Origin of the sequence: Bradyrhizobium sp. SZCCHNS1022 (genome assembly GCF_032484835.1) — a bacterium.
GTDB lineage: Bacteria > Pseudomonadota > Alphaproteobacteria > Rhizobiales > Xanthobacteraceae > Bradyrhizobium.
Map to the genome: position 1 here is coordinate 2,694,593 of NZ_JAUETT010000001.1, position 56,464 is coordinate 2,751,056.

Below are 56,464 nucleotides of genomic sequence, written 5' to 3' on the forward strand. Positions count from 1 at the left end.
CCGCCGGCGGCCGCTTCAACTTCGCGCAGATCAATTTGCAGGACGAGACCGGCCTCAATCCGCTGCTCACCAGCCGCAACAACTATTCGCGGTTCAATCCGGTGGTCGGCCTGACTTATCGGGTAACGCCCAATCTCACGGCCTATGCAGGATATTCGGAGGCCAACCGCGCGCCGACGCCGCTCGAGCTCGGCTGCTCCGATCCTGCCACGCCGTGCCAGATCGACAACTTCCTGATTGCCGATCCGCCGCTCAAGCAGGTGGTGTCGCATACGGTCGAGGGCGGGTTGCGCGGTGAGTGGTCGGGCGGCGCCGTTGCCGTCGAGCCGCTGCCGAGCAAGGCGCCGGCCAAGGCCATCGACAATGGCTGGCGGCTGCGCTGGGGCGTGAGCCTGTTCCGCACCCAGAACAGCGACGACATCATCAACATCGCGAGCTTGGCGGTCCCGAATTTCGGTTACTTCGCCAACGCCGGCACCACCTTGCGCCAGGGCGTCGAAGCCAAGGTCGATCTGGCCTGGAATCGCTGGACGGCTTACGCCAACTACACCTTCGTCGACGCGACCTTCCGGAGCAGTTTTATTGCCAACGACCCGAACACGCAGACGACGGTCGACGTGCTGCCGGGCAGCCACATCCCTGCGGTCCCGGCCCATCGCCTCAAGCTCGGTGCGGAATATGCCGTGACCGACGCCTGGAAGATCGGCGGAGATCTCAACTATATTGGCAGCCAATATCTGCTGCGCGACGACTCCAACATCTATCCCAAGGTGCCGGCCTATTGGGTGGTCAACCTGCACACGTCCTATCAGGTGACGAAGAACGTGGAAGTGTTCGGGCTGGTGCAGAACCTGTTCAACAAGCATTATTATTCGGCCGGAACCGTGTTCAGTCCCGCAGGCTTCAACAACTCGACGCCCGGCGGTGCCAACATCCTCAGCTTCAACGATCCGCGCAGCATGCTGCCGGGCGCGCCTCTCGCGGTCTATGCCGGCATCAAGGCGACGTTCTGAGAAAACGGACTGACACGGATCCCAAGGCGCATCTGCGCCGCCACGGCCGCCTCCACCGTGGCAAAAAGGCCGGGAGCGATCCCGGCCTTTTTCTTCGTCATTGCGAGGAGCAGGTCTCTCGCACCTGGATTGCTTCGCTTGCGCTTCGCAATGACGGTGAGAGAGCCTTCCCGATTATTCCGCCGCCTGCGATTGCTTCAGCGTCGGATAATCGATGTAGCCCTTGGCGCCGCCGCCATAGAACGTGGACTTGTCGAACTCGTTGAGCGGCGCACCGGCCTTGAGCCGCTCGACCAGGTCCGGGTTGGAGATGAACAGCTTGCCGAACGCGATCAGGTCGGCCGCATTGGCATCCAGCACCTTGTTGGCGAGCGCGAGGTCATAGCCGTTGTTGGCCATGTAGGCGCCCTTGAAGCGCTTGCGCAAGGATGCGTAGTCGAACGGCGCGATGTCGCGCGGACCGCCGGTCGCGCCCTCGATGACGTGGATATAGACGAGATTCAGCGCGTTGAGTTGATCGACGATGTAGTCGAACAGCGGCTGCGGATTGGAATCGGAGACGTCGTTGGCGGGCGTCACCGGAGAGATGCGGATGCCGGTCTTGTCGGCGCCGATCGCATCTGAGACGACTTTGGAGACTTCGAGCATCAGTCGGGCGCGGTTCTCGATCGAGCCGCCGTAGGCATCGGTGCGCTTGTTGGCGCCGTCCTTCGCGAACTGGTCGAGCAGATAGCCGTTGGCACCATGAATCTCGACGCCGTCGAAGCCGGCCTCGATCGCATTCAGCGCCGCCTGCTTGTAGCTCTCGATGATGCCGGGGATTTCCGACAGTTCGAGCGCACGCGGCGCGGAGACGTCGGTGAAGGCGCCGCCGACAAAGGTCTTGGTCTTCGCCTGTATCGCCGAGGGCGCGACCGGCGCGCCGCCATTCGGCTGCAGCGAGACGTGCGAGATGCGGCCGACATGCCAGAGCTGGATGAAGATGCGGCCGCCGTCGGCGTGCACGCGGTCGGTGACCTTGCGCCAGCCCTCGACCTGCGCCTTGGAATAGATGCCGGGCGTGTCCTGGTAGCCCTGGCCCTGCTGCGAGATCTGGCTGGCTTCGGTGATCAGAAGCCCGGCGGAGGCGCGTTGACCGTAATATTCGGCCGCCAAGGGGCTCGGCACCATGCCTTCGACAGCGCGATTGCGGGTCAATGGCGCCATCACGACGCGGTTGGCCAGCGTGATCGGCCCAAGCTTGAAGGGCTCAAACAGTTTCGACGTGCTCATGTGATCTCCGGATGATGGACTATGAGGGACAATTGTGCGTTGCCGCGTAAGGCACAATTGGGCGAGCCATTCGCGTTACGCAGAGGAGGGCCGCGATCGGTAGCCGCGGGCCTCACCGCATCGGTCAGTTCATGCCCAGGAAATCCCGCTTGCCGATCTCGACGCCGTTGTGGCGCAGGATTCCGTGCGCGATTGCGGCATGGAAATAGAAGTTCGGAAACGAGACGCGGTTGATGAAGTCCTGGCCCTTCAGTGTCGTCGTGACGTTCGGCGCGCTCGGGAAAGTGACGTCCTTGGCCTCGCCGCCCTCGAATTGCGCCGGCTTGAAGGTCTTCAGATAGTCGATGGTCTTCGACAGGCGTTGGTGGAGCTCGGCGAAGCTTGTTTCGGTGTCCGGGGTGCTGGGCACTTCGCTATGGGAGAGCCGCGCGCATCCTTTGGCAGCGAAATCGCAGGCGAGCTGGATCTGGCGCGTGAACGGCAGCATGTCCGGGTAAAGTCGCGCGTTCAGCAGCACCTCGGGCTGGATTTTTTTGGCCTCGCAATGGGCTTCTGCCTTGGCAAGCAGGCCGGTGAGGCTGGTGAGGATCTGCAGATAGGCGGGAACGGTCGAATCGTAGAAAGACATGTGATGCTCTCGTTAAGAGGAGACGTCGCAAGACGCCGCCCTCGGAGATGGGGTTGCCTCCAAGAGAATGCAACTGCATCTTTTTCTATTTTGCGGATCCCGCGCGATCCGCTGCATGGCCCGTGGGGTGGGCTGAGTGGCTTGTCCGCGGATCACTCATCGCATCCTCGGTTGGGCTGCGAGGCCGGGAGTTGTCACACCGATCACGCAGGACACATGTCTGCTTGTCGAACTGCGAACGCGGCGATATCGTCGGGTGCGACTTGTGAGAAAAATCAAAAAGGTCTCGGCCAGAAGAAGTGGCCGTGCAGGGAAGGGAAACGCATGATGTCCGGCATCAGGATCGTGGCTGTTTGCGCCGTTGCTAGCGCAATGGTCACCGGCTCGGCGCTCGCTGACACGAGCGGAAAGAAGATTGCATTTTCAAACAACTATGCGGGCAATTCCTGGCGCCAGGCGATGCTCAAGAGCTATGACATCGTCACCAAGAAGGCGGTCGCCGACAAGATCGTCGCCGCCGCCGATGTCTTCACCACCGCCGACAAGGAGGTGCCCACCCAGGCGGCGCAGATCCAAAATCTCATCCTGCAGGGATATGACGCGATCGTCATCGATGCGGCTTCGCCGGATGCGCTGAACGGCGCCGTCAAGCAGGCCTGCGATGCCGGCATCATCGTCGTGTCGTTCGACGGCATCGTCACCGAGCCCTGCGCCTACCGGGTCGTCGTGGATTTCAAGGCGATGGGGAAGCAGGAAGTCGAGGAGATGGCCAAGTTCCAGCCCAAGGGCGGCAATCTGCTCGAGATTCGCGGCCTTGCCGGGACCTCGATCGACGACGCCATCCACACCGGCATCCTTGAAGGGATCAAGGCGCATCCGGAGTTCAAGATCGTGAGTTCGGTGACCGGCGACTGGGATCAGACCACGGCCCAGAAGGCCGTTGCCACCGTTCTGCCTTCGCTGCCGGACATCGTCGGCGTGGTCGATCAGGGCGGCGACGGCTATGGCGCGGCGCAGGCCTTCGCAGCCGCCGGCAAGCCGCGCCCCACCATCATCATGGGCAACCGGCAGGACGAGTTGCAGTGGTGGAAGGAGCAGAAGGCCAAGGACGGCTATAAGTCCTGGTCCGCCTCGATCGCGCCCGGTGTATCGACGCTGGCATTCTGGGTCGCGCAGCAGGTGCTGGACGGCAACAAGACCATCCCCCACGATCTGCTGGTGCCTTATCTTGCGTTCACGCAGGACAATTTCGAGGCCGAATTGCCCAACATCCCGAAGGGGGGCGTCGCCAGCCACGAATACACGCAAGCGGAATCGATCGCGGCCATCAAAGCCAACATGAAGTAACGGCTGAAGCGGCGGGCGGTTCGCGAAACGCAGGATGGAATGACGGTCACCGGTCCGAAGCTCGTCAAGCTGGACGGCGTCGAAAAGTATTTCGGCGCCGTCCGCGCGCTGGGTGGCGTCGATCTCGCGCTCGACCAGGGCGAATGCCTCGGGTTGGTCGGGCACAATGGTGCAGGCAAATCGACCCTGATGCATGTCCTAGCGGGCACCGCCGTTGCAGATCGCGGGCAGCTGGCGATCCTGGGCGAGGAGCCCACGGGCTATTCGCCCGGGCTGGCGAAGAAGCTCGGGGTCCGCTGCGTCTTCCAGGAGCTTTCGCTCTGCCCCAACCTGACGGTCGCCGAGAACACCCGCGTCTTCCATCCTTCGTTGACCGGCTTCAACTGGCGTCGCAAGGCCGGTCGGCTGATCCTCGAGAAGCTCGACGCCATTTTCCCGGCGCACGGCGTCAGTGCCTCTGACCTGGTACAGGACCTTCCGATCGGGCGGCGTCAAATGGTCGAGGTCGCGCGCGCCTTCACCGCGACCGACGAGCCGGTGCGGCTGATCATCCTCGACGAGCCGACGTCGTCACTCGATGTCCACACCGCGGGGCAACTGCTCGCCTTTATGCGCCGTGCCGTCGCCGAGGGTGTGAGCTTCATCTTCATTTCGCACCTGCTGGGCGAGGTGCTCGAGAATTGCGATCGCATCGTGGTGATGCGCGATGGCCGGACGGTTGCCGACGCCGCCGCGACGACGTTCGATCGCGACGGGTTGGTCGCGGCCATGGGCGACGTCGAGATTCACGGCCGCGAGGCGCGGAGCGGCAACGGGCGTGTCCGCGGCCGGTCGCCCCTCCGCGTCCGCGCCCGCCCCAAGCGACAGAGCGGCATTGCCGAGCTCGTTGCGCATGAGGGCGAGATCATCGGCCTTGCCGGCCTCGCCGGCCATGGCCAGACGGACCTGCTGCTCGGCGTATATTCGGCTGCAACGCGTGCTCAGGCGGGCACGGAGGTCACGGCCAGCGTGGCCTTTGTCGCCGGGGATCGCCAGGCGGACGGTGTGTTCCCGCTCTGGTCGATTGCCGAGAATATCGGGGTGCGTTCCCTCGCCAGCCTACGCCAGGGCCTCTTGATTTCGCCGCGGCGCGAGGACGAACTGGCCAACGTCTGGCGCGACAAGATCGGAATCCGGACGCCCGACGTTCACCACAACATTCTCTCGCTGTCCGGCGGCAATCAGCAGAAGGCGCTGTTCGCCCGCGCGCTCGGTTCGGACGCGCGCATCGTGCTGATGGACGATCCGATGCGTGGCGTCGACGTCGGCACCAAGCTTGAGGTCTACGATCTGATCCGCGAAGAGGCGGACCGGGGGCGGACTTTCCTCTGGTACACGACCGAAACCGACGAATTGAAGCAATGCGACCATGTCTATGTCTTTCGCAACGGCGCGATCGTCGCCGACCTGACCAGCGACGAGGTGACCGAGCAGAAGGTCATCCAGTCCTCCTTCGCGGAGGCGAACTGAGGCCATGAGCGGAGCAAGCGTCGTAGCGAAGGAGGCCGCGCGCGTCCTCGGGAGCGGTAGCACACCGCGGCTCCTGCGGGCATTGCTGCCCGCATTGTCGCTCGCGCTGGTGCTGCTGGCGATCAGCTACCTCAATCCGCGTGCGATCAGCTATTTCGGCTTCACGCTGATGCTCAACCTTGCGGTCCCGATCGCGCTTGCGACGATCGCGCAGATGTTCGTCATCGCCGGTAACGAACTGGACCTGTCGATCGGCGCCTTCGTCGGCTTTGTCGGCTGCGTCACCGCGACGTGGCTGCGCGACGCCCCCCTGATGGGAGTTCTCGTGCTGCTTGGCTGCATTGCGACCTATGCAGGACTTGGAGCATTGATCTATCTGCGCAATCTGCCCTCGATCGTGGTGACGCTCGGCATGAGCTTCGTCTGGCAGGGGCTTGCCATCCTGGTGCTGCCGAAGCCCGGTGGCAAAGCGCCTGACTGGCTGCTCGCCATCATGAGCGTCAAGCCGCCTCTCGTCCCGTTTCCGATCCTGGCCGCGGCTCTGATCGCCGCGCTCGCTTATGTCGGCCTGATGCGGACATCCTACGGCGCCATCCTGCGCGGCTCCGGCGGCAACGCGGTCGCGATCGGCCGCGCCGGCTGGTCGCTGCTGAAGGCCAAGATGGCACTGTTCGCATGCACTGGCCTGTTCGGCGTGCTGTCGGGGCTCGCGCTGATCGGCATCACCACCTCGGCCGATGCAAATATCGGCAACGGCTACACGCTGCTGTCGATTGCCGGAGTCATCCTCGGCGGCGGCGAATTCGTCGGCGGCCGGGTCTCGCCGATCGGCGCTGTCATCGGCGCGCTCACCCTGGCGCTTGCCGCGTCCCCGCTGCTCACCTTCATGCATATCCCGCCGGATTGGCAGGTCGCCGCCAACGGCGCCATTCTGATTGTCGTGCTCGCCGCGCGCGTCCTGATCAGCCGAAGGGAGGCGGAGCGATGAAGGGGACGCTCACCAGAGCTTTCGCCAGACCCTGGATCTGGTCGTTCGCCGGAGCGCTCGCGGTTTGGCTGGCGGCCGTCGTCTTCACCGGCGGCTATGGCGCCGGCGGCATGCTGACCGCGGCGCTCTCGCTCGCCGTGTTCACGGTCATCGTGGGCGTCGGCCAGATGTTTGTCATCACGCTTGGCCCTGGGAATGTCGATCTATCGTTGCCGGCCAATATCGGGCTTGCCAGCGCGGTGGCGATGACGGTGATGGCCGGCGACGACGGCCGCATCGCTCTCGGGCTTGCCGCCGCGCTGGCGTGTGGTCTGGCGATCGGAACGGCCAACTATCTGCTGATCTGGGCCTTGCGGATTCCGCCGATCATCGCGACGCTGTCCGCCAGCTTCGTCATCCAGTCGATCGACATCAGCTATGGCCGCGGGCTGCAGATCAAGCCGCCGCCGGGCTTTGCGGATTTCACCAACATCCAGCTCTTCGGGATTCCGATCCTGGCTGGTCTCACCGTGCTGTTCACGATCGCCGCGGGGCTTGCGCTGCAGCGCACGGTGTTCGGCCGCTCCGTGCTGGCGATCGGACAGAACATGCGAGCCGCGCGGCTGGCTGGTATCAGCGTCAACCGGGTGCGCTTTGCCGCCTATGCGCTGTCAGGAATGCTGGGCGGCATCGACGGCGCGCTGCTGGCCGGCTATTTCCGCGGCGCCAACGTCGATATCGGTAACGAATATCTCTTGGCCTCGATCGCGGTCGTCGTGATCGGCGGCACCTCCGTCGCCGGCGGCAAGGCCAATGTCCCCGGCCTCTGGGGTGCGGCGCTGTTCCTGGTGCTGCTGCTCACAATGCTCAACACCTTCGGCGTCAGCGCCGGCGTCCGCCTGGTGCTGACTGGTCTCGTGATCGTGGCGGTCATCACCGCGGCGGGCGGGGCGGAAGCGGCACGGTGAATGTTTGTCCAAGGCCTCCCGGACAGGTGTGCTGCGGCTTTCTGAAGCATGACACGAGCTGGCGCATGTGCTGATAACGTCGCAGACGACGGCTATCGGCAGCCAAGTGAAGAGGCGCGAGAGTATGCTCTGGAAAAAACTTCAGCAGTTAGTCGTACTCTTGTTCGCTATCTTCTTAGGCTTTTATGGAGCATATAATCTGCTGGAATGGTACTCAACCGGTGAGCACTGGGCTAACTTCAGAAGCAGGGGTGATCCAAACAACTACACGCGCATAACGTTCGCAGATCACCCGTTGAATTTGGCCAGTTTAATCGCGATCGACGCGGCTTTCGTGGCGGGGGCATGCTGGGCGGGCATTGTCTTGATCCGGTTGGTGCGGTCGATGTTTCAGGGCGTCACAGATAAAACGCAATGACCGTACTTGGCGTTCTGCGACATCTGTCGATGCCCGCGTTGTCCTGCTCTTCACCGGTAGGGCGGACATCGCGCGTTTACGAATGCGCGGCGCTGTCTAGCGCGTTCTGCATCGCCTTGATCGCGGCTCTGTTGGCCCATGACCTCGTTGACCTTTGTCGACATCGACTGCGAATCGCAGGGCAAAATTCCAAGTTATCGAACAGGCATGTTGGGGATGGACCGCAGTAGAAGACACGCCGTCAGCTCTAGGGATGTCCACTGACTGTCACGGCCGACGCCGTCTGCTCCGCAATCTCGTCGGCTCGCCAGCACCGGACCGTATGTCCATCGGGACGCGTCTCAAGCGGTGGGCCAGGCTCGCGATGGCACGCGGCCTCCGCGTAAAGACAGCGCGGGCTGAACGCACATCCATCCGGAGGATTGAGGGGATTGGGAAGCTCGCCCTTTGTCGTTGTGAGCGGTGCGCGACGGAACGGATCGGGAATGGCGCCGATAAGCGTTCGCGTATAGGGGTGTGCCGGCCGTTCGAAGATGTCGCGCCAGTCGCCGGTCTCCACCATGCGTCCGAGATACATGACGGCGACCCTGTCGCTCATATGCTCGACCACGCCGAGGTCATGGCTGATCATGATATAGGAGAGGCCGAGGGTCTCCTTCAATTCCAGCAGCAGGTTGATGATCTGGGCGCGGATCGAGACATCGAGCGCTGATACGGGTTCGTCGCAGATGACGATCCTGGGATTGAGGATCAGCGCGCGCGCAATGCCGATACGCTGGCGCTGGCCGCCGGAGAATTCATGCGGATAGCGGTCGGCCTGTTCGGGCCGCAAGCCGACATGCCGCAACATCGTCGCAACGCGATCCTCGATCTCGCTTGCGGCGGTCACGCCATGCACGCGCAACGGGCCTGCAAGCGTGCGACGAACGGTCTGGCGTGGATTGAGCGAAGCGTAGGGATCCTGAAAGACCATTTGCACGATCCGGGCCAACGTCCTTCGCTCGCGGGAGCGCCGGCCGGCCACGACCTGTCCGTCCACCACGATACGGCCGCGCGTAGGCCGCAGCAGACCAAGCATTGAAAGTGCGACGGTCGACTTGCCGGAGCCGGACTCGCCGACCAGGCTGAGGCATTCGCCTCGCTTCAGCTTGAGATCGACACCGTCGACGGCACGCAACAGCCGCCGGCCGCGGCCCAGCAACCCGCCACCCACGGGAAAATGAACCGCGAGATCCTCGACGCTGAGAATGACGTCGTCGTCCGGCCTTCGCTGGGGGTCATGCATGGTGATGACACCTGACCAGACCGCCGGCCTCCAGCAGCGACGTCTCCGGCGCGCAGGTCCGGCAGATATCGGTCGCTTGGGCACAGCGCGGATTGAACCGGCACCCGTCGGGGAAGCTCGTGATGGCCGGGACCACGCCCGCGATTTCCTTGAGCCGCGTCCGGCCAAGCGCAGCGCGACTGCCCAGCCGCGGCAGCGAGTCGATCAGGCCTTGCGTATAGGGGTGGGAGGGCGTCCGGAAAATGTCCGCCGAGCCGCGCTCCTCGACGATGCGGCCAGCATACATGACGGCAACGCGGCGACACACATTGGCGACCAGGCCGAGATCGTGGCTGATCATCAGGATCGCCGTTCCTTTCTCGGCGCATAAAGTCCGCATCAGCTCGATGATCTCAGCCTGCACGGTGACGTCGAGCGCGGTCGTGGGCTCGTCGGCGATCAGAAGATCCGGGCCGCATGCGAGTGCGATGGCAATCATCACGCGCTGGCGCATGCCGCCCGAAAGCTGGTGCGGGTAATCCTTCACGCGTCGCTCGGGCGCGGGGATGCGGACGCTCGCCAGCGCCTCGACCGCCAGCTCGTTGGCGTCCCGCCAGCTCTTGCCCTTGTGCAGCACGAACATTTCGGCAATCTGCCGGCCGACCGGTGAGACCGGGTTCAGCGCCGTCATCGGCTCCTGGAAGATCATGGCGATGCGATTGCCGCGCAGCGCCCGTTGCGCGGCGGCTGGAAGTCTCTGGATTTCTCGCCCGTCAAAGCGGATGACGCCGCCGCCGATCGACAAGGGGGGCCGCAACAGGCCGATCAAAGCGAGCGCCGTGATGCTCTTGCCGCAGCCGGATTCGCCGACAAGGCCGAACGTCTCGCCGCGGTCGATGCGGAACGAAACACCCTCCACGGCGGGAGACTGGCTCGCCCCTTGGTCGAGATCGATGCGCAGGTCCTCGATGTCGATCAGCGGCGCGCCCGTCATGTCCGCCGGCTCCGCGATTGTGGATCGAGAATGTCGCGCAGGCCATCGCCGAGCAGGTTCAGGCCGAGCACCGTCAGGAAGATGGCGAGGCCCGGAAAGACCGAGAGCCACGGCGCCGTCGTGATCTGGTCGCGGGCTTCTGACAACATGCTGCCCCAGCTTGGGTAGGGCGGGCGGACACCGAGGCCGAGGAATGAAAGTGAGGCTTCGGACAGCACCGCACTGCCCATGCCGAGCGTGCCGATGACGATGATGGGTCCCAGCATGTTCGGGAGCAGTTGCGTGATCATGATGCGCAAATCCCCGTAGCCGAGCACGGTTGCAGCCTGCACATAACCCTGGCTCTTGAGCGAGAGCGCGGACGCCCGTGCGATCCGGCAGGTGAACGACCAGTTGGTCAGCCCGAGGGCGATGAGCAGGCTGGTCAGGCCGGGTCCAAGCACCGCCATGATGGCGAGCGCGAAGATCAGCGAGGGGATCGCGAGCATGAGATTGGTCAGGCCGTTGACGACATCGTCCCACCAGCCGCCCCAATAGCCGGCGCTCAGGCCCAGTCCCACGCCGATGACGCTGTTGATCAGCTGCGAGACGATGCCGACCGTCAGCGAGACACGCGCGCCGTACACGACGCGGGAATAGATGTCGCGGCCCTGGCCGTCGGTCCCGAACCACCAGAGCCAGCTCGGGGCCTCTTCCGCATTCATCAGGTTGGCGTCCAGGACCGGGTCCGTGTGCGCCAGCCAGGGCGCGAGCAGGCCGACGAGGACCGCAAGCGCGAACAACGCCCCGCCGATGATGAGATTGGTACGGAGCTTCATGCGTATCTGATCCTGGGATCGATCACGCCATAGAGCAGGTCGATCAGCAAGTTGATCGCGAGGAAGAACAGCACCACCACCAGAATAGAGCCCTGGACAGCCGGAATGTCGCGCTGCAGGACGCTGTCGACGAGCAGCGAGCCGATGCCCGGCCACGAGAACAATTTCTCGACGACGACCGCCTGTCCCATCAACGCGCCGAATTGCAGGCTGGTCGTCGTGAGAATCAGGACAAGCGCGTTGCGCATCACGTGCCACTTCACGACCCGGGTCTCGCTCATGCCCTTCGAGCGCGCGGTGCGGACAAAATCGGCGGTCATGATCTCGAGGACCGCAGCGCGCGTTGTCCGGGCCAGCAGCGCCATCGGCGAGACGCCGAGGGTCATTGCCGGCAAGATCAGATATTTGAGGCTGCCGTCGCCATAGCCAAAACTCGGCAGCCAGCCGAACTTCAACGCGAACAGGTACATCAGCAGCAGCCCGAGCCAGAATTTGGCCATCGAAAGCCCCGACACCGCCAGGACCATCGCGGCCGTGTCGACGAGACTGCCCGGCCGCAAGGCCGCGACGAAGCCGAGCGGCACGCCGACGACGGTCGCAAACGCCATGGCTGCGAATATCAGTTTCAGCGTCGGCCCCATCCGCTTTGCGATCATGGTCGTGACCGGCTCGTGCGTCCGGAACGAGGTTCCGAGATCACCGGCCGCGAGACCGGCGATGTAGCCGCCGAAGCGGATATAGACGGGCTGGTCGAGGCCGAGCTGTTTCTTCATGCGCGCCTCGACCTGCGGATCGCCGTCGTCGCTCATCGTCGAGACGATGCTGCCGGGAACGACGCTGAACAGCGCAAAGACCAGCAGCGCGACAGCGAGCACGGTCGGAATGGCTTGCAGGATTCGGCGAATCAGGAAGGAGAGCATCGACATTTTTCCTGCCTCCCTCCATCGTTGGTTGCGCTGGAGGGAGCGCGTGAGCGCGGGTCACTTCGCGGGCGAGGTCTCGTCGACCCAGAGCTCCTCGACGTTCTGATGCGTCAACTCCGTCGGATTCAACTGAATCCCCTTGAGCCACGGCTGCACGGCCATGACCGCTTTGTTGTAGTTGAAGAACCAGATCGGCGCCTCGTCATAGAGCAGGGCATTGGCCTTTTGCAGCAGTTCGGTGCGCTTCGCGGAATCGTCGGTCTGCCCGGCTTCATCGAGCAGCTTGTCAAAGTCGGCATTTTTGAAGCTCATGTAGTTGCAGGCCGATGGTGGCGTCGATGAGTGAAAGCACTTGAGCGCGGCCTGGGGATCCGGGCCAGTCGCCTGCGAATAGATGAAGGCCTGGTAGTCGCCGGTGCGAACGACCTCCGCCAGCACCGCGGTCTCGACCTGCTTGACCTTCACCTTGATACCCACCTTGTCGAGCATCGGGATGACGGCCGTGACGATCGGCAAGCCCCAGCTTTCATTCTGGCTGGTGGTCCATTCGAATTCAAAGCCCGTGGGATAGCCCGCGTCGGCGAGCAGCTGCTTGGCCTTGGCGGGGTCGTAGGCATAGGGCTTCATGGTCTTATCGTAGAGAGGAGAGGTCAGCGGCAGCCAGCTGGTGGCGCGATAGGCCTTGCCCTTGACCAGCTTGTTGATGATCAGGTCCGTATCGATCGCATAATTGATCGCCTGCCGGACGCGCTTGTCAGCGAACGGCTTGAATGCAGGATTCATGCCCATGTAGCGCGTGAAGACCTCGGCGACCTCGACGATGGTGCCCTTGAGATCGGGGTCGGCCTGATAGGCGACATACTGTGCGGGCCCCAGCACCGAGGTATCGATCTCCTTGTTGCGGAAGGCGACATCGCGTGCCGCGGCCTCGCCCATGATCGACACGATGAGGCGGTCGGCGTAGGGCTTGCCCGGCTTGTAGAACCGGTCCCATCGCTCGAGGACGATGCGCGATCCCGGCACGTGCTCGACGAACTTGAATGGTCCAAGGCCGATCGGATGCTGGATGAAGTCCTCCTTGGCGCCCTCGTCGGCGGGATAGATCGACGTGAGCGCGGTGAAGAAGTAGAAGCCCGGATCGACTTTCTCGGTCAGCTTCATTTCGAGCGTGAAGTCGTCGATCTTCCTCAGGCCCGAGATCTCCTTGGCTTGCCCTTTCTCGACCGCGGCCGCGCCTTCGATGATGCGGACGAAACGCGCGCCGGGATAGGCCTTGCTGCCGTCCATGATGCGCGTGTAGGACCAGATGATGTCGTCGGCCGTCATCTTCCGGCCATTGTGGAAATAAGCGTCGTCGCGCAGCTTGAAGATGTGAACGAGACCGCCATCCGAGACGGTGTCCTCCTTGGCCAGCTCCAAGACCGGCCTGCCTTCAGCGGAATTCCAGATGTAGAGCGACCGATGCAGAGCTTTGGCATAGATCTCGTCCTGGGCGCGCTGGGTCGTATGAATGTCCATGCTGGTGAAGCTTGAGCCGTAGGGCGCCGTCATCCGGATGGTCCCGCCCCGGTGCGGTGTCTGGGCCTCCGCCATGACCGAGAGTGCCAGTCCCAAACCGGCCACAATCGCGATCCTCTTGAGCATCATCTCTTCCCCAACGCTGCAGGAACACTCCGATCAAGAGTTGACCACTCGCAGCGCATCTGGCGCAAGGGGGACGTTCTGAATTCGTCGAGCCAGAGTTCTGGCAAGAGCGGCTCAGCATATAAAAAGCGCTCGGTGCACAAATGACCGTCGCTGGTCCTCGCCGGTGCAACGAGCTCATCGCTCGCTGGTCATGGGAATATTCCTGTCTTGAGTGAAGCTTGTCTTGGATGAAGCTTGCGACTTCTCGTCTCAGGACAGGATACTTTGTTGCTCATCTTTCCGGCACTGCTGCCGCGTTCAGTCCCTTGGCCCCTTCTGCGACATCGAGCAAAGTCCGCGTTCGTGCTGCTCTTATGGGACGAACATGGCGCGTTTTTGAGCGCGCCGTCTAGCGCGTCGCCGTAGCGGCAGGCGCGGCTTGCGCCCGCGGCGTGCCGCGCATGCGGGCCAACAGCTCCGCGGTCGGCCAGGAATCCGCCGGCAGGCCGTACTTCACCTGCACCGCCTTGATCGCGGTGCGGCTCTGCTGTCCGAGCACGCCATCGACCTTGCCGACAAGGCCAGTGATTGAACTCAGCCGCTTCGCTGAACACTGAGCATTCGTTGATCTAAATCAACAGCAAGGAGCTTGGAGTTTTGCAATCTTAAATTGTGTAGGGGCGCTACACGGAAAATGTACGGCGCTGCTGCCTCGACGCTGGCAACACTCTTTTCCAACTGCACGCTTTCGCCCTTGTCGCCTCGGAATTCTTGCCGCTGACGAGTCCCGTTCAAGAGATGCGTGAACCGTGTGCCAGGGGCGCCGCCGCTTAAGAACGGGAGCCGATCGATGTCGCTGCCAAAATTCTTCTCCAAACAGTTCCGCGAAGAGATGCTTTGCCATCCCGTCTGGCTGCCGGGCGAAGGCATAGTGCCGGGCGATATCGGCGTGATGCGCGACGGCATCTTCATGCGTGAGGGCAATTTCTCTGATTATACGGCGGTCACGGCGAACATCGTCGAGGAGGAAATCCCAGTCTCTTCCAAGAGCAAGTTCTCGGTCGGCGTCACCGTCTCGCTCGGGCTCGGCGCCGAGGCGAAGATTGACCCGAATGCGAAGATCGGTGGCAAGCTCAGCATCGGGCGCGGCGGTGGCGTGGTGCTGCACATCCCCAATCAGCGCCGGCGCTATATCAGCAACCTGCGCGAGGTACTACGCGCGCTCCCGTGGGGCGGCAAGGATTTCGGCGAAGATACCGTACTGGTTTCGGAGGTCCGGTTGGCAAAGGCGATCGCGCTGGTGCTGTCAGAGACCGGTGACACCAGCGTCGATCTCACCGGCAAGGCGGTGGCACTGCAAGCGCTGGATATCGCCGACGCCTCGATCTCGTTCGGTGCGACTTCGGCTGCGTCCTACACGACCTCGATAGGCGATCCGCAGGGCCAGGCCTTCTATCCCTACGGCCTGCTCCTCTACAAGGCGCGTACCGGCTTTTTTCAGGACGGCAAGGTCGTGCCACTCGAAGCGGCGCCCGGGACAGATGCCGACATGGCACCGTTCGAGGAGGTCTCGCCCTATGACGAAGAGCTTTGAGCCGGCGCTCCAATATGCGGGCGCGGCGGCCGAGGCGCTGATCGCCGGTTACGACCGCTCCAGCGGAAGTTGGGCCTTTCCGCGCTTGGGCCCGTTCTGGGATGCGGTCGCCGAGGTGCATCGACGCGGACAGCGCGGTTTTGGGCGGCGCATCGCGATCCTTGATTCGGCGTTCGACCTTTCGGTGCCCGTGCTCGCGCACGATGCGGCGGCGTGCCTGCCCAACCGCTCTGGCGCCGACCTGTCGCACGGCACTGCGGTCGCGCTGCTGGTGCGCACCGTCGCCCCCGAAGCCACGCTCGACCTCTATGCGATCGGCGGTCCTGGCGGGCCGGATCGTCACGCCGTTCGCTCCGCGCTGCGCAAGGTCGCCGCCTCAGACGCGACGGTGTTGTGCATGAGCTTCGGGGTGCCCGTGCCCATCGCTGACGTCACGCTGGTGGCCGACGCGCGGCGGTTGCTAGCAGCTCGGCCGCGGCAATGCCCCATACCCTCAGGCTGCCTGTGCGAGGCGGTCGGGTCTGTGGGGGATCGCGCGGTGTTCGCCGCGGTCGGGAATGACGCCGGCAGCCTGTTCTGCCCGGCCATGGCGCAAGCCGCCAGCGCGATCGGCTTCCAGCTCGAACGGCGCATCCCCGATCCCGAGCGCGGCGAAAGCGCCTGGGCGTCCCCGCCGAGCGGCTACAGCCAGTCGGACGCCGCCGACTACACGCTGATTCAGCCCGAGGGCGCGCTCGGTAGCAGCTTCGCAACACCCCTCATCGCTGGGGCCGCGGCCTTGCAGGAGGATTCCGCGGCGATTGCGTCAATGCAGAGAGCGTGTCACCTGGGAGCAGTGGCCGACATGTTGCTCGCTGCCTATCGTTCGAAGCGCCTCACCGACCCCGCTGAACTGGCGCCCGCGCTTGCGTTATACAAGGAGGCCCTCGCCACGTTTCCGCATCAGGCGGTTCTACGGGACGGCGCGCATTGGTGCGTAGGGTGTGCGCTGTACGGCGGTACGCTTTTCGTCAATGCAGGCTTGGCGCATCTCGAAGCGGACGATCTATCGAGCGCCGAGTCGCTTCTCCGGATCGCACGTCATATTGCGCCGCGTAGTGCGGACGCTGCCGCCAACCTGGCGACTTGTCTGATGCTACGCGCCGAAGCGATGGCCCACCGTGCCGGCATGCCGCTCTTGCGCGAGGCGGTTGCCGCTTTTGACGAGGCAATCGGGCTGCGCCCCGGCTATCGCGGCTACGACGCCGCGCGGGCACGTGCGACGGCGATGCTAGCGTCGTATGGCGGTCCTGAAAACCCACCGCCCGCCATCTTGCCGTGAAATGTCGAGGATCTTGTCGGTGACACGATCCCTACTGCCGCGGTGCTGCCGGTCGATCTGAACGATAGGAGCCGCAGAGGCGGCTCATGCGTTGGTTCTAGCGCGTTGCGGTGGCGGAGGCAGGCGCGGCTTGCGCCCGCGGCGTGCCGCGCATGCGGGCCAACAGCTCCGCGGTCGGCCAGGAATCCGCCGGCAGGCCGTACTTCACCTGCATCGCCTTGATCGCGATGCGGCTCTGCTGTCCGAGCACGCCATCGACCTTGCCGACATCGTAGCCGGCGCGGACCAGGAGCTGCTGCAATTCCTTGATCTCGTTGAACGGCAGTTGCACCACCGGCCCCGTAGCCTTTCGCATCGGCGGCGCGCCGGCGATGCGGGTGGCGAGATAGGCCGCCGTGGTCGAGTAGATCAGCGAGTTGTTCCACTCGGTGTAGGCGGCGAAATTCGCGTAGGCCAGGAAGGCTGGGCCGTTCCGCCCCATCGGCAGCAGCACCGAGGCTTCGAGCGCATCGTTCGGCAGCGGTCGCCCATCGGGATAGGTGATGCCGAGGCTATTCCATTTGCTGCGCGGCGCCTTGACGGTGAGGTCGGCCTGGTCCCAGGGGAAGCTCTGCGGCACCCTGATCTCTTCGAGCCAGGGGTCGCCGCGACGCCATTTCAGCCCCGTCGCGATGTAGTTCGCGGTCGAGCCGATCACATCGGGCGCGCTGCGCAACAGGTTGCGCCTTCCGTCGCCGTCATAGTCCACCGCGTAAGTGACGTAATGCGTCGGCAGGAACTGCGTCTGGCCGAGCTCACCGGCCCAGGAGCCGATCATCTCGGACGGCGACAGATCGCCGCGGTCGATGATCTTCAGCGCGGCGATGGTCTCGTTCTGGAAGCGCTCGGACCGGCGGCAGTCATAGGCCAGCGACACCAGCGAGGGCAGCACCGGGAGCTTGCCCATGTTGGCGCCGAAGTCGCTCTCCAGGCCCCAGAACGCGGCGATCACCGCCGGCGGCACGCCATACTCCTTCTCGGCGCGGGCGAAGGCGGCGGCATAGGTGCGGATGTGCTGCTGGCCGTTCTGCATCCGGTAGTTCGCCGCCATGCGGCCGGCGAATTCGGTGAACAGCTGGCCGAACACGCGCTGGCCGCGGTCGCGGTTGACGATGCCCTGGTCGTAAGTGAGATAGGGCGAGGCTTCCGCGATCGCCCGCTGCGACACGCCCTCGGCGACCGCGCGCTGTTTCAGCTCGGCGAGGAATTGAGCAAAGCTCTGGCCGTTATGGCAGGCCGCCGCGCGCGGCGAGGGCGCTGCGGCACGATGTACGGCCGCGGCAGCCGGGCCGGGAGCCGGGGCGAATTGCGCCGATGCTGCGAAGGGCAGGGCGAGCGATGCTGCGACGGCGGTGAACATGGCTCGCAGAGCGGACGAGAAGCTTCGCATTCGGTCTCACTGATCGCAGGTTAGTCCTTGTGAAACCACAGATATCCGAACCGCGGCGAAAAGGGAAATCGCAAAAGGCGGGCCGCAAAGTCCATGGGCCGCCTGTCTCGCCGACAGGAGGCCCCCTTGGGGTCGGCAAATCGCCGCCTGTCTCATCGCGCCAGCGGCCGACGCGCAGTCTCCGGCGCCAGTGCGATGAAGGGCAGGCCGACGAGATAGATCAGCGACAGCACGGAGATCGCCAGTGGGAAGCTGCCGGTCGCGGCCGCGAGCATGCCGATCAGGGTCGGGCCGGCCGCGCCGAGGATGCGGCCCAGGCTGAACGCGAAGCCTGAGCCTGCGCCGCGCAGCATCGACGGGAACATCTCCGGCAGCCAGATCGTGAACAGGCCGAACACGCCATTGGTGAAGAAGCCGAGCACCGGCAGAGCGATAAAGAAGAGCGTCAGGCTGTCGAGACGGGCGATCGCGACTTCGTAGGCGACGACCACCGAGATCAGCGCACCGACGAAGAACAGCACGGCCGTCTTGCGGCGGCTGCCGAGGCGCTCGGTGATGGCGGGCATCAGCAGGCAGCCGAGCAGGGTGCCGACATTGGTGACGAGACCGGCGACGGCTCCCATGGCCTGCGCATGCGCGTGTGTGGCGCCGGCCGATGTCAGCTTGGTGATGATGACAGTGGGTGCCCAGAAATTCGAGGACCATAGGCCGAAGATGATGCAGGCCATCATCATCGCCGCGGCCCAGGTCGTCTGCGCCTGGCCGGGCGCGAACAGCGCCGTGACGGATTGCTGGCTCGGGTCGAGCGGTCGCGAGCGCTGCGGTTCGGGGACGTTGAAGCGCAGATAGGCAATCAGCAGAGCCGGCAGGATGCCGAGGAGGAACATGCCGCGCCAACCCAGCGTTCCGGCCGCCCCGAGCGCGACCAGTGCCGCCAGGAACAATCCCGTTGGCGTCGCCGTATGCAGCCAGCCCGCGTACCGCACGCGGGTCTCTTCCGGCACGGATTCATGCAGCAGCGGCGTGCCGGCGGCCCATTCCCCGCCGATGCCGAAGCCGGCGATGAAGCGGAAGATCGCGAACATCACGATGCCGGTGGAGAGGCCGCATAATGCGGTGAACAGCGAATAGACCAGCACCGTCCAGCACATGATGCGGACGCGACCGTAGCGGTCGGCAGCCCAGCCCCACACCATCGAGCAGGCCCAGCCCAGCATGAAGATCGAGAACAGGATGCCGCCATACAGTCCGATATTGGCAGGGCTCACGGCGATCCCGCTGGCCGGCAGCAGTTCGCTCAGCGCGGCGACCAGGACATAGCCGTAGATCGAGGAATCGAAGCCGTCGAGCATCCATCCGAGCCATGTGACCCAGAAGATCTTGCGGGGCGAAACGGCAGATGGTGCCGTAGCCGCAGACGCGGCGACGCCGGTGATGGTCATGTCTCCTCCCTGGAGCACTTTGTTGTTTGTGGGAGGAGTATGACTGGCTTTACGCGGCGCGACACCCGTCGCAAATGGAATGGAGCGTGGCGAATAGCGAATGGGGCGCAGCGAATTGGAAGAGAGTTCTTCCCTGACGCGCTACTCCCCCTTTTTCACCCCACCTGCGCCAGTGCGGCCTGTGCGTCCTCTTGAATCCGCTTCAGATGCGCGGCGTCGCGAAAGCTTTCGGCGTAGAGCTTGTTGACGTCCTCGGTGCCCGACGGGCGGGCGGCGAACCAGCCATAGTCGGTCTCGACCTTGATGCCGCCGAAGGACTGCCCGTTGCCCGGCGCCTTGGTATGCACCATGCGCACCGGATCGCCGGCGAGCTCCGTCAGGTTGAGCTTGTCCGGCGTCAGCGCCTTCAGCGCGGCCTTCTGCGGCGGCGTGGCCGGCACATCGATCCGCTCATAGACGGGCGCGCCGAGTTCAGCCGTTAGTTCCTTGTAGAGCTCGCTCGGGTCGCGGCCACGCTTGGCCATGATCTCGGCGGCGAGCAGGCCGAGGATGATGCCGTCCTTGTCGGTGGTCCACACCGTGCCGTCGCGCTTGAGGAACGAGGCACCGGCGCTTTCCTCGCCGGCGAAGCCGAACGATCCGGAGCCCAAGCCCTCCACGAACCATTTGAAGCCGACCGGCGTCTCGACCAGCTTGCGGTTCAGCTTGCGCGCGACGCGGTCGATGATCGAGGAGGAGACGACGGTCTTGCCGATCGCCGCGTCGGCGCGCCAGTTCGGCCGATGCGTGAACAGGTAGGCGATCGCGGTCGCGAGGTAATGGTTCGGGTTCATCAGCCCGCCCGTGCGGGTGACGATGCCATGGCGGTCGGCGTCGGTATCGTTGGCGAAGGCGACGTCGAACTTCTCGCGCATGCCGATCAGGCTCGCCATCGCGTAGGGCGAGGAGCAGTCCATCCGGATCTTGCCGTCCCAATCCACGGTCATGAAACGGAAGGTCGGATCGACCAGATCGTTCACGATCTCGGCGTTGATCCCGTATCGCGCGATGATCGGCTGCCAGAAATGCACGGCGGCGCCGCCGAGCGGATCGATGCCGATCCTGACGCCGGCCGATTTGATCGCGGCGAGATCGACGACATTGGCGAGGTCCTCGACATAGGGCGTGACGTAGTCGTGCAGGTGCACCGAGCCCTGCTTGCGGGCCTTCGCGTAGGTGATCCGGGAGATGCCGGCGAGCTCGTTGGCCAGATAGATGTTGGCCTGCCGCTCGATCTCGCCGGTGGCGTCGGTATCGGCCGGCCCGCCATGCGGCGGATTGTATTTGTAGCCGCCGTCCTCGGGCGGATTGTGCGACGGCGTGATGACGACGCCATCGGCGAGATGCTCCGTGCGCCCCTTGTTGTAGGAGATGATCGCGTGCGAGACGACAGGCGTCGGCGTATAGCCGCCATTGGCATCGATCATCACGTCGACGCCATTGGCGGCGAACACCTCCAGCGCGCTCGCCAGCGCCGGCTCGGCCAGCGCATGGGTGTCGATGCCGATGAAGAGAGGACCGTCCAGGCCTTGCTGGCGACGGTAGTCGCAGATCGCTTGGGTGGTGGCGAGGATGTGGTCCTCGTTGAAGCCGGTCTTCAGCGACGAGCCGCGGTGGCCCGAGGTGCCGAAGGCAACGCGCTGGGTGGGCTCGGTGGGATCGGGCTTGAGCGCGTAATAGGCCGTGATCAGCCTCGGAATGTTGGCAAGCGCGGCGCTGGTGGCGGGCTTGCCGGCGGCGGGGTCAATCTTCGGCATCGAACGTCCTTCGCAAGTTCGAAACGGCTGCAGCGGCACTTGGTTCCGCTGACGTTCTGGTAGCGCAGCGAAACAAGGCCGCGCCGTCACGTCATATGCGTGAGCTCATGAGATTACCATGGCTGGCGGCGTCCATTCGATCAACGGAAAACCACCGTGACGCGTCCGTCCGCTGTGCCATGAGGCATCATTAACCACGCCGCCGTACGGCGCCGGCCGCATAAGCCTGGACTTAACGCTTGGTCGAAAAGATTGGGGGCGTAACGCAACACGCGCGCAACGGGACCGGGTGCGTCAACAATTGGGGAGCAGCAAATGAGAGCGCTTATGATAGGCGCCCTGGCCTTGACAGTCGCTGGCTGCAGCCATTCAGCTCCGCAGCAATCCGCTGCGCCATGCGTCAATCTGAATGGCACGGCCTGTGCGCCGGAGCCGCCTGCAGGCCAGCTTGCGGGTGTGGAGCAGGGCACACAGCATCGTTCAGCCGCAGCCCGCCATGCTCCGTCTTCCAACCGCCGTGTTGCTCGACACCGGCCAGCCGTTCATCGCACGATCAAGCCCAAGGTCGCCCATGCGAGCCCGGCCGCGGAGGTTGCCAAGCCGATATCGGCCGCGACGGCCGCACCCGCTCCCCAGGTCGCCGTCCAGCCATCGCAGCCAGCCCAGCCGCAGCCAGCCCAGCCGCAGTCAGCACAGCCACAGCCAGCACAGCCGAGGCAGAGCGGTAGCGGTGAAGCACGCGCGGCCGGCATTGCCAGTCCCGACAAGGTTCAGGAGCAGGTGACGGTTGCGACAGCGCTTGCCGAGCGCATGACCGCGATTGCATCGGCAACCGCATCGGCCCAGGCGGATGACAAGACGAAGGGACGGCTTGTCGCCGTGCTGCTGGCAGGACCAACCGTCAAGGCGGTCTCGGAGCTGCGCGGCAAGGTGATCGCGATCGATGATCGCTACGTCGCCTCGAACGGGCGGATCACGACGGCCATCGCTGCGGCCGGCGCTCCGGAGGTGCTCGTGCTGGAAGGCCAGTCGACGGCCATCAGCCGGCTGACCAGTGGCGAAGTCGCCGCCGCCGTCGTCGCGCTGGTCACGCCCGAGGTCGCGGAAGCGTTTCCCAAGATCGCGGGTTTGATGTTGTTCGAGGTCCCGCTGCCCACCCGCTAGGCGTGATCACCCCGCGCGGCGTCACGTTGCGCTCGCGCTCGCCGGCTGCGGCAGCGCGACGCCTTGGACGGCGGCAAGGCCGTTCGGGAAGGATGCGGCCGATGCTGGCCGCCTCGAGCGAGTCGCCGCGCGAGACGAGCCGGAAAGTATGAAGCTGTGGTCGGAGGCGCGCGACGCCGTTCAGGCGGCTTTCTTGGAAGCCTTTTTTGTGCCCGTCTTCGTCGTCGGTTTCTTGGCTGCCTTCTTGGCCACCTTGGCATCGGCTTGCGACTCAGGGGCCTTCCGGCTCGGCTTCTCCGCCTTCTTCCCGGCGACCTTTTCAGTGGCTTTGGGCAACTCGGCGGCGGCAGCCTGGCGCATGGCGCGGGCATAGGAGTCGGCGGCATTGTCGGCCGAGAGCAGGAGCCGGCGTGCGGCCGAATTGGCCTGCTCGATGACCTCCCGCGCCAGCATCTTGTAACGTTCCTTGGCGTCCTTGTCCTTGGCCTTGACGGCCATGCCGCTGAAGCGGTCGCGCCGCTTCTTCGCCGCCGCCAGAATGGTCTTGTTCTGTTGTTTGGCCAGCTGCCGGATCACGGCATCCAGGTCGGCATCCGCCATAGTCTTCCTCAATCGTCCCTAGGAATCACAAAACACGCGTCATCACGAATCAGCCGAATTCAACGGCTGAAAGCGCGCGGGACTATGCAGTTCTGTCTCCCGATTGGCAATCGGGGGAGGGCCGTGCCGTCCGAGATGGTAAAGCAGCTGTCAGCGGACGCGATCCGCAGTCTGTTCGATGGCGTGCTTGTAAGGAAGCAAGTGCCGTGCGCGCACCGCGCGTTGAGGGGGGGCTCGCGGGTCGTCGCCGGCACAGGCCCGGCCGTGCGTGACGTCGCGGACAGGTGAACCTCGGCCGGCTTTGCGCGGGCTGCGTCATCCGTTTTCCCTCATCTATGGGTCCGGGAAGCGGACCGCGGCGAAGAAACGCCGCGCTGGGCTCGATTCGAGCTTGCGGCTCTGGATCATTCTCGACGGATACATCAGGACATGATGGGCCGATCGCTTTATCTCGACGATCATGCGCCTAAAAAACTCATTATACCTGCATTTTCAGTCGGATCACCTCTGTCCAGTCCTGCTGCGATTAGATTTCTTATTTTTAGAAATTGTGGTTCCCTGTGTCCATCACGCCGTGCAGCCGCAAGCAGGTGGTAGATTGGTTGACTGACTACCTTCTTGCTTCTTGCGCCGAGTTGTATTCACCTGCCTTAAAAGGGAGAATGACTGTGCGGTGGTTGACGTTGATCGGCTTTGCGTTGGCTCTGGCGTCGGCAGCGCTCTCATCGAAATAGCCCATCAGCGCCATTGCGTATATCGCTCCCGAATAGCCGCAGCTTCAGTTTGGATATTCAGTTGTTCGAGTCGTCGTATCCGCTAAAATAGCCGGTATCTGTCCACGATGGCACTTTTGGCGCTCGGTGGCTCGTTTAGGACCATTGCGCCTAGTGAAACGTTTCGTGCAGCTCGATTTTGCTTTTCACGGCACTTCGTTTTGCTTTCAAGACGAACCACCTCGGCGCAGGAAACATTGCTCGTTCCAGCAAAATTGGTGATCACCTCGGCATGCCTCGGCCGGGCGCAGCTGTTGCGGTCGATCTGCTCGCGCCTAAAAACTAATTTTGCTCGGGATTTCAATCCGATCACCCCTGTCCAGTCTCTAACTGAAAAATATTCCTGTTTCTATTTTTCAGAAATTGTGTTTGTCTATGCGCATCCCGCCTCGATCAAGAGGGGCGTTTCGCGATCGTCACAAACGTTGGGTGCGGGATGCGGTGGGCGTGTCGGGCTGCAGCGTGATCTCATCATGCCGACGAACAGTCCGATGTGCACGGTCAAGCCGCGTGGTCCTGGCATCCCGGTGCTGATGCCAAGTTCGCGCCGACGTTTGCGCGGGCGACAGGGGCAAGAACGCCGGTCCCTGGGGAGAGCGCGGAGTAAGCCGTAAAGCCATCGCGCAGGGAAGGCCGGGATGTCTCGGCCGAACCTGTGGTTCCTGCCCCGTGCTTTTCATTCGCACGGGGGCCATGGGGGCGGCGAGCTCCCGGCCTTCCCTGCGCCCTCGATATTGAAGAGGGCGAAACGAATAGCAAAGCTCGGACGCAGATGCGCCGCGAGAAGATCGAACTCGTCTGCATCAGAGGCAAGGGTGTAGGTGTTACGATGATTGTCGAGCCTTGCTCGTCATGGATCGCGAGGACGAAGCCGCAATCACAGCGTCGTCCCGGGCGTAGACCCGGGACCCATAACCACAAATGGTGTTGGTGTGCGAGAGCTCACCGCGCCTCTGCCACGAACGCATCCTGTGGGTATGGGTCCCCGCGTTCGCGGGGACGACACCGAGTTCTGCGTTACGTGCATTCGGCTTCTCTGCGCACCGAGCCTCGGACCGAGAGGGTGTGATGCAGCGCTCACAACTCCCGTGCATTGCTGAACGCGAACGAGCTGACGCGTCGCGTCGTCTCGTCCAGGATCAAGGTGCGCGTGATCGGCGGCTCGGCCCGCTGGCTGCAGTTCTCGCGCTCGCAGAGCCGGCAGTTGACGCCGATCGGCGTGCCCTCGGTCTTTTCGAGATCCGTGCCGGCGGCATAGACCAGCTTCGCGGCATGGCGGATCTCGCATCCCAGGCCGATCGCAAAGCGCGGTTGCGGATGGGGATGCGGCGCGACCGGGCGCCGGACCATCTGCGCGATCGAGAAATAGCGGGTGCCGTCCGGCAGCTCGATCACCTGCTTGAGCAGCCGGTCCGGCGTGTCGAATGTCGAATGCACGTTCCACAGCGGGCAGGTGCCGCCGAATTTCGAGAACGGGAACGTGCCCGAGGAGAAACGCTTGGAGACGTTGCCGGCGTTGTCCACGCGCAGCATGAAGAAGGGAATGCCGCGCGCGTTCGGCCGCGACAGCGTGGTCAGGCGGTGGCAGACCTGCTCGAACCCGGTCAGGAAGCGCTGCGCCAGCACGTTGATGTCGTAGCTGAGCTGCTCGGCCGCGGCGAGAAAGGCGGGGTAGGGCATCATGACCGCGGCGGCGTAGTAGTTCGCGAGCGTGATGCGGTAGAGCCGGCGCGCGGTGTCGTCGAGGCTGCCGGCACGGCCGACGATGGCCTGGATCTGCTGGCCGCATTCGGCCATGCCGAGCTGGAAGGCGAGCTGGAAGGTGCGGCCGGGGGAATCGATCAGCTCGGAAATCAGCAGCTGGCGGCGGTGGCGGTCGAAGCGCCGCAAGGTCTCGCGCATGACGTCGACCGGCATGATGCGGCTGACGATGCCGTGTTTCTCGCGCAGCCGCGCGGCGAGCGCGGCATAGAGACCCTCGGCCGGGACATTCAGTTCGTCGCGCAACGTCTCCGCCGCCTGCTCGAGCTCGGCGAAGTAGTTGCGGTTGGCCTCGATCAGGTCGCGCACGCGCTCGATCGGGTTGGCCTCGAAGCGGGCGCCGCCCTCGTTGCGATCGGCCATCTGCGCCGCCACCAGGGTCTCGCCGCGCCGCGCCTCGGTATAGGCGGCATAGAGCCGCTGCAGCGCATGGGTCACGCCCGGGCACAGCTCGGCGAGATCGCGCAGCTCCTGCTTCGGCAGGTCGATCTGCCGGAACAGCGGATCGGAGAAGATCTCGTTCAGCTCGGCGAAGAAGCGGTCCTCGTCGGCGGTGGCGAGGTCGCGGAGGTCGAGGTCGTAGGTTTCGGCCAGCCGCAGCAGGATCTGCGCCGTGACCGGGCGCTGGTTGCGCTCGATCAGGTTGACATAGCTCGGCGAGATACCGAGCCCTTCGGCGATCTGGGTCTGCGACAGGCCCAATTGCTGGCGGATCCGCCGAAAGCGGGGCCCAACGAACAGTTTCTTCCCGGATTCAGCTGCCATCGTCCGTCCCGAATGTCAGTCTTGCTGACCTATATTGTGACAAAATTTACAAAATGACATTTGTTACAAGTGGTGATGTTACATGACATCACCATTCGAATACAAGCCATCTATACGAACTTCCTGGATTCGCGTTTAGCTCTGGTCACGTATTTCGCGATGCACTGTCAAAAATGTCGAGAGTGCAAACGGTCGTAACGAAGAGGATCAAGCACATGAATTACCAGCCGCGCGGCATCAATGACCAAGCTGTCCAGGGCCCGATCTCCTATCTGAGCGAGGTCGCAGCCGCCGAGGCGCTGCTCAAGACCCAGCCGACCTGGAACGGCGTCACCGCCGAGGCCGTGGCGCGCATGCGTCTGCAGAACCGCTTCAAGACCGGTCTCGACGTCGCCCGCTACACCGCGGCGCTGATGCGCGCCGACATGGCGGCCTATGACAAAGATCCCACCAAGTACACCCAATCGCTCGGGTGCTGGCATGGCTTCATCGCGCAGCAGAAGCTGATCTCGGTCAAGAAGCACTTCGGCACGACCGATCGGCGCTATATGTATCTGTCCGGCTGGATGATCGCCGCGCTTCGATCGGAATTCGGGCCGCTGCCCGATCAGTCGATGCATGAGAAGACCGCCGTGCCGGCCCTGATCGAGGAGCTCTATACCTTCCTGCGTCAGGCCGACTCGCGCGAACTCAACGACATCTTCCGCAGCCTCGATGCGGCCCGCAAGGCCGGCGACAAGGCGAAGGAAGCGGCGCTGATCGAGAAGATCGACAATTTCCAGACCCATGTCGTCCCCGTCATCGCCGACATCGACGCCGGCTTCGGCAATGCCGAGGCGACCTACCTGCTCGCCAAGAAGATGATCGAGGCGGGCGCCTGCGCCCTGCAGATCGAGAACCAGGTCTCCGACGAGAAGCAGTGCGGTCACCAGGACGGCAAGGTCACCGTGCCGCACGAGGTGTTCCTGGCCAAGATCCGCGCCTGCCGTCACGCCTTCCTCGAACTCGGCGTCGAAGACGGCATCGTCGTGACCCGCACCGACTCGCTCGGCGCCGGCCTCACGCAGCAGATCGCGGTCAGCCACAAGCCCGGCGACCTCGGCGACCAGTACAACAGCTTCCTGGATTGCGAGGACGTGACGCCGGAGACGGCCCGCAACGGCGACGTCATCATCAACCGGAACGGCAAGATGATGCGTCCGAAGCGGCTGGCCTCCAACCTCTACCAGTTCCGTCCCGGCACCGGTGAGGACCGCTGCGTGCTCGACTGCATCACCTCGTTGCAGAACGGCGCCGACCTCTTGTGGATCGAGACCGAGAAGCCGCATATCGAGCAGATCGCCAAGATGGTCGATCGCATTCGCGAGGTCGTGCCGAACGCGAAGCTCGCCTACAACAACTCGCCGTCCTTCAACTGGACCCTCAACTTCCGTTGGCAGGTCTACGACGCGATGAAGGAAGCCGGCAAGGACGTCAGCCAGTACAACCGTGCCGAGCTGATGAAGGCGGAGTACGACAACACGCCGCTGGCGATCGAGGCCGACGAGCGCATCCGCACCTTCCAGGCGGATTCGGCCAAGCGCGCCGGCATCTTCCATCACCTGATCACGCTGCCGACCTATCACACGGCCGCGCTGTCGACCGACAATCTGTCTCGCGAATATTTCGGTGAGCAGGGCATGCTGGGCTACGTGAAGAACGTGCAGCGCGCGGAGATCCGTCAGGGCATCGCCTGCGTCAAGCACCAGAACATGGCCGGCTCCGACATCGGCGACGACCACAAGGAGTACTTCGCCGGCGAAGCCGCTCTGAAGGCGGGCGGCGCCCACAACACGATGAACCAGTTCGGCTAGCAATCCGTTCGGCTACAGGAGACTGACAATGACCAAAGGCAGCAATTTCTGGGTGATTGGCGGCGAGTTCGGCTCGATGAACTTCCACAAGCTCGTGGAAGGGTCGGCCCAGGTCAAAGGCCCTTTCAAGACGCGCAAGGAAGCCGAGGACTGCTGGCGCGAGGTGTCGGAAGAGCACCGCCACAAGGCCGGCGTGCGGTTCTCGATCGTCGAGGAACCGCAGCGCGCCCCCGCCGCTTGATCGGCGTCGGGTATCTGCATCAAGTTAAGCCCAAGGACGGGGCGGTCTCATCCGGTGAACGCCGGGCGGGGCCGCCCACGTCCATTTCGATACATGTAAGTGCTTGGAAATAATAAGCGTTTGCGCAAATTCGCGTAGCTGCTAGGCTGCCGGGCAGAGAGCCTTTGAAAGCCGGAGCTGCGAAGCCAGTCATGTCCCAGGTGCCCGATAGTGGTCACGAAGCCCGTCCCGTGCGGCTGCGCGAGGCGCTGCGGCAGGCGCGGATCGAGGCCGCCGACCGCACCGGCGTCGTGGTCGACCTGCGCGACGCGGAGGTGGCGCGGCTGGAGATCCTGAACGAGGCACTCGACCCGCTGTTCGAACAGGTCCCGGGCGACATCGATCTGTTCGATCGCGGCATCAGCCAAGGCGAGACGCCGCGGCTGTGGATCGACGTGGTCGCCCATGTCACGATGGGCCGCGACAAGCGGCAGTATCGCTTCGTGCAGGACACCCGCAACGGCCGCATCGTGATCGCGGAATCGCATGAGGCGGCGGCGATCGTTCGGGCGGTGACCGACTACGTCGCCCGGCGCATGGTCGAGCGCGAGCGCGCCTTCAGCCTGCCGCGCGAGCCTGCACCGATCGCGGAGGCGCCGCGCCGGCGCCGCGGAGTCTGGCTGTTCCTGCTCGGCTTCCTGCTCGGCGGACTGGCGCTGTTCGGTCTTGCGCTGCTCGCCTCGCTGCAGCTGATCTGATCGCTTCAGAACAGCCGGACCTGCCGGATCTCGCGCACGCGCAGCGCGTCGTTGATCCCGCGCACCGTCATGTCGCAGCGCCAGTGATTGCCCTCGCGCGCGATGGCGAAGAGGTTGTAGGCCGCGGCCGGATAATGCCCATGCGCGATGCTCGACGCCGACGGCACGCCGATGACGGGGATCTGGCGCTCGGGCCCGTCGATCCAGACCGTCGAATGGACATGGTCGTGGCCGTGCAGGATCAGCTCGACGCCGTGGCGCTTCAGCAGCGCGATCAGATCGGCGGCGTCCGTCAGCCACTTCATGCGGTTGGTCGAGCGCAGCGGATGATGCACCAGCAGCACCCGGAACACCTGCTCGGTCGACAGTGTCTCCAGTAGCCGCTCCAGTGCGGCCAGTTGTTCGGGTCCAATCCGCCCGGTGGCCATGAAGGGCGCCGTGGGCACGGCGGACGACAGGCTGATCAGCGCCAGCGGCCCCCGCCGGCGCAGGGAAGGAAAGCTGGGCGGGCCGACGGCATTCTCGTCGCCGCAGAAATAGTCGGCGAAGCTCTTGGCAAAGTGCAGCCGGGTCTGGCGCACATAGGCGTCATGATTGCCGGGGATCGCGGTGACGCGATCCGGCGGCCCGATTGTTTTGAGCCAGGCCAGCGCCAGCGGAAACTCCGCCTCCATGGCGAAATTGACGAGGTCGCCGGTGACCGCGATCTGGTTCGGCGTCTGCGTGTGCAGGTCCGAGACCAGCACGTCGAGCACGTCGCGGCGGTGATATTTGTAGCGGTTGCGTGTCCAGTTGATGTAGCCGAGCGCGCGCTTGCCGGCGAGCTCGATCAAGCGCGGCCGCGGCAGCGGCGAAAGATGCGGGTCGGAAAGATGCGCCAGCGTGAACGCCGCCATGATCGGTCTGCCTGTCGACGATCGGCACCGGGGCGCCGCGATCGTGAGGTGGTGTCCGGAAGGTCACGGCTCTATTGGCAAGCCTGCGGCGCCGGTGCAAGGATAACCGGCAAACCCTGGATGCGGCGGTGACAAGTCCAAACAATTTGCGCACTCGGCTCGAGCCCTGGTTGCGGCACGTGTTCCACCTGTATTGGCGCTTTGCCCGCGGCATGACGCTCGGTGTCCGCGCGGTCGTGCTCGACGCGGACAATCGGGTCTTCATGGTCCGGCACAGCTATGTCTCCGGCTGGCATCTGCCGGGCGGCGGCGTCGAAGTCGGCGAGACCTTTGCCGAGGCGCTGGAGCGGGAGCTGCTCGAGGAGGGACGGATTGCCCTCGCCGGCGAGCCTGTCCTGCACGGCATCTTCCTCAACAGTCACGTTTCGCGGCGCGACCATGTCGCGGTGTTCATCGTTAAGGATTTCACCCAGGATCGGCTGCCCGAGCCCAACCACGAGATCGTCGAGACCGGCTTTTTTTCCATTGACGGCCTGCCGGAGGGTACCACGCTCGGCACGCTGTCGCGCATCCGCGAGGTGCTACACGGCGTTAAGATCATTCCGACCTGGCGCCCGGGATAAACGCGGTGGCCAATCCGCCGTTATGACTTTTTGCACCGAAATGGCTGCAGGCTCTCCCACCAGGGGAGTTGGGCCAATGATACCACCATCGTTACGGGTCGCCGTGCTGGTGCCCTGCTACAATGAGGCGGCGGCTGTGGCCTCCGTGGTCAAGGGATTCAAGCAGGCGCTGCCCACGGCGACCGTTTACGTCTACGACAACAATTCGAAGGACCGTACCATCGACATCGCGCGCGAGGCGGGGGCCGAGGTGCGCAGCGAGCGGCGGCAGGGCAAGGGCCACGTGGTCCGCCGCATGTTCGCCGACGTCGATGCTGACATCTACGTGCTGGTCGACGGCGATGCCACCTACGATGCGCCGAGTGCGCCGCGGATGATCGAGCGCCTCGTCAGCGAACATCTCGACATGGTGGTCGGCTTGCGGGTGGACCAGGAGCAGGCGGCCTACCGAATGGGTCACCGTACCGGCAACTGGATGCTGACGCGGTTCCTGGCCGAGGTGTTCGGCCAGGCGTTCAAGGATATCCTGTCGGGCTATCGCGTGTTCTCGCGCCGGTTCGTCAAATCCTTCCCCGTCCTGTCCGACGGCTTCGAGATCGAGACCGAGCTCAGCGTGCATGCGCTGGAGCTGGCGCTGCCGGTCGCGGAAATCGCAACGCCCTATTACGCGCGCCCCGAAGGCTCCGTCTCGAAGCTGAACACCTGGCGGGATGGCTTCCGGATCCTCGGCACGATCCTCAAACTCTACCGCTCGGAGAAGCCTTTACGCTTTTTCGGCGTCATCGGGATCTTCTTCGCGCTGATCTCCATCGGTTTCGCGATCCCTGTGTTCGTCACCTATCTCGAGACCGGGCTCGTTCCACGGCTGCCGACGGCCGTGCTGTCCATGGGCCTGATGATCATGGCGCTGCTGTCGGCCTCGTCGGGCCTGGTGCTGGATACGGTCACGCGCGGCCGGCGCGAGATGAAACTGCTCGCCTATCTGTCACAATCGCCCGTCGTAGGCTGACCTCTCGTGTGAGGTGCTGCCAATGCGAGGCGGAAGCTTGTGTCCGGCCGCCTCTGCGGTCATGGTTCGGGCTGGTCTTTCGCTCACTCCCCACAACGAGAACACCGATCCACATGCCCATTCTCAATAGCATCGCCGCACTCGCCGACGACATGGCCGCCTGGCGCCACGATTTCCACGAGCATCCCGAGTTGCAATACGAGGTGCATCGCACGGCGGGTATCGTCGCCGAGCGCCTGCGTGAATTCGGCTGTGACGAGGTGGTCACCGGCATCGGGCGCACTGGCGTCGTCGGCATCATCCGCGGCCGCAAGGCGACGTCCGGGCGGACCATTGGCCTCCGCGCCGACATGGACGCGCTGCCGATCGAGGAGACCTCGGGCGTGCCCTACGCCTCGAAGACTCCCGGCTTGATGCACGCCTGCGGCCATGACGGCCACACCGCGATGTTGCTCGGCGCCGCCAAACATCTCGCCGAGACGCGCAACTTCGACGGCACCGCGGTGGTGATCTTCCAGCCGGCCGAGGAGGGCGGCGCCGGCGGCAAGGCTATGGTGGATGACGGCCTGATGACCCGCTGGGGCATCCAGGAGGTCTACGGCTTGCACAACATGCCCGGCCTGCCTGAGGGGCATTTTGCACTCCGGCCGGGCGCTCTGCTCGCCTCGTCAGATGATTTGGAGATCACCGTGCACGGCAAGGGCGGTCATGCCGGCGCCGGTCCTCACAAAGCGGTCGATAGCGTGCTGATCGGCGCGCACATCATCACGGCATTGCAGTCGATCGTGTCGCGCAACGTTGACCCGATCAAATCGGCTGTCATCTCGATCTGCGTCTTCGAGGCCGGCAAGGCCCTGAACGTCATTCCCGAGACGGTCGAGCTGAAGGGCACCGTGCGCACGCTCGATCCCGAGGTTCGCGATCTCGTCGAGCGCCGGATCGCCGAGGTCGCCGACAGCGTCGCCCGCGCCTATGGCGGCTCGGCGACGACGAAATACACGAGGCTCTATCCGGTGACGATGAACCATGCGCGCGAGGCCCAGATCGCGGCCGAAGTCGCACGCGACGTGGTTGGGGCCGACCGGGTCGACGACAAGACGATGCCGCTGATGGGCGGCGAGGATTTCGCCTTCATGCTGGAGGCGCGGCCCGGCGCCTTCGTCTTCCTCGGCATGGGCGACGGCAAGGATTGCCATCACCCGGCCTACCGCTTCAACGACAATATTCTCGGCCATGGCGCCTCCTATTGGGTGCGGTTGGTCGAGAAGACGATGCCGGTGGGCTGACGCCGGCGCCTGGACGCGCTGATCGCTGGCAACCGCGATCAGCGGCTGGCGTTCGCTGCGGTGCTACGTGCGGGACATCAGCTGCGGTGTAGCCGCCGGTCGGGACAGCCGGCGCCACTGGCGCGGGCTGCAGCCGGTCCAGCGGGAGAATGCGCGGGAGAAGGCCGACGCTTCCGAATAGCCGAGAAGGAACGCGACGTCGCCGAGCGGCAGATGCGCCTGGCGCAGATAATGGCGGGCGAGATCGAGGCGCGTCGCCTCGATGAGTTCGGAGAACGTGGCGCCGAGATCGCCAAGGCGACGCTGCAGCGTCCAGGACGTCGTGGACAGCGCGTCGGCGATCTGCTCGAGGTGAATGGTGCCGGCAGATAGCCGGCGCCGGATCTCGCCGCGGACCAGATCCAGGAACGCCGGCGTGCCACGCGAGCCGGCGACATCAGCAAGGTCGGTCGTCAGCCGCTGCAGGCGGGACAAGTCGGCATGCGGCATGGCCCGGTCCAGGCCGCGGTCTCGAAACACCAGTGCGTTGGTGCCCTGCGACCACTCCACTTCGGCGTCGAAGGCCGCCTCATGGTCGCGCCACGCGGTGGGCCGTGCATGTTCGAACAATACGATCTCCGGTGCCCAGCCCGACGGAAGACAGGCCCGGAAGACGTTCGCGAACATGCCCATGGTGAGTTCGGCATCCTGCCGGCGGTCGACGATCGAGCCATCGAGAATGCGATATTCGAGCCTGAGAAAACCGTCACGGCGCGCGAGCCTGGTCTCGGTCGCCTGCTGGTGCCATGGAAACCACAGCGCGAGGTGTTCGATCGCGGAGCCGAGAGTCGGTGCGGCGAGCGCGATCTCGCCGATCAGCCCAAGCATATGAGGCTGGTAACGCTGACCGAACCGAAGGCCGAAATTGTCATTGCCGGTCTCGCGCGCCGCCTCTTCCATCATGGCCACGTAATCGGCGAGGTCGAGTGCACTGTGCTTGCGCCCAAGGCAGGTGGGATCGATGCCGACACGCTCGAATACGGCCTCGGGTCTGCCTCCCGTTTGGACGATGAAATCAGCAACACCGGTTGCCGCTGCTGCCAGAATGTTCCGGCTGCGATCCGTTGGACCGCGCTGTTCGATCTCGAAGCCGTTGGACATGGAAGGTCCTCGCCTTGAGGATGTATCATCTAACTCCTGCAGTCACGAGTTATGCAAGTCGTATGCCTGTCTGCCGTCCAACTCCAGCCGGCCGCTCGATCGCGAGGTGCGATCACACGGAAAGGCAATGGAGTTGGCGGCCGATCATCCTCCGGATCGGTTCAATCGACCAGGGCGCGGGCTTCGTTCAGTGCGACGTCGAGCAGACTGTCGCTGGTCGCGGTGCTGCGCTGGCCGGCGGTCAGCCGATAGAGCAGCAGGCCGGCGGCAAAGAGCACCACGAAGACCGCGAACACCTGCAGATTGAACCAGATCATGGTGAGCAGCGAGAGCGTGGCCGTCACCAGCGCGATTGCGGGCAACACGGGATAGAGCGGCGCGTTGAACGGCCGCACCAGGTTCGGTTCGGAGGCGCGCAGACGGAACAGCGCCGCCATGCTCATGATGTACATCACGAGCGCACCGAACACGCTCATGGTCACGATATTGGCGGTCAGCGTCTGACCGGCGAACTGGATCAACTCATCGGAATAGATCGCGGCGATGCCGACCACGCCGCCGGCCAGGATGGCCCAATGCGGCGTGCGGCAGGTCGGATGCAGCGCGGCGAGTTTCGCCGGCAGGAAGCCGGCCCGCGACAGCGCGAAGATCTGCCGCGAATAGCCCATGATGATGCCGTGGAACGAGGCGATCAGGCCGAACAGGCCGATCCACACCAGCATGTGCAGCCAGCCCGAATTCTCGCCGACCACGATCTTCATCGCCTGCGGCAGCGGATCATTGATGTTTGAGAGCTTCGACCAGTCGCCGACGCCGCCCGCCAAGATCATGGTGCCGAAGGCGAGCACGACCAGGGTCAGGATGCCGGCAATGTAGGCGAGCGGAATGGTCCTGGTCGGATTCTTGGTCTCTTCCGCGGCCATGGCGGCGCCCTCGATGGCCAGGAAGAACCAGATCGCGAACGGGATCGCCGCGATGATGCCGCCGACGCTCGTCAGCGAGAAGGAGTTTTCTCCGGCCCAGCCATTCGCGGCGAAATTGGCGAAGGAGAAGCCGGGTGATACCACGCCCATGAATACGAAAAGTTCGATGATCGCCAGGATCGTGACGAAGAGCTCGAAGGTGGCCGCGATCGTCACACCGGCGATGTTGAGCGCCATGAAGACCAGATAGGCGCCGAGTGCGGCCGTCTTCGGGGACAGCGCCGGAAACTGGACGTTGAGATAGGCACCGATCGCGAGCGCGATGGCGGGGGGCGCGAACACGAACTCGATCAATGTCGCAAAGCCGGCAACGAAGCCGCCGAGCGGACCGAAGGCGCGGTACGAATAGGCGAAGGGGCCGCCCGCATGCGGGATCGCGGTGGTGAGTTCAGTGAAGGAGAAGATGAACGTGGTGTACATCACCGCAATGAAGATCGTGGTGATGAGGAAGCCGAGCGTGCCGGCCTTGTCCCAGCCATAGCTCCAGCCGAAATACTCGCCGGAGATCACGAGCCCGACCGCGATTCCCCACAGATGGAGTCCGGTCAGGCTCTTCGAAAGCGTCGGTTGCGTCTCTTCACTCATGTCCACTCTCTCCTGTCGTTTTTGCGATCGGTGACCTCGTGCGAAATGTCGCGGGGCGCCGCCTCCGGCAGCCCGGTCGGCGCGGCCGTGTCGAGCGCGGCGTCCGGCGCCGCCTCCTTGAGCGCGATCCCGGTTAAGCCGCGCCGCAGCGCCTCGTGCGCGAGCCAAGCGAGCTTGTCGGCGGCGCGGTCGGGCGCGAGCCCATGGCCGTGGATGTTCGAGATGCAGTTGCGCGCGCTGTCGCGCAGTCCCGGCGTCGGATTGAATGTGAGATAGATGCCGAGGGAATCGGCGGCCGATAGGCCCGGGCGCTCGCCGATCAGAACGGCAACCAGGCGCGCGCCCATCGTGGCGCCGACCTCGTCGCCCAGTGCAACACGTGCTTGCGAGGCCAGCACGACGGGCCCGATCGCAAGTCCAACGAGCCGCTTTTCGGTTGCGATCACCGCCGCCGCCGCATGGCTTTCGATCGCATCGGCCGACAGGCCGTCGGCAATGACGAACACGAGATCGAACGGGCCGGACGGCAGCTTCGCGGCCTCGCCCTCCGCGAGGCGGCGCCCGAGGTCGGGGCGGCGCAGATAGCTCGCGCGGTCGGCCGCCGCACTCGCGACCCGGATCACCTCGCGCGGCTGGAGCGTGGCCGCGATGCTCGCGAAATTCACTCGTCCCCACACGGCGTCACGTGCGAGTGCATGCGCCATCTGGAATTCCAGCTTCGCCTGGGTCGGAAGCCCGTCGCCGCAACGGCCGAGCGCAACACGGGCGCGCGTCATCCGGCGCAGCATGTCGAGCGCGTCGTCCCTCATGCCCGCGCTCCATGGCCGATCAGCCGGGCCACGGCCGGCGCGCTGCCGGACAGCGGCGGCAGGCGGCCGCTGGCGTCGAGCAGGCCCATCCGTGCCAGCCAGGCTTCGAACTCCGGCGCCGGGCGGCGGCCGAGCAGATGGCGCAGCCGCATCACGTCGTGATGCGACAGGCTCTGATAGTTGAGCATGATGTCGTCGGCGCCGGGCACCGCGATCAGGAAGTTGACGTTCGCCGCCGCGAGCAGCAGCGCCAGATCGTCCATGTCGTCCTGATCGGCCTCGGCGTGATTGGTGTAGCAGACGTCGCAGCCCATGGGCACGCCGAGCAGTTTGGCGCAGAAATGATCCTCAAGGCCCGCGCGCGTGATCTCCTTCGCGTCGTAGAGATATTCCGGCCCGATGAAGCCGACGACCGTGTTGACCAGCAGCGGCGAGAAGGCGCGCGCCACCGCGTAGGCGCGCGCCTCGACCGTCTGCTGATCGATGCCGTGATGGGCATCGGCCGACAGGGCGGCGCCCTGGCCGGTCTCGAAATACATTACGTTGTCGCCGATCGTGCCGCGCTTGAGGGACAAGGCCGCCTGCTGCGCTTCCGCCAGCACAGCGAGGTTCACGCCGAAGCCGGCGTTGGCGGCCTCGGTGCCGGCGATGGACTGGAACACGAGATCGAGCGGCGCGCCCTGTTCGATCGCACGGATCGAGGTCGTGACGTGACTGAGCACGCAGGATTGCGTCGGCACTTCGAATTTGAGCCTGAGCTCGTCCAGCATGGTGAGCAGTCTCATGCAGGCCTCGACGTTGTCCGTCGCCGGGTTGATGCCGATCACGGCATCACCCATGCCGAACAACAGCCCGTCGAGCGTGCCGGCTGCGATCGCGAGCGGATCGTCGGTAGGATCATTGGGCTGCAAGCGAGACGACAGCCGTCCGGGCAGGCCGATGGTGGAGCGGAAGCGCGTCACCACCCGGCATTTGGCGGCGATGGCGACGAGGTCGCCGTTGCCGCACAGTTTGGATACGGCGGCCACCATCTCCGGCGTGAGGCCGGGGGCGAGCGCGGCAAGCCGGTCGGCATCCGCTTCCCACGACATCAGCCACTCGCGCAACTCGCCGACGGTCAGCGAGGCGATGGGCGCGAAGGCGGCGGCATCATGGCTGTCGAAGATGAGACGCGTGACTTCGTCGGTCTCATAGGGCACCAGCGGCTCGTCCAGGAAGCGTCGCAGCGGCACGTCGGCCAGCGCCATGCGCGCCGCCACCCGCCGCGCTGCGCTGTCGGCCGCAATACCCGCGAGCTCATCGCCGGAGCGGCGCGGTGACGCGCAGCCCAGCAGCGTCTTGAGATCGTCGAACACATGGGTTTCGCCACCATGGCGCGACCGGAACGCACCCGCCATCTTCGACCTGCCGCTCGTGCTGCGTCTGAGCGGTCCCGACGGCCGCAATGACGGCCGCAACGCTCATGACCTGGTGCAGGCTAAAGGATACCGACCCCGAAAACTTGACATCTCAGCACAATTTCATGCCACGCTCCTTCTGTGCCCATAATTTCAGCATCGGGTGGTCGCGGTTGGATGTCGCGTGTGGGCTGCGCTCCAGGTGTCTGGGTGGGAAATTCGTGTTTCGCAGAGGAGGGAGCAGATTCCGAGCCGACGTCGTGCTGACGGCTATGGGCGCCTTTCCCGGCGTTCCAATTCGATCTTCGCATCCCGGCCCGGCAACCTTGCTCGTAAACTTCGGAATCGAGGGAGCACGACTTCAAATTCGTTGAACGAGGTGCTATCCCGCGTCCGAATCATGAGTGATCTGTCCATTACGATTGCACCCGAAAAGCCGTCCGACGCGCAGGTGATCGAGCGGCTGCATGAGCGGACCTTTGGGCCGGGCCGTTTCGTGCTCAGCGCCTACCGGCTGCGCGAGCATGTCGACCATCTGCTCGACCTGTCCTTTACCGCCCATATCGGCACCTTGCTGGCCGGCTCGGTGCGGCAGCTTCCGATCTGCATCGGCGATACCAAGGCGCTGCTCCTTGGACCGCTGACGGTCGAGCCGCCGTTCCGCAAGCACGGCATCGGCGGCCGCCTGATGGAGCGGGCGCTGGCGGATGCCAAAGCCAAAGGGCACCGCCTGGTGATCTTGGTCGGCGATGCCCCGTATTACGCGCGCTTCGGTTTCAAGCAGATCGAGAAGGGGCGGGCGGTCATGCCCGGCCCGGTCGACCCCAAGCGCCTGCTGGTGAACGAACTCGTCGCCGGCGCGTTCGACGGCGTCTCCGGTGCGATCCGTCCCGACTGGGATTTCGCGCGCTGACTGCCTCGCAAGAGGCGACGAGACTTGCCGGTTTGAAGGCGGCTTAATCCGCGTGTCTCGTCATTGCGAGCGAAGCTTCCTCGCAATGACGAAGACCAATGGATTGCGCAGGCTTGCCGCGCAATCCACGCAAGTTGGTGATCAGAACTTCAGGTTCGCGAACGCCTTGACCCCGAGGCCGGGCATCAGCACCTGGTCCTTGGTGTAGGACACCGAGTTGCGGATCTGCTCGTTCAACAGGTTGTCGCCGACCAGGCCGACCAGCATCTCGCGTGCGCCGAACATGTTCGGGTCGAGCTTGGTCTTGTAGCTCACCTCGGCCCGCAGAAGATTGTAGCCGGGCGTCGGCGTCTCTGCGATCGGGGCGATGTCGTTCTGCGCGAAAGCGTGCAGCAGGTTGATGCGCGTCAGCCAATGGTCGTTGCGCCAGAACAGGCCGCCGCCGACGCGTAGCGGTGGAATCCGCGGCACGTTGGTCCCGTCGGAAAACGTGGCACGCACCACGTCGAACTGGTTCTCGATGCCCCAGATGCCGGTATAAAGCGGCCCGATATCGAGCTGGCTCTGGAATTCGCCGCCCCGGAAGATGGCGTTGCGCTGCGAATAGATCGCCTGGTTGAGCGTGGCATCGGGCGCGCCGCAGGAGGCGAAATCGTCGTTGCACATCACCCCGGTCAGCCGGCGGTAGATGAAATTGTTGAACTGCGTGTAGTAGGCGGTGACCTCGAACCGGAACGGACCGGTTGCCTTGCGCAGGCCGACCTCGACCGTCTTGGCGGTCTCGATGGTCAGGTTGGGATTGCCGATATCGAAGGTTGCGGTGGCGTCATGCCCGCCGCGGGAGAACAATTCCGCCGGCTTCGGCGCGCGCTCGACATATTGCGCGGTGATGCTCGCCACCAGATCGCCCGGCAGGTCCTGCAGCAGGCCAACGCTCGCGCTCTTCGGCGTGAACGACCGGCTGCGGGCGATGTTGCTCTGCGGATTGCCGTCCGGCAGATAGCCTGCGGGGAAGTCCGGCGTCGATCCCTGCAGCTCGACATGCTCGATGCGCCCGGCGATCTGCGCCTTGGTCGTCGGCGAGAAGGTCAGCTCGTTGAACACATAGGCAGCGCCGCGGTTGTTGGTGTTCGGACCGAACAGGCCGTTGAAGGTCGAGCCGGGATTGTCCGGGCTCGGCGCATCCAGCTCCTGATGGCCGGCCTGCACCCCGATCGCCGTGGTCAGGCTGGCGAAGCGCACATTGAACGGGGCGAGCTGCAGCTCGACCCGCGCCTCCTCCTCGCGATTGCTGAAGGTCTGCCGCACGCCATCGCTGGTCGGAACGGCGGGATCGGCAAGCCCGAGCTCGTTGTGGCGATAGTTGGTGGCGCCGAGCCAGAACCTGACGGCGTCGATCGCCGCCGCATCGGGCCGGTATTCGCCCTTGGCCGTGATCTTGGTCTGATGGGCGTCGATGCGGGTGTTGTTCGCGGCACCGTCGATGCCGGGGATGTGGTAGAGCGCATCGGTCTGCGTCAGCGCGGCACCGACATAACCGCCGTCGAAGAAATAGCTGCCGCCGAGCGACACGCCGTCGTTGCGCAGTGACGAATTCGGCTGGCGACCGTTCACAGGCAGGTTCGGGTTGAAGCGGTAGGGATAGCCAGGAATGGCGTAGTCATCGGCCTTGCGGCCGTAGGCATCGGCGTGGATTGCGTAATTGCCGCCGCCTGCATCGATCAGCACGCCGCCTTCGGCGCCGCGATTGACCGAGTTGAACGAGGTGCGCGTCTCCGCCGTCACGCATGGCGCGCCGTCGATCGCAGGGGCTTTCGCCGGCAGGCCATAAGTCTGGAACGCCGCCGCGGGACAGACCGGCAGCGCCTGCGGAATCCGGTTGTTGGTGGCGCTCACGACGCCGCCGATCGAGGTCGAGCCGTAGCGCAGCGCCGCCGGGCCGCGCACCACCTCGACCTGATCGGTCGATAGCGGATCGATCGGCACGAAGTGATCCTCGCCGAGATCGGAGGCGCCGCCGGCGCCGGTCCCGTTCTCGACGATGCCGACCCGGTTGACATCGAGGCCGCGAATGATCGGCCGGCTGGACGCGCCGGGCGCGAAGCTCGAGCCGGTGATGCCGGGCTTGGAGAACAGGAGGTCGCCGAGGGTCGCAGCGCCGGAGCGCTGGATCTCGTCCTTCGGCACCACGGTGACAGTGGCGAACTGATCGGTGACGATCGGCAGCACGCCTTGTTGTGGGGCGGCTGGTGACGCGGTCTGCGCCTGCTGCGCCGGCGTGGACTGCCGGCTCGGCGTGCCGCGTGCGACATGCGTCGGGTTGGCATGCGGAACGACCGGCCTGCGTGCCCGGATCGGGCTCGGCGCAGTCACCGTGACCGCGGGCAATTCGGCTGCTGGTTTGCTGTCCTCGGCCAGCGCGGGGGCGCCGAGCACGCACACCATGGCTGCGATGCTGCAGCCCGACATCATTCGTTTAGAAAACATGATTTCCAAGTCCTGACCCCTAAGTCAGGCGGCCCAGATCTCCTTCGATCGAACGGGCGCGCCTGCCGTCGACACGCGACGGACCAATTCCAACGAGCTGAGGATCCGGGCGCACCCGCCAGGATCGTTTGCGTCTCAAACGGCGGACGGTCAGGAGAGAGGAGGCGCGCGGGGCTGGAAGGGGAGCTCGATGGCTGCGAGTTCAACGACATCGGCGAGCAGCGCGACGCCGCGATGGAACGCCACAGCCTGCGGCGGTGCGAGCACCGGCGGTGGCGACAGCAGTAGCGTCTGCGCCATCGCCATGACGGCGCAGATCGCGCAGGCGTCAGCCGGCTGCTGATCGCGATCCTGCTTGCTCGGGCTCTGCTCGGTCGTGAGCCTCTGCGCGCCGCTTGCGACACCATCCCCGTTCAGGGCTGCGACGATGGAGGCCGGCGGCGTCTGCGCAGGAGGCCAATGGTTGTGCCCGAACGCGAGCGCGATCTGCACCGCGAGCGCCATGAGCGCCAGCAGGGAGCCCGCCCTGATGTTCGTGCGAAACCAGGTCATCTGAATCAGTTGAACCAACGCCCCTGTTCGGCTGGAGCGAGCCAGCCGATGTTATAGTGTAACATCGCAGGGACGGTTCGAGAGTGTCAATCAGTCGGCTGACGCGGCAGACAAAATCAGCAACGTTGTGACCTTCACGCCACGACGCTGGTGCCGGCTCATCAGATGATCCATGCGGCAAAATGATCGCGGGGCGTGCGATCAGCGGCCCTCGCGTAGCCAGGTTGCGGCGAAGGCGCCGAGCAGGAGCAGCAGGCCGATCAGGCCGGCAAACATCGGCAGCACACCGACGCCCTTCACGATGCTGGCGTCGCGCATGCGCACGCCCATCCAGCCGTCGCCGCTGAACAAGGTGGACGAGCGCACCGGCACGATGCGCGGGATCTCCACGCCGGACCCGTCCGCGATCCGCTTGGCGTCGCCGCCGGTCGCTTGCGTCAGCGGCTTCAAGGTCTCCGTGGTCGAGGTGACCTCGGAGAATTCCTTCGGGTTGGTCGGGCCGACATTGATTAGCGCCTTCAAGGTGCCGTCGGTCGCCTGCCACAGGCCGAGTTCGTTGGCCGGCAGGCTGGCGCGCCATTCGCCGGGCTCGCCCTGGCTCAAGGTCAGTTCGCGGGCAGCGCCGGACGGCGAGGTCACCGTGACCGGCGACACCGTGTCCGCCATGGTCTGCCTGACGACGACGAGATCGTGGCCTTCCACCTTGAGCCGAAGCGCTTCCTCATCGAGGTCTGGCTGTTTCATCAGCCAATGCGACATGCGCCGGAGCAGGTCGAGATGTGGTCCGCCGCCCTCGTAGCCACGCGCCCACAGCCAGATATGGTCGGACAGCAGCAGTGCGACACGACCTTCGCCGAACCGCGACAGGAACAGCAGCGGCTTGCCATCGGGACCGGTCATCACCGGCGGGTTGACCGCGTTGCGGGTGTCGACGGTGCGGAAGAAGCGGCTCCAATGCGGCGGTTCGGCGTCCGAGCCTTCCAGCCCGCGCGTGACCGGGTGGCGTTTGCCGATCTCCGAGAGATGCGCATAGAACGGCTTCTCGGTGACCCCGACCGGCTCAGCCGGCAACACCGAGTCCAGAGGCGTGCGCCAGATGCTGGTGTTGGAAGCGTAGTCCGGACCCGCCGATACCAGCACCGCGCCGCCATTGCGCACATATTGCGCGATGTTCTCGAAATAGCCGATCGGCAGCACGCCCTGGCGCGCATAGCGGTCGAAGATGATCAGCTGGAATTCGTTGATCTTCTGCTGGAACAGCTCGCGGGTCGGAAAGGCGATCAGCGACAATTCGTTGATCGGCGTCCCGTCCTGCTTCTCCGGCGGCCGCAGAATCGTGAAGTGGACGAGGTCGACGCTGGCGTCGGACTTCAGGAGGTTGCGCCAAGTGCGCTCGCCGGAATGCGGCTCGCCCGAGACCAGCAGCACGCGCAGCTTGTCGCGCACACCGTCGATCGAGACGACGGCGCGGTTGTTGACCGGCGTCAGCTCGCCTTCGAGCGGGGAGGCCTCGATCTCGACGATGTTGGCCCCTTCATGCTTGATGTCGACATCGACCTTTCCGCTTTGGCCGCTCGTCATGGAGCGTTCGCTGATCACCTCGCCGTCGCGCCGGATCACTACCTTGGCGCGCTCGCCGCTGACGCCCTGATCGTCGAGGCGGAAGCTGATGGTCTGCGGTTGGCCGACGATGCCGAAGCGCGGGGCTGCGGTGATGGCGATGCGCCGGTCGCGCTCCGCCTTCTGTCCGGTGATCAGCGCCTGTACCGGGGCCTGGAAGCCGAGCGCCGCCGCATTGGCAGGGATGTCGTGCACGCGGCCGTCGGTGATCAGGAAGGCACCCGCCACGCGCTCGACTGGCACGTCGGACAGCGCCGAGGTGAGCGCGCCGAACAGATGGGTGCCGTCGGTCTCGCCGTCGGCCTGTCCGGCCTCGACCACGCGCACCTCAAGTCCCTTGATCTTCTTCAGCGCGTTGACCAGCGCCTCCTGCGCCTGCGCGGTCTGTTTGTTGCGGTCGCCGAAATTCTGACTCGGGCTCTTGTCGACGACGACGGCGGCGACCGACGTCAACGGCTCGCGGTCCTCGCGCGTGAATTGCGGGTTGGCGAGCGCCAACGCGATCAGAGCCAGCGCCGCGATGCGGACCCAGGCACCGCGCGCACGGCCGATCAGCAGCAGCGCTGTGATGACCACGATGGCGCCGATCGCAAGCCACAATACGATCGACGGGACGAGGGGCGTGAACGCGATGCCGTAATTCATAGCGAAGCCTTACTGCCCCAGCCGCTCGATCAGCGCTGGCGCATGCACCTGGTCGGCCTTGTAGTTGCCGGTCAGGGTGTACATCACGATATTGACCCCGGCGCGGAAGGCGAATTCGCGCTGGCGCGGTTCGCCCGGCACCAGCGGCAGCATGGCCTGGCCGTCGGGCCGGATCGCCCAGGCGCCCGCAAGATCGTTTGAAGTGATGATGATCGGGGACACGCCGTCGCCGCCGCGCGCCGGGCGCGCCGCACTCTCGTCCTCGTCCTCCTTGGGCAGCGCTTCGACCCAGGTCTGGCCGTTGGTGTAGCGCCCCGGAAAGTCGCGCAGCAGGTAGAACGTTTTGGTCAGCACATGCTCGCGCGGCACCGGCTCGAGTTCGGGCACATCCAGCGAGGAGAGGATCTCACGCAGCGCCTGCATGCCGGGAGTTTGCGAGCCGTTGTCGCCGGGCGGCGCCTCGACGGCGTCGCGGGTGTCGAAGATCACGGTGCCGCCCTGCTTCATGTAGGCGTCGATCTTGTTGATCGCGTCCTGCGGCGGCTTTGGCGCGCCCGGCACGATCGGCCAGTAGATCAGCGGAAAGAACGCGAGTTCGTCGTGGGCGGGATCGACGCCGACAGGATCGCCGGCTTCCAGCGCGGTGCGCTGAGCCAGGAACAGGGTGAGTCCCGTCATGCCGGCCTTGACGATCGAATCGACGTCGGCATTGCCGGTCACGACATAAGCGAGCCGGGTCTGCGACACCGCGCGCATCGCGAACTCGTCGCTGGCGGCGTCAGCGCGCGCGGGCGAGGGGACGCCGATCGCGAGTATGGCACCGGTGGCGAGCAGCGCGACGGCGACGGCCGCCGGCGCGGCGCGCCGTCGCACCAGCGCTGCCAAGCCGCCGCCCAGCAACGCCACGATGACAGCGTCGATCAGGAACAGGAGCAACGCGGTCGAGAGCAGGATGCCCCTCAGATCGCGCGGCTCGGCGTTGGTGTAGCTCGCGCGGCGTGCCGTGAGGCTCGACGTATCAAGCGGCAGGATCCGATCGGCGGCGGCAAGCGTATTCACGGCAGTGGGTCCTTCGGCAGGGCCGTAGAAGCCAGGTGGATGGTCCAGCGAGGCGCGGTCCTGGAAGTTCGCGGGCAGCGGTTTGGCGGTCGAAGGCGGCGGCCCGAACGCGCCGAAGCCGTCGAGCACGTGGAGCGGGGCAAGCGTCGCTTTGGCCGTCTCGCCGGCCGGACCTGCACCAGGTGTGCCGGTGTAGCCGGACATGTCGACGATCCGTCGCAGCATCTCGACCATCGCGCCCGACATGGGCAGATCCGACCAGCGCATGTCGGCGCTGACGTGGAACAGCGCGATCACACCCTTGCCGCGGTGTTCGCCGGTGACCAGAGGTGTGCCGTCTTCCAGCGAGGCCCAGCTCTTGGTCGCCAGCACCGCGTCCGGCTCGGCCAGCACCTGCCGGCTGACCGTGACATCCTTCGGGACAGCGAGGCCGGCGAACGGGCCGTCGGCGGCGAAGGCGGCGAGATGCTGCGGCTTCTCCCATGTCAGGCTGCCGCCGAGCGTGCGGCCGCCGCGGCGCAGCTTGACCGGCACGAGGTCGTCGTCGCCCTGCGCCAGCCGCGGCCCGGCGAAGCGGACGAGGACGCCGCCGTTCTCGATCCAGCCGGTGAGCCGGTCGCGCAGTTCCGGCGACAGGGTGCCGACGTCCGCCATCACGATCATCGGCACTTTCTGGTCGAGAAACTGGCTGATCACCTGCTGTGGCGCGCCGCGGTCGCCAAGCCTGAGGTCGGCGAAGGGCGCCAGTGCGCGCGTCAAATAGAAAGTCGGCGCGAGCAGCGGCTGCGCCGTGTCGCTGGTCGAGCCCGACACGATGCCGACTGCACGCCGGCGCCAGCGTTTGTCGAGCAACTGCACGGCGCCGGCGGAGCGTTCGCCCGCGATCTCCAGGCGCGTAATGTCGTTGCGCAGTTCGACCGGCAGGTCGAAGCTCGCTTCGGTGTCGTGCGCACCCGGGGAGAAGCTGAACTGGGCGTCGCCGACCGGCGAGCCCTTGGCGTCGAGCGCGCGAACGATGCCGCCGGGCACGCTCAGATCCGCGCGCAGCACCTTCACCGTCATCTTGGCGGCGGCATTCTCGGCGTCGGCCAGCGCCAGCGGCGACAGGGTGCCGCCTTCGAAGACCGTGAGCGGACGTTCGCCGATGGTCTTGCCGAGACCCGCGACGAACTCGCCGCCGCGGCCGGGGTCGACGCCGTCCGACAGCCAGACAATCTCGGCGTCGCCGGTCGCTTTCAGGAAGCGATCGAGCATCGGCAGCGCGTCGGCACGCTCGGCGGTGAACGGCTTGGGCGCAATCTGCCGCAGCGCGACGCGCGCAGCTCCGGCCGGCATCAGCGTGATGTCACGCGCAGGCTCCGACAGCGGCACCAGCGCGACGCCGCGGCGGTCCGCATCGGCATTGGCGATCGTCTCGTCGGCGGTCCTGAGGCGGGCGTCCCAGCTCGCCGCGGCGCTCCAGCTGTCGTCGATCAGCAGCACCAACGGCGCCTTGCTGCCCGCGGCCTGGTTGCGCGGATTCCAGATGGGACCTGCGGCTGCGAAGATGACGAGCGCGGCTGCGATCAGCCGCAGCAAGGTCAGCCACCAGGGTGAGCGCGAGGGCGTCTCCTCTCGCGGTGTGATATCGAACAACAGCCGCGTCGGCGGAAACTCGATGCGCCGCGGCCGCGGCGGCATCAGCCTGAGCAGCCACCAGAGCACCGGCAGGCTGACCAGTCCGATCAGCAGCAGCGGTTCGGTAAAAGAGAGCGGCAGACCCATCATGCGCCAAATCCTGATGCGCCAAATTCTGATGCGCCAGGTCCCAATGCGCTATGTCCGGCTTTGATGTTGCCACGGATGCCGCCTTTGCTGGTGGTCATCCCGGCGTGCAGGAAAAGCAGCAGCTCAGCCGCCGAACGGCTGGTCGTGTGCGTGCTGAACAGCCAGTCGAGTTTGCCGGTCTCGGCGCGGATCTCCTCACGATGCAGTGCGACGCGGGCGACATAGTCCTCGGCCCAGCGCTCGGCGCGGCCCGCAATGATCATCTGCCCGCCTTCGGGCTCGACGAATTCGACGCGGCCGGAATAGGGGAAGCTCTCCTCGGCGGGGTCGACCACCTGCACCATCGTGCCATGCGCCCCGGAGGCGGAAAGGCCCGCCAGCATGGTCTTGATCTCTCCGATCGGCGACCAGAAATCGGATAGCACGACGATCTCGGCGAGCGCCGAGGGGACGAAGGAGGGTGGCAGGCTCGGCCGGTCCGTCTCGTCGTGCAGCATCGCCTGCGCGATCCGGTCGATCACGCTGCGGCTGGCAGTCGGATTCATCAGGCCGGGAATGCCGACCCGTTCGCCGCCGGCGACGAGCAGCTCGGCGAGCGCAAAGGTCACGATCAATGCGCGCTCGAGCTTGCTGTCGCGCGCGTCCTTCGAGGCAAAGCTCATCGATGGCGAGCGGTCGGGCCAGATCCACACGGTGTGCGCGGCTTCCCATTCCTGCTCGCGGACATAGAGATGATCGTCACGCGCCGAGCGCCGCCAGTCGACGCGCTGCGACGGTTCGCCCGAGACGAAGCGGCGATATTGCCAGAAACTCTCGCCGGGACCCGACCGGCGGCGCCCATGCAGGCCATGGATGACGTTGGCGGCGATCTGGCGGGCCTCCAGCACCAGCCGCGGCAACGATGCGGAAAGCGTGCGACTTTCGCCATCGGCACGCCGGATTGCGACGATCTCCTTGTCGGCGTGCTCTCGCGTTGCGGCCATCAACCGATCCGGCTTTTGAGTTGCCGGATCACGTCCGGAATGGTGCGCCCTTCGGCGCGCGCCGGGAAGGTCAGCGCCATGCGGTGCTTCAGCACGGGCTCGGCCAAATCGAGCACGTCGTCGATCGAGGGCGCAAGGCGGCCGTCGAGCAGCGCGCGGGCGCGCACTGCGAGCATCAGGGACTGGCTGGCGCGCGGGCCCGGGCCCCAGGCGATCAGCTTGCCCGCTTCGCCCGCATCCGGTCCCGGACGCGCCGAGCGGACCAGCGACAGAATCGCTTCCACCACGGAATCACCGACCGGCAGGCGGCGCACCAGCCGTTGCGCCGCGATCAGCGCGTCCGCCGTCATGGCAGTTTTGGCCGCGGCCTCCTCGGCGCCGGTGGTCTCGAACAGAATACGCCGTTCGGCATCGCGGTCGGGGTATTCCACGTCGATTTCCATCAGGAAGCGGTCGAGCTGGGCTTCGGGCAGCGGATAGGTGCCTTCCTGCTCCAGCGGGTTTTGCGTCGCCAGCACGTGGAAGGGCTTGGGCAGATCATGGCGGGCGCCCGCAACCGTGATGTGCTGCTCCTGCATGGCCTGCAGCAGCGCCGACTGGGTGCGCGGGCTGGCGCGGTTGATCTCGTCCGCCATCAGAAGCTGCGCAAACACGGGCCCTGCGATGAAGCGGAAGGAGCGTTTGCCGGCCGAGCTTTCGTCCAGCACTTCGGCGCCCAGAATGTCCGACGGCATCAGGTCCGGGGTGAACTGGATGCGCTTGGCGTCGAGCCCGAGCGTCACGCCCAACGTCTCGACCAGCTTGGTCTTGGCAAGGCCGGGAACGCCGATCAGCAGGGCGTGGCCGCCCGAGAGGATCGTCACCAGGGTGTTTTCCACCACTTTGTCCTGGCCGAAGATGACGGCGGAGATGGCGTCCTTCGCCGCGCGAATCTGCCCCGACACCTGTTCGGCCGACCGGACGATCGCATCTTCGAGCTTCTCGGCACTCTCAGCCATTCCCGCTTCTCCTCTGCCCCGCAGCCTTTAAGTCCCTGACCGCCGATCCGCTCCATTTTTCCAATGAAACCGCGGCCAGATTGCGCGAAGGCTCTGTATTCGTTGAGTTAAACTATCCCCATCTTATCGGCATTCTGGGGTATCGAGCGCATCACGATATGGCGACCTCTGGTCAGGGCGCCCGCATCCGGAACTTTTACCAGTCGTTCTGCGATGACGATTTGCACCAAGACAATTTGCACCAAGATAATCTGCACCAATCGTGCCAAGGCCGATAGCGCAACCTCAGAGGAAACAATGGCGAACCAAGGGCAGAGCACGGATGCCGGGACCGGTCCAGGCCTCGATCGTCTGACCGCCGCCGCCAGCACGGCGAGCGCCTCCGGAAAGCTGCCGCCGGTGCATCTGTGGAATCCGCCATTTTGCGGCGATCTCGACATCCGAATCGGCTCGGACGGTAGCTGGAGCTATATGGGCACGCCGATCGGCCGGCCTGCGCTGGTGCGCCTGTTTTCGACAATTCTCAAGCGCGAGGGCGACAAATATTTCCTTGTCACGCCGGTGGAGAAGGTCGGCATCCGCGTCGACGATGCGCCCTTCATGGCCGTAGAAATGCGGGTCGAACCAGGCCAAGGCGGCCGGCTGCTGCATTTTCGCACCAATGTTGATGATTGGGTGGCCTGCGATGCGGCGCATCGCCTGCGGTTCGAGCCGGGCGAGGGCGGCGGGCTCACCCCCTATCTGCACGTTCGCGCCGGGCTCTGGGCCAAAGTCACGCGGCCGCTCTACTATGAGCTGGTTGACATGGGTGAGGAGCGGATGATCGATGGTCGGGCGGTGTTTGGGTTGGAGTCGGGCGGCGACTTCTTCCCGATGGCGGATGCGGAAGAGGTGAGGGCCGCAGGTTGACCGAGGCCATGGTGAGGAATGGGGCGGCCGTGCTCAGCTCAGCCGATTTTTTTGAGCGTGGCCGGCAGCGACTGCGGTTCGATGTGCCGCCCGCGCTGCTTGATCCGAACATCATTCCCGAGAGCGGGGATTCCGGCACCGATCGCATGCTCGAGATCATCGCGCGCGAGCAGCCGATTCGTCCCGCCGCCGTGCTGATTCCGGTGGTCGAGCATCCCGAGCCGACCGTGCTCCTGACCCAGCGCTCCGCGCATCTGTCCAACCATGCCGGGCAGATCGCCTTTCCCGGCGGCAAGATCGACGTGACCGACGCCTCGCCGCTCGATGCCGCCTTGCGCGAGGCCGAGGAGGAGGTCGGGCTCGACCGCGGCTTCGTCGATCCGATCGGCTATCTCGATGTCTACGGCACCGCTTTCGGCTTCCGTATCCTGCCGACTTTGGCGCGGGTGCGGCCCGGATTTGCGCTCAAGATCAACCAGGGCGAGGTCGACGACGCCTTCGAGGTGCCGCTGTCGTTCCTCATGAACCCTGCCAATCATCAGCTGCATGCGAAGGAATTCCGCGGCATGGAGCGGACCTATTACGCAATGCCGTTTGCCGAGCGCTATATCTGGGGCGCGACGGCCGGGATCCTGCGGCTGTTGTATGAGCGGATCTATCTCTCATGATCCGATCCATTCTGACGGAAATCGGGATCTTCCTCATTCCTTTTGCCGTCTACGCGCTGTTTCTGTTGGCGACCCGCTCCGGCTTGTTCGTGCCGGCCGCCTGGCCGCTCGCCCTGATCGCGAAGCTCACGGTGGCAGCGCTCGTGCTGGTGATCGTGAGCCTCGTTTTGCTCGCTCAGTTCTCCGGCGCGCCGCCGAACTCCACCTACACGCCGGCGCATATCGAGCACGGCAAACTCGTTCCCGGAGTTGAGCGATGACCGACGCGCAGATGCTGGATGCGCCCTGGCTCAGATCCGGTCCGGCTGCCCGCGTGCTGGCGCTCCTGAACTGCGACGGCGAGGAGGCGCGCGTGGTCGGCGGCGCCGTGCGCAACGCGCTGCTCGGCATTCCCATCGGCGACGTCGACATCGCCACCACGGCGCTTCCGGCCGAGGTGGTCCGTCGCGCGAAGGTCGCCGCGATCAAGAGCGTGCCGACCGGCATCGACCACGGCACGGTGACGCTGGTGCTCGAGGGCCATCCGTTCGAGGTGACGACCTTGCGCCTGGACACGGAGACCTTCGGTCGCAAGGCCAAGGTCGAGTTCGGCCGCGACTGGGTCGGCGACGCGCATCGGCGCGATTTCACCATGAACGCGCTGTCGGTGACCGCCGACGGCCTTGTGCACGATTATGTCGGCGGTCTCGCCGACATCGCCGTGCGCAGGGTTCGCTTCATCGGCGATCCGGCCCAGCGCATCGCCGAGGACTATTTGCGCATCCTGCGCTTCTTCCGCATCCATGCCGCCTTCGGCCATGGCGAGCCCGACCGCGAGGGCTATCTCGCCTGTATTGCCGCCCGTGCCGGCCTGGTCACGCTATCGGCCGAGCGAGTGCGCATGGAGATGCTGAAGCTTCTGGTCGCCGACGGCGCGGCCGGCGCGCTGACCGCGATGGTGGATGCCGGCCTCTTGACCTCGATCCTCGGCGGCGTCGCCTATCTCGGTCCGTTCGCCGCAATGGTCGCCGCGGAGCGCGAGCTTGGCCTTTCGCCGAACCCGATCCGCCGGCTCGCCGCGCTCGCGGTCGCCGTCACGGAGGACGCGCGCCGCCTCGGCACGCGGCTGAAGCTCTCCAATGCCGAGACCAAGGCGCTGGATTCGATGGGACATCGCTGGTGGCGGCTCGCCTCGGCCGACGAGGCGCGGGCGCGGCGGCTGCTCTATCGGCTCGGCGAGACCAATTATCGCGACCGGCTGCTGCTTGGCTGGGCGCGGGCCGGGCGCGACCGCGACGCGCCACGCTGGCGCGATCTCGCGCTTCTGCCGCAGCGGTTCTCGCCGCCGAAATTTCCGCTCAAAGCCGCCGACTTCATCGCCCGCGGCATCGCCGAAGGCCCGCTGCTCGGTCACGTGCTGACGCTGGCCGAGGATGCTTGGCTCGCCGCGGATTTTCCGCTCGATGCGCCGCGCCTGCACGCGATCGCCGACCAGGCTGCAGCACGCATCCACCGCGACGGGCGGTCGTGAACGCCTGCCGACGCGGCGCCTGTGAGATCGAACTGCATTGCGACCGCGTCTGGAAGGACATCATCCGATCGCTCGAAGCTGCGCACACCGGGCTGGCGTCCTCCCCGGAGGCCGCATTCGACTAAAGCTTGAGCAAGTTGCCGATCAGTTACGGCAGGATCTCCTGCCGTAGCGCGCCCTGTAACCGGCGCGGCTGGTTGAGGAAGCGTGTCCTGCGGATGTCAATAGAACACGAACGCGATCAGCCGCGGCTTGGTCGGTGGTTGCGCGTCGAAGGTCCAGCCCCGTTTACCCGCGACGTAATCGCGTTGGGGGCCGACGCCGGAGCAAACTCCTGCGACCGCTCCAGGAGTGACGCACATGCCCGACACCATTGCCACCAACCCACAGCCGCTGCCCTGCGCAGACATCGTTGCGACCGACCGCGGCCATCACCTCTATGTTCGTGATTGGGGTTCAGGGCCTCCAGTGGTGCTGCTTGGCGGCTGGGCCACCGAAAGCTCCATCTGGGGCGCGACGATGACGGTCTTGAACGATCGCGGCTTTCGCACCCTCGCCTATGATCGTCGCGGTCACGGCCGCTCCACCGATCCCGGCAACTACACCTACGATGCGCTGGCCGATGATCTTGCCTGCGTGCTGAGCTGTCGCGAGCTGCGTGATGTCGTGCTCGTCGCGCACTCCGGCGCGGCGGGCGAGGCGATCCGCTACGCGACGCGCCATGGCCGGCAGCGTCTGGCGCGATTGGTGCTGGTCGGAGCCACGGGGCCGTGCATGCGGCGCCAGCCGGATAATCCGCTCGGCTTTCCCGATGACGTCGTCGACGCCATCGCACATCAGCTCGCGACCGATCTGCCGGGCTGGATCGATGCCAATGCCGAGCCCTTTGCCCCCGGAGCCACCCGCCGCACACTGGATTGGATCGCGGCGATGATCATGAATACCTCGCGCCGTTCGGCGCTCGGCTTTCAGCGCGAGATCGTCAATGCCGATCTGAGGGCCGAGGTGGCGGCACTTGATCTGCCGGTTACAATGATCCACGGCGACCGGGACGCCTCGGCGCCGCTCGAGCTGACGGCGCGCCGTTATGCCGAGCTCATCCCTGGCGCCGAACTGATCGTCTACCCGGACGTCGCCCACGGCGTGATGGTGACGCATGCTCAGCGTCTGGCAGAGGACATCGCGCGGATCGGTCGCACGCATCACGCGCCGGAACGCTAGTTCGCCGCGGTCCGGACCGGGGTGCCCTTGGCGACTGAGAGGCGGCGGTCCCAGTTCTGGACGCGCGACCACCAGGAGGGCTTGGCTTCGACAGGTTGCGGCGCGCTGGGCGCTCCAAAGGTGGCCGGGTCGTTCGTTCAGGCGTCCGGCACCAGTTCGGTCAGTGAGCGGATGATGCGGTCGGGTTTGACATCGGAGCCTTCCGGGAGGCCGTCGCCGTGGACGTCGATCCAGATCGCGTAGATGCCGAGCTTCTGGGGAGCTGTGATCTCCCATTCCAGATTGTCGCCGACCATCCAGGTGTCCTGCGGCGCAACGCCGAGCGCCTCCATCGCATGCCGATAGGCGCGCTCCTCCGGCTTGCCGAAGCCATGCTCGCCTTCGATCTGGATGTGGTCGAAACGGTGCGCCAGCGCAAAGCGTTCGATCTTGGCGCGCTGCATGTCGGCGGCGCCGTTCGTCACCAGCGCCAGCCTGACGCCGCGCGCCTTCAACTCGTCGATCGCCTCATGCGCGCCGGGGAACACGAACATCTGCTCCTCGCGATAGGCCGTGAAGCGGTCGCCGATGCGCACGGCGAGGTCATCTGGCAACACGCGACCGCTGGATGCGGCCAGCGCGGCAAAGCCGCCCTTCACCACGAGCTGCCGCGCCTCGATCAGCTTCAGCCGCCACTCGGCGCCGGCATTCGACCAGAATTGGCGCGCGGCACCGGTGATGGCCGCCGCGACGACCTGCGGCTCGTAGGGCGCGATCTCGCCGGCAAACTCGGTGGCGATGATGGTCCAGGCGAGCTCGGGCTTGCCATAAGCCGACAGGATGGTGTCATCCATGTCGATCAGCATGGCGCGGGGCAGGGCAGGGATCATCGGGCTCAGGGCCATTTCACCGCGGGCGGCATCGACGACAGGATGGACTCGACATTGCCGCCGGTCTTGAGCCCGAAGGTGGTGCCGCGATCATAGAGCAGGTTGAACTCGACGTAGCGGCCGCGGCGGATCAGCTGCTCCTCGCGATCGGCCTCCGTCCAGGGCGCCCCGAAATTGCGCCGGACCAGGTCGGGATAGACAGCAAGGAACGCGCGGCCGACATCCTGGGTAAAGGCGAAATCCGCCTCCCAGTCGCCGGAATCGTGGTGGTCGTAAAAGATGCCGCCGATGCCGCGCGGCTCCTTCCGGTGCGGCAGATAGAAATACTCGTCGCACCACTTCTTGTATTTGTCGTAAGGCGCCACTGCGTGATGCGCATCGCAGGCCCGTTTCATCGCCGCATGGAAGGCGATCGTATCAGGATCGTCCTGATTGCGCCGCCGGTCGAGCACGGGCGTGAGGTCGGCCCCACCGCCGAACCATGCCTTCGTGGTCACGACGAAGCGGGTGTTCATGTGCACCGCCGGCACATTCGGATTCCACATATGCGCGATCAGCGAGATGCCGGATGCCCAGAACCGCGGGTCTTCGGATGCGCCGGGAATCTGGCTGCGGAATTCGGGGGCGAATTCGCCGTGCACGGTCGAGCAATGCACGCCGACCTTCTCGAACAGCCGGCCATGCATGATGCCCATCACGCCGCCGCCGCCCTTGGCGCCGGAATGGTCGGTGCGCTCCCACGGCGTGCGCACGAAACGGCCGGGACTACCGGGATAAAGCTCCGCCGGCGCCTCGTCCTCGAGCCGTTCGAAGGCGGCACAGATGTCGTCGCGCAGACGCTCGAACCAGGCCCGCGCGCGTGCCTTGTGATCCTCGATTGCGGCTGTATCCATCGGCTGTCCCCGGTCTACGATTGCGGTCCGAAATAGGTGCAGGTCTCGTGGCAGCTGTCACGATGGACGCTGACCTTGGTGACCTCTCCAATATGCTGGACCCGTTCGTAGATGAAACGCGACAGGTTCTCGAGCGTCGGCAGCCCGATCGCCTCGATCTTGTTGAGGAACTTGTGGTCGAGCATCTTCTGGATCTCGGCGAGGCTCTGCGTCAGTACGCCGAAATCGACCACCATGCCGGTGTCCGGATTGGTCGTGTTGCCGCGTACGGTCACCTCGACGCGAAAGGAATGGCCGTGGATCTCCTGGCTCGCTTCGCCGAGCGTGGTGATCGGCAGCGTGTGCGCGGCCTCGAAGGTGAACGATTTGGTCAATTCCCACATCGTGAAGGTCTAAATCCTCTATCTGATCCCGATCATCTTGTGCGTCTGCAGGCTGAGCCGCCACTGCGGATGCGTCAGGCAGTATTCGGTTGCGCGCGCGGTGTTCTCGGCCGCCTCAGGCCCGTCCATCGGCTGCAGCGAAAAGCGCTCGAAGGCCAGCGTCTCGAAGTCCTCAGGCCGTGCGCCCGCTTGCGGATACACCAGCTTCAATTCGTGGCCGTGACGAAGCTTCAGCTCGGCGCCGGCCTTGGGGCTGACGCAGATCCAGTCGATGCCCTCGGGCGGAAGCAGCGTGCCGTTGGTCTCGAGCCCGACCGCAAAACCGCGCGCGTGCAGGGCCTCGATCAGCGCCGCATCGACCTGCAGCAGCGGCTCGCCGCCGGTCAGGATCGTATAGCGGTTGGCCTCGCCCCCTGTCCATTGCCCCGCGATGGTATCGGCGAGCTCCTCGGCCGTGGCATAGCGCCCGCCCAGGGTGCCGTCGGTGCCGACGAAATCGGTGTCGCAGAACCGGCAGATGGCGTCGGTGCGGTCCTGCTCCCGGCCGCTCCACAGGTTGCAACCGGCAAAACGGCAGAACACGGCGGCGCGGCCGGCATGGGCGCCTTCGCCCTGCAGGGTCATGAAGATTTCTTTCACCGCGTAGCTCACCGTCGTCAGGTCTCCTCGAGCTTCCAGCGCCATGTGGTTGTCACCTCTGCCCGCGTGCGGGAAGAGGGAGCTTGGCAATCGCTTGCGACAATGCTCAGCGCGGGCCGGTCACGACTCGGCGCCCGCCCCGTGCCTCGTCTGCCGCAGCGCCTCGCCGATTGCCATGGCAGCGGCCATGGCCACATTGAGCGAGCGCAATCCCGGCTGGAGCGGGATCAGGAGCCGCGCGTCCGCCGCCTCGCTGACCGCTTCCGGAACACCGGCGCTTTCGCGTCCGAACAGCAGGATATCGTTCGGCCGATAGGCGAAATCCAGGTAGGAGGTTGCACCCTTGGTCGTGAACAGCAACAGGCGATGACCGCTCTCGGTCCGCCAGGCGTCGAAA

General features: G+C 65.2%; 51 protein-coding genes (2 of these 51 cut by a window edge). 21 read left to right on the top strand and 30 right to left on the bottom strand.

Annotated features, from left to right (window positions below; genetic code table 11):
• A protein-coding gene (locus QX071_RS12205; protein ID WP_315706798.1) for a TonB-dependent receptor crosses the window boundary here: on the top strand, positions 1-1,013 show its 3' portion. 1,369 nt of this gene lie to the left of the window's left edge; only the last 1,013 of its 2,382 coding nucleotides appear in the window; the start codon falls outside the window, past its left edge; its stop codon occupies positions 1,011-1,013.
• Positions 1,014-1,187: 174 nt separating this feature from the next.
• Here QX071_RS12205 and QX071_RS12210 read toward each other — a convergent pair whose 3' ends face one another.
• Positions 1,188-2,285 (bottom strand): alkene reductase, encoded by a 1,098-nt coding sequence (locus QX071_RS12210; RefSeq protein ID WP_315706797.1) that lies wholly within the window; start codon positions 2,283-2,285, stop codon positions 1,188-1,190.
• Between the two features lie 124 nt (positions 2,286-2,409).
• The gene (locus QX071_RS12215) at positions 2,410-2,913 is read right to left on the bottom strand and encodes a DUF1993 domain-containing protein (protein WP_315706796.1); all 504 of its coding nucleotides are present in this window, start codon (positions 2,911-2,913) and stop codon (positions 2,410-2,412) included.
• Positions 2,914-3,237: 324 nt separating this feature from the next.
• On the opposite strand from QX071_RS12215, the gene QX071_RS12220 reads away from it, so the two are divergent.
• The 5 genes from QX071_RS12220 to QX071_RS12240 all read left to right on the top strand — a co-directional run bounded on the left by QX071_RS12220 (position 3,238) and on the right by QX071_RS12240 (position 8,122).
• Positions 3,238-4,260 (top strand): ABC transporter substrate-binding protein, encoded by a 1,023-nt coding sequence (locus QX071_RS12220; RefSeq protein WP_315706795.1) that lies wholly within the window; start codon positions 3,238-3,240, stop codon positions 4,258-4,260.
• Between the two features lie 39 nt (positions 4,261-4,299).
• Complete coding sequence (locus tag QX071_RS12225; RefSeq protein ID WP_315706794.1) at positions 4,300-5,769, top strand: sugar ABC transporter ATP-binding protein; 1,470 nt, start codon at positions 4,300-4,302, stop codon at positions 5,767-5,769.
• Between the two features lie 4 nt (positions 5,770-5,773).
• Positions 5,774-6,757, top strand: coding sequence for an ABC transporter permease (locus QX071_RS12230; RefSeq protein ID WP_315706793.1), 984 nt, complete (start codon positions 5,774-5,776; stop codon positions 6,755-6,757).
• Complete coding sequence (locus tag QX071_RS12235; protein WP_315706792.1) at positions 6,754-7,704, top strand: ABC transporter permease; 951 nt, start codon at positions 6,754-6,756, stop codon at positions 7,702-7,704. Before QX071_RS12230 ends, QX071_RS12235 begins: the two co-directional genes overlap by 4 nt.
• A gap of 124 nt (positions 7,705-7,828) precedes the next feature.
• Positions 7,829-8,122, top strand: coding sequence for a hypothetical protein (locus tag QX071_RS12240; protein WP_315706791.1), 294 nt, complete (start codon positions 7,829-7,831; stop codon positions 8,120-8,122).
• Between the two features lie 247 nt (positions 8,123-8,369).
• On the opposite strand, the gene QX071_RS12245 is transcribed toward QX071_RS12240, so the two are convergent.
• The 6 genes from QX071_RS12245 to QX071_RS12270 all read right to left on the bottom strand — a co-directional run bounded on the left by QX071_RS12245 (position 8,370) and on the right by QX071_RS12270 (position 14,345).
• On the bottom strand, positions 8,370-9,407 hold the full coding sequence (locus QX071_RS12245; protein WP_315706790.1) for an oligopeptide/dipeptide ABC transporter ATP-binding protein: 1,038 nt from the start codon (positions 9,405-9,407) through the stop codon (positions 8,370-8,372).
• A complete protein-coding gene (locus QX071_RS12250) occupies positions 9,400-10,380 on the bottom strand; it encodes an ABC transporter ATP-binding protein (RefSeq protein WP_315706789.1) in 981 nt (326 codons plus the stop codon). Before QX071_RS12250 ends, QX071_RS12245 begins: the two co-directional genes overlap by 8 nt.
• Positions 10,377-11,198 (bottom strand): ABC transporter permease, encoded by an 822-nt coding sequence (locus QX071_RS12255; RefSeq protein WP_315706788.1) that lies wholly within the window; start codon positions 11,196-11,198, stop codon positions 10,377-10,379. The genes QX071_RS12250 and QX071_RS12255 overlap by 4 nt, the downstream gene beginning before the upstream one ends.
• Positions 11,195-12,118 (bottom strand): ABC transporter permease, encoded by a 924-nt coding sequence (locus QX071_RS12260; RefSeq protein ID WP_315706844.1) that lies wholly within the window; start codon positions 12,116-12,118, stop codon positions 11,195-11,197. Before QX071_RS12260 ends, QX071_RS12255 begins: the two co-directional genes overlap by 4 nt.
• Positions 12,119-12,178: 60 nt before the next feature.
• Positions 12,179-13,768: an ABC transporter substrate-binding protein gene (locus tag QX071_RS12265; RefSeq protein WP_315706787.1), complete on the bottom strand. Its 1,590-nt coding sequence runs from the start codon at positions 13,766-13,768 to the stop codon at positions 12,179-12,181.
• Between the two features lie 388 nt (positions 13,769-14,156).
• A complete protein-coding gene (locus QX071_RS12270) occupies positions 14,157-14,345 on the bottom strand; it encodes a peptidoglycan-binding domain-containing protein (RefSeq protein ID WP_315706843.1) in 189 nt (62 codons plus the stop codon).
• Between the two features lie 252 nt (positions 14,346-14,597).
• Between QX071_RS12270 and QX071_RS12275 the strand changes: the two genes are divergently transcribed.
• Entirely contained in the window at positions 14,598-15,341 is a 744-nt protein-coding gene (locus QX071_RS12275) for a hypothetical protein (RefSeq protein ID WP_315706786.1), read from the top strand.
• Positions 15,289-16,662, top strand: a complete 1,374-nt coding sequence (locus QX071_RS12280) for a hypothetical protein (RefSeq protein ID WP_315706785.1) — start codon at positions 15,289-15,291, stop codon at positions 16,660-16,662. Before QX071_RS12275 ends, QX071_RS12280 begins: the two co-directional genes overlap by 53 nt.
• A 97-nt stretch (positions 16,663-16,759) precedes the next feature.
• On the opposite strand, the gene QX071_RS12285 is transcribed toward QX071_RS12280, so the two are convergent.
• The 3 genes from QX071_RS12285 to pgm form a co-directional block, all read right to left on the bottom strand.
• Complete coding sequence (locus tag QX071_RS12285) at positions 16,760-18,091, bottom strand: lytic murein transglycosylase (RefSeq protein ID WP_409997786.1); 1,332 nt, start codon at positions 18,089-18,091, stop codon at positions 16,760-16,762.
• 152 nt (positions 18,092-18,243) lie between these two features.
• Positions 18,244-19,533 (bottom strand): MFS transporter, encoded by a 1,290-nt coding sequence (locus tag QX071_RS12290; protein ID WP_315706784.1) that lies wholly within the window; start codon positions 19,531-19,533, stop codon positions 18,244-18,246.
• A gap of 155 nt (positions 19,534-19,688) precedes the next feature.
• Positions 19,689-21,329, bottom strand: a complete 1,641-nt coding sequence (gene pgm / locus QX071_RS12295) for a phosphoglucomutase (alpha-D-glucose-1,6-bisphosphate-dependent) (RefSeq protein ID WP_315706783.1) — start codon at positions 21,327-21,329, stop codon at positions 19,689-19,691.
• Between the two features lie 327 nt (positions 21,330-21,656).
• Here pgm and QX071_RS12300 point away from each other — a divergent pair, with 327 nt between their 5' ends.
• The gene (locus QX071_RS12300) at positions 21,657-22,493 is read left to right on the top strand and encodes a hypothetical protein (protein ID WP_315706782.1); all 837 of its coding nucleotides are present in this window, start codon (positions 21,657-21,659) and stop codon (positions 22,491-22,493) included.
• A 180-nt stretch (positions 22,494-22,673) separates the two neighbouring features.
• Here the strand turns inward: QX071_RS12300 and QX071_RS12305 are convergent, their stop codons facing one another.
• From QX071_RS12305 to QX071_RS12315, 3 genes are all read right to left on the bottom strand, one after another.
• Positions 22,674-23,093 (bottom strand): hypothetical protein, encoded by a 420-nt coding sequence (locus QX071_RS12305; protein WP_315706781.1) that lies wholly within the window; start codon positions 23,091-23,093, stop codon positions 22,674-22,676.
• A 610-nt stretch (positions 23,094-23,703) separates the two neighbouring features.
• On the bottom strand, positions 23,704-23,841 hold the full coding sequence (locus QX071_RS12310; RefSeq protein ID WP_315706780.1) for a hypothetical protein: 138 nt from the start codon (positions 23,839-23,841) through the stop codon (positions 23,704-23,706).
• Positions 23,842-24,943: 1,102 nt separating this feature from the next.
• Positions 24,944-26,392 (bottom strand): short-chain fatty acyl-CoA regulator family protein, encoded by a 1,449-nt coding sequence (locus tag QX071_RS12315; protein ID WP_315706779.1) that lies wholly within the window; start codon positions 26,390-26,392, stop codon positions 24,944-24,946.
• Positions 26,393-26,607: 215 nt separating this feature from the next.
• Between QX071_RS12315 and QX071_RS12320 the strand changes: the two genes are divergently transcribed.
• From QX071_RS12320 to QX071_RS12330, 3 genes are all read left to right on the top strand, one after another.
• Positions 26,608-28,245 carry an isocitrate lyase gene (locus QX071_RS12320; RefSeq protein ID WP_315706778.1) on the top strand — a complete coding sequence of 546 codons (1,638 nt, stop codon included), beginning with the start codon at positions 26,608-26,610 and terminating at the stop codon, positions 28,243-28,245.
• 28 nt (positions 28,246-28,273) lie between these two features.
• The gene (locus QX071_RS12325; protein ID WP_315706777.1) at positions 28,274-28,486 is read left to right on the top strand and encodes a hypothetical protein; all 213 of its coding nucleotides are present in this window, start codon (positions 28,274-28,276) and stop codon (positions 28,484-28,486) included.
• A 191-nt stretch (positions 28,487-28,677) separates the two neighbouring features.
• A complete protein-coding gene (locus tag QX071_RS12330; RefSeq protein WP_315706776.1) occupies positions 28,678-29,223 on the top strand; it encodes a hypothetical protein in 546 nt (181 codons plus the stop codon).
• A 5-nt stretch (positions 29,224-29,228) separates the two neighbouring features.
• On the opposite strand, the gene QX071_RS12335 is transcribed toward QX071_RS12330, so the two are convergent.
• The gene (locus QX071_RS12335) at positions 29,229-30,119 is read right to left on the bottom strand and encodes a metallophosphoesterase (RefSeq protein WP_315706775.1); all 891 of its coding nucleotides are present in this window, start codon (positions 30,117-30,119) and stop codon (positions 29,229-29,231) included.
• Positions 30,120-30,247: 128 nt separating this feature from the next.
• Between QX071_RS12335 and QX071_RS12340 the strand changes: the two genes are divergently transcribed.
• The 3 genes from QX071_RS12340 (at position 30,248) to QX071_RS12350 (ending at position 33,037) form a co-directional block, all read left to right on the top strand.
• Positions 30,248-30,742, top strand: a complete 495-nt coding sequence (locus QX071_RS12340) for an NUDIX domain-containing protein (protein ID WP_315706774.1) — start codon at positions 30,248-30,250, stop codon at positions 30,740-30,742.
• Between the two features lie 76 nt (positions 30,743-30,818).
• Entirely contained in the window at positions 30,819-31,751 is a 933-nt protein-coding gene (locus tag QX071_RS12345; protein WP_315706773.1) for a glycosyltransferase, read from the top strand.
• Between the two features lie 113 nt (positions 31,752-31,864).
• Positions 31,865-33,037 carry a M20 aminoacylase family protein gene (locus tag QX071_RS12350; RefSeq protein WP_315706772.1) on the top strand — a complete coding sequence of 391 codons (1,173 nt, stop codon included), beginning with the start codon at positions 31,865-31,867 and terminating at the stop codon, positions 33,035-33,037.
• Between the two features lie 63 nt (positions 33,038-33,100).
• Here the strand turns inward: QX071_RS12350 and QX071_RS12355 are convergent, their stop codons facing one another.
• The 4 genes from QX071_RS12355 to QX071_RS12370 all read right to left on the bottom strand — a co-directional run bounded on the left by QX071_RS12355 (position 33,101) and on the right by QX071_RS12370 (position 37,951).
• Positions 33,101-34,177, bottom strand: coding sequence for an AraC family transcriptional regulator (locus QX071_RS12355; protein ID WP_315706771.1), 1,077 nt, complete (start codon positions 34,175-34,177; stop codon positions 33,101-33,103).
• Positions 34,178-34,338: 161 nt separating this feature from the next.
• Positions 34,339-35,745 (bottom strand): ethanolamine permease, encoded by a 1,407-nt coding sequence (gene eat, locus QX071_RS12360; protein WP_315706770.1) that lies wholly within the window; start codon positions 35,743-35,745, stop codon positions 34,339-34,341.
• Positions 35,742-36,554 (bottom strand): ethanolamine ammonia-lyase subunit EutC, encoded by an 813-nt coding sequence (gene eutC / locus QX071_RS12365; protein WP_315706769.1) that lies wholly within the window; start codon positions 36,552-36,554, stop codon positions 35,742-35,744. Before eutC ends, eat begins: the two co-directional genes overlap by 4 nt.
• Complete coding sequence (locus QX071_RS12370) at positions 36,551-37,951, bottom strand: ethanolamine ammonia-lyase subunit EutB (protein ID WP_315706768.1); 1,401 nt, start codon at positions 37,949-37,951, stop codon at positions 36,551-36,553. The genes eutC and QX071_RS12370 overlap by 4 nt, the downstream gene beginning before the upstream one ends.
• A gap of 400 nt (positions 37,952-38,351) precedes the next feature.
• Here QX071_RS12370 and QX071_RS12375 point away from each other — a divergent pair, with 400 nt between their 5' ends.
• Complete coding sequence (locus QX071_RS12375) at positions 38,352-38,864, top strand: N-acetyltransferase (RefSeq protein WP_315706767.1); 513 nt, start codon at positions 38,352-38,354, stop codon at positions 38,862-38,864.
• Between the two features lie 141 nt (positions 38,865-39,005).
• On the opposite strand, the gene QX071_RS12380 is transcribed toward QX071_RS12375, so the two are convergent.
• From QX071_RS12380 to QX071_RS12405, 6 genes are all read right to left on the bottom strand, one after another.
• A complete protein-coding gene (locus tag QX071_RS12380) occupies positions 39,006-41,333 on the bottom strand; it encodes a TonB-dependent receptor (RefSeq protein WP_315706841.1) in 2,328 nt (775 codons plus the stop codon).
• A gap of 168 nt (positions 41,334-41,501) precedes the next feature.
• On the bottom strand, positions 41,502-41,903 hold the full coding sequence (locus QX071_RS12385) for a hypothetical protein (protein WP_315706766.1): 402 nt from the start codon (positions 41,901-41,903) through the stop codon (positions 41,502-41,504).
• Positions 41,904-42,104: 201 nt separating this feature from the next.
• A complete protein-coding gene (locus QX071_RS12390; protein WP_315706765.1) occupies positions 42,105-44,168 on the bottom strand; it encodes a hypothetical protein in 2,064 nt (687 codons plus the stop codon).
• A 9-nt stretch (positions 44,169-44,177) separates the two neighbouring features.
• Positions 44,178-46,994: a DUF4159 domain-containing protein gene (locus QX071_RS12395; RefSeq protein WP_315706764.1), complete on the bottom strand. Its 2,817-nt coding sequence runs from the start codon at positions 46,992-46,994 to the stop codon at positions 44,178-44,180.
• The gene (locus tag QX071_RS12400) at positions 46,991-47,977 is read right to left on the bottom strand and encodes a DUF58 domain-containing protein (protein WP_315706763.1); all 987 of its coding nucleotides are present in this window, start codon (positions 47,975-47,977) and stop codon (positions 46,991-46,993) included. The genes QX071_RS12395 and QX071_RS12400 overlap by 4 nt, the downstream gene beginning before the upstream one ends.
• Entirely contained in the window at positions 47,977-48,975 is a 999-nt protein-coding gene (locus tag QX071_RS12405; RefSeq protein WP_315706762.1) for a MoxR family ATPase, read from the bottom strand. The genes QX071_RS12400 and QX071_RS12405 overlap by 1 nt, the downstream gene beginning before the upstream one ends.
• Positions 48,976-49,272: 297 nt before the next feature.
• Here QX071_RS12405 and QX071_RS12410 point away from each other — a divergent pair, with 297 nt between their 5' ends.
• The 5 genes from QX071_RS12410 to QX071_RS12430 all read left to right on the top strand — a co-directional run bounded on the left by QX071_RS12410 (position 49,273) and on the right by QX071_RS12430 (position 53,283).
• Positions 49,273-49,884 carry a DUF1285 domain-containing protein gene (locus QX071_RS12410; RefSeq protein WP_315706761.1) on the top strand — a complete coding sequence of 204 codons (612 nt, stop codon included), beginning with the start codon at positions 49,273-49,275 and terminating at the stop codon, positions 49,882-49,884.
• Positions 49,885-49,892: 8 nt separating this feature from the next.
• Positions 49,893-50,552, top strand: coding sequence for a CoA pyrophosphatase (locus QX071_RS12415; protein ID WP_409977542.1), 660 nt, complete (start codon positions 49,893-49,895; stop codon positions 50,550-50,552).
• Positions 50,549-50,812 (top strand): DUF6111 family protein, encoded by a 264-nt coding sequence (locus QX071_RS12420; RefSeq protein ID WP_315706759.1) that lies wholly within the window; start codon positions 50,549-50,551, stop codon positions 50,810-50,812. The genes QX071_RS12415 and QX071_RS12420 overlap by 4 nt, the downstream gene beginning before the upstream one ends.
• A complete protein-coding gene (locus QX071_RS12425) occupies positions 50,809-52,062 on the top strand; it encodes a CCA tRNA nucleotidyltransferase (protein ID WP_315706758.1) in 1,254 nt (417 codons plus the stop codon). Before QX071_RS12420 ends, QX071_RS12425 begins: the two co-directional genes overlap by 4 nt.
• A 360-nt stretch (positions 52,063-52,422) precedes the next feature.
• A complete protein-coding gene (locus QX071_RS12430; protein WP_315706757.1) occupies positions 52,423-53,283 on the top strand; it encodes an alpha/beta hydrolase in 861 nt (286 codons plus the stop codon).
• A gap of 137 nt (positions 53,284-53,420) precedes the next feature.
• Here the strand turns inward: QX071_RS12430 and QX071_RS12435 are convergent, their stop codons facing one another.
• The 5 genes from QX071_RS12435 to QX071_RS12455 all read right to left on the bottom strand — a co-directional run.
• Positions 53,421-54,152 (bottom strand): HAD family hydrolase, encoded by a 732-nt coding sequence (locus QX071_RS12435; protein ID WP_315706756.1) that lies wholly within the window; start codon positions 54,150-54,152, stop codon positions 53,421-53,423.
• A 5-nt stretch (positions 54,153-54,157) separates the two neighbouring features.
• Positions 54,158-55,045, bottom strand: coding sequence for an oxygen-dependent coproporphyrinogen oxidase (hemF, locus tag QX071_RS12440; protein ID WP_315706755.1), 888 nt, complete (start codon positions 55,043-55,045; stop codon positions 54,158-54,160).
• A gap of 14 nt (positions 55,046-55,059) precedes the next feature.
• Positions 55,060-55,428 (bottom strand): 6-carboxytetrahydropterin synthase, encoded by a 369-nt coding sequence (locus QX071_RS12445; RefSeq protein WP_315706754.1) that lies wholly within the window; start codon positions 55,426-55,428, stop codon positions 55,060-55,062.
• A gap of 18 nt (positions 55,429-55,446) precedes the next feature.
• Positions 55,447-56,079, bottom strand: coding sequence for a 7-carboxy-7-deazaguanine synthase (gene queE, locus QX071_RS12450; protein WP_315706840.1), 633 nt, complete (start codon positions 56,077-56,079; stop codon positions 55,447-55,449).
• Between the two features lie 108 nt (positions 56,080-56,187).
• Positions 56,188-56,464, bottom strand: the 3' portion of a protein-coding gene (locus QX071_RS12455; RefSeq protein ID WP_315706839.1) for a tRNA (cytidine(34)-2'-O)-methyltransferase. It continues 191 nt past the right edge of the window; 277 of the gene's 468 nt are visible here — the last part of the coding sequence; its start codon lies beyond the right edge, outside the window; it ends in the stop codon at positions 56,188-56,190.

Coding starts and splice junctions, on each gene's coding strand:
- QX071_RS12290 (WP_315706784.1), bottom strand. CDS start 19,533: ATGACCATCACCGGCGTCGCCGCGTCTGCGGCTACGGCACCATCTGCC.
- QX071_RS12310 (WP_315706780.1), bottom strand. CDS start 23,841: ATGGCGCTGATGGGCTATTTCGATGAGAGCGCTGCCGACGCCAGAGCC.
- QX071_RS12240 (WP_315706791.1), top strand. CDS start 7,829: ATGCTCTGGAAAAAACTTCAGCAGTTAGTCGTACTCTTGTTCGCTATC.
- QX071_RS12375 (WP_315706767.1), top strand. CDS start 38,352: ATGAGTGATCTGTCCATTACGATTGCACCCGAAAAGCCGTCCGACGCG.
- QX071_RS12385 (WP_315706766.1), bottom strand. CDS start 41,903: ATGACCTGGTTTCGCACGAACATCAGGGCGGGCTCCCTGCTGGCGCTC.
- QX071_RS12250 (WP_315706789.1), bottom strand. CDS start 10,380: ATGACGGGCGCGCCGCTGATCGACATCGAGGACCTGCGCATCGATCTC.
- QX071_RS12380 (WP_315706841.1), bottom strand. CDS start 41,333: ATGTCGGGCTGCAGCATCGCAGCCATGGTGTGCGTGCTCGGCGCCCCC.
- QX071_RS12320 (WP_315706778.1), top strand. CDS start 26,608: ATGAATTACCAGCCGCGCGGCATCAATGACCAAGCTGTCCAGGGCCCG.
- QX071_RS12435 (WP_315706756.1), bottom strand. CDS start 54,152: ATGATCCCTGCCCTGCCCCGCGCCATGCTGATCGACATGGATGACACC.
- QX071_RS12345 (WP_315706773.1), top strand. CDS start 30,819: ATGATACCACCATCGTTACGGGTCGCCGTGCTGGTGCCCTGCTACAAT.
- QX071_RS12260 (WP_315706844.1), bottom strand. CDS start 12,118: ATGCTCTCCTTCCTGATTCGCCGAATCCTGCAAGCCATTCCGACCGTG.
- QX071_RS12280 (WP_315706785.1), top strand. CDS start 15,289: ATGCCGACATGGCACCGTTCGAGGAGGTCTCGCCCTATGACGAAGAGC.
- QX071_RS12285 (WP_409997786.1), bottom strand. CDS start 18,091: ATGCGAAGCTTCTCGTCCGCTCTGCGAGCCATGTTCACCGCCGTCGCA.
- QX071_RS12425 (WP_315706758.1), top strand. CDS start 50,809: ATGACCGACGCGCAGATGCTGGATGCGCCCTGGCTCAGATCCGGTCCG.
- QX071_RS12400 (WP_315706763.1), bottom strand. CDS start 47,977: ATGGCCGCAACGCGAGAGCACGCCGACAAGGAGATCGTCGCAATCCGG.
- QX071_RS12265 (WP_315706787.1), bottom strand. CDS start 13,768: ATGATGCTCAAGAGGATCGCGATTGTGGCCGGTTTGGGACTGGCACTC.
- eutC (WP_315706769.1), bottom strand. CDS start 36,554: ATGAGGGACGACGCGCTCGACATGCTGCGCCGGATGACGCGCGCCCGT.
- QX071_RS12390 (WP_315706765.1), bottom strand. CDS start 44,168: ATGAATTACGGCATCGCGTTCACGCCCCTCGTCCCGTCGATCGTATTG.
- QX071_RS12215 (WP_315706796.1), bottom strand. CDS start 2,913: ATGTCTTTCTACGATTCGACCGTTCCCGCCTATCTGCAGATCCTCACC.
- QX071_RS12220 (WP_315706795.1), top strand. CDS start 3,238: ATGATGTCCGGCATCAGGATCGTGGCTGTTTGCGCCGTTGCTAGCGCA.
- QX071_RS12230 (WP_315706793.1), top strand. CDS start 5,774: ATGAGCGGAGCAAGCGTCGTAGCGAAGGAGGCCGCGCGCGTCCTCGGG.
- pgm (WP_315706783.1), bottom strand. CDS start 21,329: ATGCCGAAGATTGACCCCGCCGCCGGCAAGCCCGCCACCAGCGCCGCG.
- QX071_RS12255 (WP_315706788.1), bottom strand. CDS start 11,198: ATGAAGCTCCGTACCAATCTCATCATCGGCGGGGCGTTGTTCGCGCTT.
- QX071_RS12445 (WP_315706754.1), bottom strand. CDS start 55,428: ATGTGGGAATTGACCAAATCGTTCACCTTCGAGGCCGCGCACACGCTG.
- QX071_RS12410 (WP_315706761.1), top strand. CDS start 49,273: ATGGCGAACCAAGGGCAGAGCACGGATGCCGGGACCGGTCCAGGCCTC.
- QX071_RS12370 (WP_315706768.1), bottom strand. CDS start 37,951: ATGGCGGGTGCGTTCCGGTCGCGCCATGGTGGCGAAACCCATGTGTTC.
- QX071_RS12305 (WP_315706781.1), bottom strand. CDS start 23,093: ATGGCGGATGCCGACCTGGATGCCGTGATCCGGCAGCTGGCCAAACAA.
- QX071_RS12430 (WP_315706757.1), top strand. CDS start 52,423: ATGCCCGACACCATTGCCACCAACCCACAGCCGCTGCCCTGCGCAGAC.
- QX071_RS12210 (WP_315706797.1), bottom strand. CDS start 2,285: ATGAGCACGTCGAAACTGTTTGAGCCCTTCAAGCTTGGGCCGATCACG.
- eat (WP_315706770.1), bottom strand. CDS start 35,745: ATGAGTGAAGAGACGCAACCGACGCTTTCGAAGAGCCTGACCGGACTC.
- hemF (WP_315706755.1), bottom strand. CDS start 55,045: ATGGATACAGCCGCAATCGAGGATCACAAGGCACGCGCGCGGGCCTGG.
- QX071_RS12245 (WP_315706790.1), bottom strand. CDS start 9,407: ATGCATGACCCCCAGCGAAGGCCGGACGACGACGTCATTCTCAGCGTC.
- QX071_RS12335 (WP_315706775.1), bottom strand. CDS start 30,119: ATGGCGGCGTTCACGCTGGCGCATCTTTCCGACCCGCATCTTTCGCCG.
- QX071_RS12330 (WP_315706776.1), top strand. CDS start 28,678: ATGTCCCAGGTGCCCGATAGTGGTCACGAAGCCCGTCCCGTGCGGCTG.
- QX071_RS12225 (WP_315706794.1), top strand. CDS start 4,300: ATGACGGTCACCGGTCCGAAGCTCGTCAAGCTGGACGGCGTCGAAAAG.
- QX071_RS12350 (WP_315706772.1), top strand. CDS start 31,865: ATGCCCATTCTCAATAGCATCGCCGCACTCGCCGACGACATGGCCGCC.
- QX071_RS12395 (WP_315706764.1), bottom strand. CDS start 46,994: ATGATGGGTCTGCCGCTCTCTTTTACCGAACCGCTGCTGCTGATCGGA.
- QX071_RS12420 (WP_315706759.1), top strand. CDS start 50,549: ATGATCCGATCCATTCTGACGGAAATCGGGATCTTCCTCATTCCTTTT.
- QX071_RS12325 (WP_315706777.1), top strand. CDS start 28,274: ATGACCAAAGGCAGCAATTTCTGGGTGATTGGCGGCGAGTTCGGCTCG.
- QX071_RS12300 (WP_315706782.1), top strand. CDS start 21,657: ATGATAGGCGCCCTGGCCTTGACAGTCGCTGGCTGCAGCCATTCAGCT.
- QX071_RS12355 (WP_315706771.1), bottom strand. CDS start 34,177: ATGTCCAACGGCTTCGAGATCGAACAGCGCGGTCCAACGGATCGCAGC.
- QX071_RS12405 (WP_315706762.1), bottom strand. CDS start 48,975: ATGGCTGAGAGTGCCGAGAAGCTCGAAGATGCGATCGTCCGGTCGGCC.
- QX071_RS12315 (WP_315706779.1), bottom strand. CDS start 26,392: ATGGCAGCTGAATCCGGGAAGAAACTGTTCGTTGGGCCCCGCTTTCGG.
- QX071_RS12235 (WP_315706792.1), top strand. CDS start 6,754: ATGAAGGGGACGCTCACCAGAGCTTTCGCCAGACCCTGGATCTGGTCG.
- QX071_RS12415 (WP_409977542.1), top strand. CDS start 49,893: ATGGTGAGGAATGGGGCGGCCGTGCTCAGCTCAGCCGATTTTTTTGAG.
- QX071_RS12275 (WP_315706786.1), top strand. CDS start 14,598: ATGTCGCTGCCAAAATTCTTCTCCAAACAGTTCCGCGAAGAGATGCTT.